This is a genomic window from Heyndrickxia sp. FW510-T9 (assembly GCF_058781025.1).
Genome location: NZ_JBYSWK010000003.1, coordinates 127942 through 174680, shown reverse-complemented (window position 1 = coordinate 174680; position 46739 = coordinate 127942). Strand labels below are relative to the sequence as shown.

Annotated in this window: 46 protein-coding genes, 3 pseudogenes and 1 riboswitch; of the genes and pseudogenes, 16 read left to right on the top strand and 33 right to left on the bottom strand. The window is 33.7% G+C overall.

Annotated elements, in window-relative coordinates; all coding sequences use genetic code 11:
- Positions 1–104 precede the first annotated feature (104 nt).
- Positions 105–632, top strand: a complete 528-nt coding sequence (gene msrA, locus AC3WJF_RS03195) for a peptide-methionine (S)-S-oxide reductase MsrA (RefSeq protein WP_492449652.1) — start codon at positions 105–107, stop codon at positions 630–632.
- 53 nt (positions 633–685) lie between these two features.
- Here the strand turns inward: msrA and AC3WJF_RS03190 are convergent, their stop codons facing one another.
- The 4 genes from AC3WJF_RS03190 to AC3WJF_RS03175 form a co-directional block, all read right to left on the bottom strand.
- A complete protein-coding gene (locus tag AC3WJF_RS03190) occupies positions 686–1966 on the bottom strand; it encodes an ATP-binding protein (protein WP_492449651.1) in 1281 nt (426 codons plus the stop codon).
- A 155-nt stretch (positions 1967–2121) separates the two neighbouring features.
- A complete protein-coding gene (locus AC3WJF_RS03185) occupies positions 2122–3441 on the bottom strand; it encodes an MFS transporter (protein ID WP_492449650.1) in 1320 nt (439 codons plus the stop codon).
- A 17-nt stretch (positions 3442–3458) separates the two neighbouring features.
- Entirely contained in the window at positions 3459–4001 is a 543-nt protein-coding gene (locus AC3WJF_RS03180; RefSeq protein ID WP_492449649.1) for an ArsR/SmtB family transcription factor, read from the bottom strand.
- Between the two features lie 173 nt (positions 4002–4174).
- Positions 4175–5380 carry an MFS transporter gene (locus tag AC3WJF_RS03175; RefSeq protein ID WP_492449648.1) on the bottom strand — a complete coding sequence of 402 codons (1206 nt, stop codon included), beginning with the start codon at positions 5378–5380 and terminating at the stop codon, positions 4175–4177.
- A 248-nt stretch (positions 5381–5628) separates the two neighbouring features.
- Here AC3WJF_RS03175 and AC3WJF_RS03170 point away from each other — a divergent pair, with 248 nt between their 5' ends.
- The 3 genes from AC3WJF_RS03170 to AC3WJF_RS03160 all read left to right on the top strand — a co-directional run bounded on the left by AC3WJF_RS03170 (position 5629) and on the right by AC3WJF_RS03160 (position 8805).
- Positions 5629–6750 (top strand): NAD(P)/FAD-dependent oxidoreductase, encoded by a 1122-nt coding sequence (locus AC3WJF_RS03170; protein WP_492449647.1) that lies wholly within the window; start codon positions 5629–5631, stop codon positions 6748–6750.
- A gap of 200 nt (positions 6751–6950) precedes the next feature.
- Complete coding sequence (locus AC3WJF_RS03165) at positions 6951–7964, top strand: permease (RefSeq protein WP_492449646.1); 1014 nt, start codon at positions 6951–6953, stop codon at positions 7962–7964.
- A 4-nt stretch (positions 7965–7968) separates the two neighbouring features.
- Positions 7969–8805 carry a TIGR03943 family putative permease subunit gene (locus AC3WJF_RS03160; protein WP_492449645.1) on the top strand — a complete coding sequence of 279 codons (837 nt, stop codon included), beginning with the start codon at positions 7969–7971 and terminating at the stop codon, positions 8803–8805.
- A gap of 202 nt (positions 8806–9007) precedes the next feature.
- Here AC3WJF_RS03160 and AC3WJF_RS03155 read toward each other — a convergent pair whose 3' ends face one another.
- From AC3WJF_RS03155 to AC3WJF_RS03130, 6 genes are all read right to left on the bottom strand, one after another.
- Entirely contained in the window at positions 9008–9973 is a 966-nt protein-coding gene (locus AC3WJF_RS03155; RefSeq protein WP_492449644.1) for a CobW family GTP-binding protein, read from the bottom strand.
- Positions 9974–10882: 909 nt separating this feature from the next.
- Positions 10883–11062 (bottom strand): hypothetical protein, encoded by a 180-nt coding sequence (locus AC3WJF_RS03150; RefSeq protein WP_492449643.1) that lies wholly within the window; start codon positions 11060–11062, stop codon positions 10883–10885.
- Positions 11063–11126: 64 nt separating this feature from the next.
- Positions 11127–11297, bottom strand: a complete 171-nt coding sequence (locus tag AC3WJF_RS03145; RefSeq protein WP_492449642.1) for an anti-repressor SinI family protein — start codon at positions 11295–11297, stop codon at positions 11127–11129.
- A gap of 190 nt (positions 11298–11487) precedes the next feature.
- Positions 11488–12159, bottom strand: a complete 672-nt coding sequence (locus tag AC3WJF_RS03140; RefSeq protein ID WP_492449641.1) for a tyrosine-type recombinase/integrase — start codon at positions 12157–12159, stop codon at positions 11488–11490.
- Positions 12160–12455: 296 nt separating this feature from the next.
- Positions 12456–13175: a YebC/PmpR family DNA-binding transcriptional regulator gene (locus tag AC3WJF_RS03135; RefSeq protein WP_492449640.1), complete on the bottom strand. Its 720-nt coding sequence runs from the start codon at positions 13173–13175 to the stop codon at positions 12456–12458.
- Positions 13176–13360: 185 nt separating this feature from the next.
- Positions 13361–14236: a hypothetical protein gene (locus AC3WJF_RS03130; RefSeq protein ID WP_492449639.1), complete on the bottom strand. Its 876-nt coding sequence runs from the start codon at positions 14234–14236 to the stop codon at positions 13361–13363.
- A gap of 96 nt (positions 14237–14332) precedes the next feature.
- Here AC3WJF_RS03130 and AC3WJF_RS03125 point away from each other — a divergent pair, with 96 nt between their 5' ends.
- A complete protein-coding gene (locus tag AC3WJF_RS03125) occupies positions 14333–14527 on the top strand; it encodes a hypothetical protein (RefSeq protein ID WP_492449638.1) in 195 nt (64 codons plus the stop codon).
- Positions 14528–14634: 107 nt separating this feature from the next.
- Here AC3WJF_RS03125 and AC3WJF_RS03120 read toward each other — a convergent pair whose 3' ends face one another.
- Positions 14635–15903, bottom strand: coding sequence for a serine hydrolase (locus AC3WJF_RS03120; protein WP_492449637.1), 1269 nt, complete (start codon positions 15901–15903; stop codon positions 14635–14637).
- 118 nt (positions 15904–16021) lie between these two features.
- Here AC3WJF_RS03120 and AC3WJF_RS03115 point away from each other — a divergent pair.
- Positions 16022–16451 (top strand): annotated as a pseudogene (locus AC3WJF_RS03115) (IS1595 family transposase); the annotation flags it as partial.
- Positions 16452–16558: 107 nt separating this feature from the next.
- The gene (locus AC3WJF_RS03110; protein ID WP_492449636.1) at positions 16559–16930 is read left to right on the top strand and encodes a VOC family protein; all 372 of its coding nucleotides are present in this window, start codon (positions 16559–16561) and stop codon (positions 16928–16930) included.
- A gap of 150 nt (positions 16931–17080) precedes the next feature.
- On the opposite strand, the gene AC3WJF_RS03105 is transcribed toward AC3WJF_RS03110, so the two are convergent.
- Complete coding sequence (locus tag AC3WJF_RS03105) at positions 17081–17998, bottom strand: MBL fold metallo-hydrolase (RefSeq protein WP_492449635.1); 918 nt, start codon at positions 17996–17998, stop codon at positions 17081–17083.
- Positions 17999–18195: 197 nt separating this feature from the next.
- Positions 18196–18297: riboswitch (purine riboswitch) on the top strand.
- Positions 18298–18375: 78 nt separating this feature from the next.
- Between AC3WJF_RS03105 and AC3WJF_RS03100 the strand changes: the two genes are divergently transcribed.
- On the top strand, positions 18376–18951 hold the full coding sequence (locus AC3WJF_RS03100; protein ID WP_492449634.1) for a xanthine phosphoribosyltransferase: 576 nt from the start codon (positions 18376–18378) through the stop codon (positions 18949–18951).
- A gap of 16 nt (positions 18952–18967) precedes the next feature.
- A complete protein-coding gene (locus tag AC3WJF_RS03095) occupies positions 18968–20284 on the top strand; it encodes a nucleobase:cation symporter-2 family protein (RefSeq protein ID WP_492449633.1) in 1317 nt (438 codons plus the stop codon).
- A 104-nt stretch (positions 20285–20388) separates the two neighbouring features.
- On the opposite strand, the gene AC3WJF_RS03090 is transcribed toward AC3WJF_RS03095, so the two are convergent.
- The 8 genes and pseudogenes from AC3WJF_RS03090 to AC3WJF_RS03055 all read right to left on the bottom strand — a co-directional run bounded on the left by AC3WJF_RS03090 (position 20389) and on the right by AC3WJF_RS03055 (position 27299).
- Positions 20389–20961 (bottom strand): GNAT family N-acetyltransferase, encoded by a 573-nt coding sequence (locus tag AC3WJF_RS03090; protein WP_492449632.1) that lies wholly within the window; start codon positions 20959–20961, stop codon positions 20389–20391.
- Positions 20962–20979: 18 nt separating this feature from the next.
- Positions 20980–21177 (bottom strand): annotated as a pseudogene (locus AC3WJF_RS03085) (GyrI-like domain-containing protein); the annotation flags it as partial.
- Between the two features lie 63 nt (positions 21178–21240).
- Positions 21241–21933, bottom strand: coding sequence for an aspartate/glutamate racemase family protein (locus tag AC3WJF_RS03080; RefSeq protein WP_492449631.1), 693 nt, complete (start codon positions 21931–21933; stop codon positions 21241–21243).
- 64 nt (positions 21934–21997) lie between these two features.
- The gene (locus tag AC3WJF_RS03075; protein ID WP_492449630.1) at positions 21998–22795 is read right to left on the bottom strand and encodes a phosphotransferase enzyme family protein; all 798 of its coding nucleotides are present in this window, start codon (positions 22793–22795) and stop codon (positions 21998–22000) included.
- A gap of 416 nt (positions 22796–23211) precedes the next feature.
- On the bottom strand, positions 23212–24744 hold the full coding sequence (locus tag AC3WJF_RS03070) for a glycosyltransferase family 2 protein (protein ID WP_492449629.1): 1533 nt from the start codon (positions 24742–24744) through the stop codon (positions 23212–23214).
- A 774-nt stretch (positions 24745–25518) separates the two neighbouring features.
- Positions 25519–26031: a GNAT family N-acetyltransferase gene (locus AC3WJF_RS03065; protein WP_492449628.1), complete on the bottom strand. Its 513-nt coding sequence runs from the start codon at positions 26029–26031 to the stop codon at positions 25519–25521.
- Between the two features lie 428 nt (positions 26032–26459).
- Positions 26460–26579, bottom strand: a pseudogene (locus AC3WJF_RS03060) (IS1595 family transposase); the annotation flags it as partial.
- Positions 26580–26777: 198 nt separating this feature from the next.
- The gene (locus AC3WJF_RS03055; protein ID WP_492449627.1) at positions 26778–27299 is read right to left on the bottom strand and encodes a YfiT family bacillithiol transferase; all 522 of its coding nucleotides are present in this window, start codon (positions 27297–27299) and stop codon (positions 26778–26780) included.
- Positions 27300–27813: 514 nt separating this feature from the next.
- Between AC3WJF_RS03055 and AC3WJF_RS03050 the strand changes: the two genes are divergently transcribed.
- Together AC3WJF_RS03050 and AC3WJF_RS03045 are read left to right on the top strand one after the other, a co-directional pair.
- Positions 27814–28464, top strand: coding sequence for an FMN-dependent NADH-azoreductase (locus AC3WJF_RS03050; protein ID WP_492449626.1), 651 nt, complete (start codon positions 27814–27816; stop codon positions 28462–28464).
- 323 nt (positions 28465–28787) lie between these two features.
- Positions 28788–29723 (top strand): sigma-70 family RNA polymerase sigma factor, encoded by a 936-nt coding sequence (locus tag AC3WJF_RS03045; protein ID WP_492449625.1) that lies wholly within the window; start codon positions 28788–28790, stop codon positions 29721–29723.
- Between the two features lie 162 nt (positions 29724–29885).
- Here the strand turns inward: AC3WJF_RS03045 and AC3WJF_RS03040 are convergent, their stop codons facing one another.
- The 5 genes from AC3WJF_RS03040 to AC3WJF_RS03020 all read right to left on the bottom strand — a co-directional run bounded on the left by AC3WJF_RS03040 (position 29886) and on the right by AC3WJF_RS03020 (position 33367).
- Entirely contained in the window at positions 29886–30218 is a 333-nt protein-coding gene (locus tag AC3WJF_RS03040; RefSeq protein WP_492449624.1) for a YrdB family protein, read from the bottom strand.
- A 175-nt stretch (positions 30219–30393) separates the two neighbouring features.
- Positions 30394–31068: an MBL fold metallo-hydrolase gene (locus AC3WJF_RS03035; RefSeq protein ID WP_492449623.1), complete on the bottom strand. Its 675-nt coding sequence runs from the start codon at positions 31066–31068 to the stop codon at positions 30394–30396.
- Entirely contained in the window at positions 31046–31705 is a 660-nt protein-coding gene (locus AC3WJF_RS03030) for a TetR/AcrR family transcriptional regulator (RefSeq protein ID WP_492449622.1), read from the bottom strand. Before AC3WJF_RS03030 ends, AC3WJF_RS03035 begins: the two co-directional genes overlap by 23 nt.
- A gap of 472 nt (positions 31706–32177) precedes the next feature.
- Positions 32178–32753 carry a GNAT family N-acetyltransferase gene (locus AC3WJF_RS03025; protein ID WP_492449621.1) on the bottom strand — a complete coding sequence of 192 codons (576 nt, stop codon included), beginning with the start codon at positions 32751–32753 and terminating at the stop codon, positions 32178–32180.
- A gap of 125 nt (positions 32754–32878) precedes the next feature.
- Positions 32879–33367, bottom strand: coding sequence for a hypothetical protein (locus AC3WJF_RS03020; protein ID WP_492449620.1), 489 nt, complete (start codon positions 33365–33367; stop codon positions 32879–32881).
- 232 nt (positions 33368–33599) lie between these two features.
- On the opposite strand from AC3WJF_RS03020, the gene AC3WJF_RS03015 reads away from it, so the two are divergent.
- On the top strand, positions 33600–34853 hold the full coding sequence (locus AC3WJF_RS03015) for an MFS transporter (RefSeq protein ID WP_492449619.1): 1254 nt from the start codon (positions 33600–33602) through the stop codon (positions 34851–34853).
- A gap of 54 nt (positions 34854–34907) precedes the next feature.
- On the opposite strand, the gene AC3WJF_RS03010 is transcribed toward AC3WJF_RS03015, so the two are convergent.
- On the bottom strand, positions 34908–35120 hold the full coding sequence (locus AC3WJF_RS03010) for a cysteine-rich CWC family protein (RefSeq protein WP_492449618.1): 213 nt from the start codon (positions 35118–35120) through the stop codon (positions 34908–34910).
- A 255-nt stretch (positions 35121–35375) separates the two neighbouring features.
- Between AC3WJF_RS03010 and rlmD the strand changes: the two genes are divergently transcribed.
- Entirely contained in the window at positions 35376–36773 is a 1398-nt protein-coding gene (gene rlmD / locus AC3WJF_RS03005; RefSeq protein ID WP_492449617.1) for a 23S rRNA (uracil(1939)-C(5))-methyltransferase RlmD, read from the top strand.
- A gap of 706 nt (positions 36774–37479) precedes the next feature.
- Here rlmD and AC3WJF_RS03000 read toward each other — a convergent pair.
- The 3 genes from AC3WJF_RS03000 to AC3WJF_RS02990 all read right to left on the bottom strand — a co-directional run bounded on the left by AC3WJF_RS03000 (position 37480) and on the right by AC3WJF_RS02990 (position 39042).
- On the bottom strand, positions 37480–38010 hold the full coding sequence (locus tag AC3WJF_RS03000) for a GNAT family N-acetyltransferase (RefSeq protein ID WP_492449616.1): 531 nt from the start codon (positions 38008–38010) through the stop codon (positions 37480–37482).
- A 132-nt stretch (positions 38011–38142) separates the two neighbouring features.
- Positions 38143–38403 carry a DnaA N-terminal domain-containing protein gene (locus tag AC3WJF_RS02995; RefSeq protein ID WP_492449615.1) on the bottom strand — a complete coding sequence of 87 codons (261 nt, stop codon included), beginning with the start codon at positions 38401–38403 and terminating at the stop codon, positions 38143–38145.
- A 72-nt stretch (positions 38404–38475) separates the two neighbouring features.
- Entirely contained in the window at positions 38476–39042 is a 567-nt protein-coding gene (locus tag AC3WJF_RS02990; RefSeq protein WP_492449614.1) for a nitroreductase family protein, read from the bottom strand.
- 232 nt (positions 39043–39274) lie between these two features.
- Between AC3WJF_RS02990 and AC3WJF_RS02985 the strand changes: the two genes are divergently transcribed.
- A complete protein-coding gene (locus tag AC3WJF_RS02985; protein WP_492449613.1) occupies positions 39275–39577 on the top strand; it encodes a phasin family protein in 303 nt (100 codons plus the stop codon).
- Between the two features lie 26 nt (positions 39578–39603).
- Positions 39604–41283, top strand: a complete 1680-nt coding sequence (locus AC3WJF_RS02980; protein ID WP_492449659.1) for an ABC1 kinase family protein — start codon at positions 39604–39606, stop codon at positions 41281–41283.
- 29 nt (positions 41284–41312) lie between these two features.
- On the opposite strand, the gene nfsA is transcribed toward AC3WJF_RS02980, so the two are convergent.
- A complete protein-coding gene (nfsA, locus tag AC3WJF_RS02975) occupies positions 41313–42059 on the bottom strand; it encodes an oxygen-insensitive NADPH nitroreductase (RefSeq protein ID WP_492449658.1) in 747 nt (248 codons plus the stop codon).
- Between the two features lie 217 nt (positions 42060–42276).
- On the opposite strand from nfsA, the gene AC3WJF_RS02970 reads away from it, so the two are divergent.
- The gene (locus tag AC3WJF_RS02970) at positions 42277–43302 is read left to right on the top strand and encodes a serine hydrolase domain-containing protein (RefSeq protein ID WP_492449612.1); all 1026 of its coding nucleotides are present in this window, start codon (positions 42277–42279) and stop codon (positions 43300–43302) included.
- Between the two features lie 91 nt (positions 43303–43393).
- On the opposite strand, the gene AC3WJF_RS02965 is transcribed toward AC3WJF_RS02970, so the two are convergent.
- The 3 genes from AC3WJF_RS02965 to AC3WJF_RS02955 all read right to left on the bottom strand — a co-directional run bounded on the left by AC3WJF_RS02965 (position 43394) and on the right by AC3WJF_RS02955 (position 46466).
- Positions 43394–44428, bottom strand: coding sequence for a DUF4179 domain-containing protein (locus AC3WJF_RS02965; RefSeq protein WP_492449611.1), 1035 nt, complete (start codon positions 44426–44428; stop codon positions 43394–43396).
- Positions 44412–44978, bottom strand: coding sequence for a sigma-70 family RNA polymerase sigma factor (locus AC3WJF_RS02960; protein WP_492449610.1), 567 nt, complete (start codon positions 44976–44978; stop codon positions 44412–44414). Before AC3WJF_RS02960 ends, AC3WJF_RS02965 begins: the two co-directional genes overlap by 17 nt.
- A gap of 486 nt (positions 44979–45464) precedes the next feature.
- A complete protein-coding gene (locus AC3WJF_RS02955; protein WP_492449609.1) occupies positions 45465–46466 on the bottom strand; it encodes an LLM class flavin-dependent oxidoreductase in 1002 nt (333 codons plus the stop codon).
- Positions 46467–46739 lie beyond the last annotated feature (273 nt).

Below are 46739 nucleotides of genomic sequence, written 5' to 3'. Positions count from 1 at the left end.
ATAGTGAAAATTCTTAATATTAATGTCCTTATTAATTGTACATTTTTTGCAATGAATGTTATTATCCAATTAATATAGTTTTCTATTTTTGGAGGAAATTCAACATGACAAATCAATTCGAGTTGGCAACATTCGCTGGAGGTTGCTTTTGGTGTATGGTTAAGCCATTTGATCAATGGGACGGCATTGAAAAAGTCGTTTCTGGATATTCTGGTGGCCATTTGGAGAATCCTACATATCAGGATGTTAAGACTGGTACAAGTGGACATTATGAAGTAGTGCAAATTACATTTGATCCTTCCATATTTCCATATGAGAAGTTATTAGAAATTTATTGGCAACAAATTGATCCAACTGATGCAGGCGGGCAGTTCCATGATCGTGGTGATTCATATCGGACAGCGATTTTTTACCATAATGATCACCAGAAAGAACTTGCGCAAGAATCAAAACAAAAGCTTGCTGAGAGTGGAAAATTTAAGAAACCAATTGTAACGGAAATTCTTCCTGCTGCTACATTTTATCCTGCAGAGGATTATCATCAAGATTACTATAGAAAAAACCCTAATGAGTACAAAGAGGACCGAAATAAGTCTGGACGTGACGACTTTATTAAGAACAACTGGGAATAGGATTAATTAAAGGCATGTGGTAAAGTCACATGCCTTTAAAGTTATATTTTTGTTTACATAATATAGTTATTGACATCTTTTCTTTCCACTGGCAAAATGATATCCACGGTTGTACCTTCGCCAAGCTGACTTTCGAACAAAATTTTTCCACGGTGTGCTTCAATAATTTTAAAACATATTGTTAAACCCAAACCAGTTCCCTTTTCTTTGTGTGAATAAAATGGTTCCCCTATTCTTTTGAGACGTTCGTCAGAAATTCCGATTCCATTGTCCTTAATTTGAATTAATACATACTCATTATCTTGTTTCGCTACTTTTATTTCGACTTTGTTTCCTGATTTGGATGCTTCTATCGCATTTTTGATAATATTGATAAATAACTGTTTTAATTGATTGGCATCACAATTAATCATTGGAATAGGTTCATTAATTTCCAGTGTCAATTGTATGGAGAGCATATTTGCTTCTGATTTTAATAAGGACGTTACTTCATTTAATGTTTGGATAAAATTGCATTTTTTGAAGATAATTTCTTGGGGCTTTGCTAAAACGAGTAATTCACTTACAATTTCATTGATATGATCTAACTCTTTAAGGACGATATTATAATAATCCAGATCTTTTTGGTTTTCTGATTTCAAAAGCTGGATAAATCCTTTTATGGAAGTGAGCGGATTTCTCACTTCATGAGCCACACTTGCGGCTAGTTCTCCTACAATAGATAACTTCTCGGTTTTTCTTAATTGTTCCTCTGTTTCCTTTAATTTTGTAACATCTCTTCCAATGACAACCAATGCTTTTCTGCTACCATCAGAGTTAAACAAAGGAACTCTTATCGTATCAAACGTTTTAATGCTTCCATTAGGGAGTGGTATTACCTCTTCTGTTCTATAAGTCGATCTTTTTTTCCAAGTAAGCTGATCACTTTTCATATTTGAGAGTAAAGTTTCTTGATGAAAATTAGAATAATTGGCTAACTCAACATCCTTTTTGCCTTTGTAGTCGACATCATCGAGCCCAAAGAGCTGCAAACAAAATTGATTTGCTTGTAACCAGCGACCGTCGCGGTCTTTAAACGTCACAAAGTCAACCATCGCATTAATTAAAGTTGATAATCTTTTTTCTTCTTGCTTAATGATATCAAATTCTTCCTTCTTCATTAGGATAAAATAAATAAATCCGCCAGTTAAAAGGATATATATAATACCTTTAATTCTTTCCACTATTAATACTACGGATAAATTTAAGCCCAAAAATCGCATGATGTATTCGGATAGAAATATCCATATAATACTAGCTGCTAAGAAAATTAGCAAAATTTTCGTTTTCCGCACTTTGTCCCCTTCTTTGCCCACTTTTTTATCATGATTTAAACAATTGTAATATAATTCTTATTGTGGAAGCAAATTAGCTATAAATTGGCCTATATAAGGCTTAGTGTTAGTTCAGCAAATATAAAAAGCCTACACAAATGTGTAGACTAAATAGCTTAAACCGATGCTGGAAGGACTGACTCTTCTGGTGATTTGTGTTCTTCATCCAATTCTTTAATTTCTTTATGATAGGAAAGTAGAATAGTGGTTATAATCCAAGCTACCCCTAAAATGATTAAAAATAAGCGTATGCCACTATTTTCACCAACTCCTAGCCAACCTCCGAGAAGCTTTCCACCAATTGCATTAGATGACATAATTGGTGTAAATACATGTTCTAAAAGTGGAGAAGTTAACGAAAAAGAAATTGGCATTAGTGACATGGCTATCATCCTTCGTAATGCAAATACACGGCCTTGAATAGGAAGTTCAACCTTGCTCTGCCAAATGACCTGGGAACATGTATTACCAAATGGCAGGAAGAAGAAGGATATGAAGATAAATATACACATGACTGGAATTGAATCGCTTGCCCATATCATAGTGAAAAATAAAGAGCTAATAAGACCAAAACCAAAAACACCTCTTGTTTTTCTTTTCGGACCTCCCCATGCGCTCATTACCAAACCGCCTAGTACCATACTTAAACCGATACAAGACATAACAAATCCAAGACTTTTTTCATTACTTAAGGAAAGTATAAGTGGTTGAAGTAAAACGTTTTCGAACCCTAATATGAAATTAGCCATAGAAAAATACATTAAAAACCATAACAAGGCCTTGTTCATTCGTAAATACTGAATCCCATCCTTGATATCAAGAATGATGGATTGTTTTTTTCTGGATAATGCAGAGAAAGCTATTTTTGGTATTTTTACCATTAGCAATGAAAATATTGCTAAAAAGAATGAAAAAAAGTCAATGATAAGAATTCCTTGAAGATGTATAAATGGTAGGATTATTCCTGCAATTGGCGGTGCTACGATAGTAGAAGCTGCATCTGACATTTGAATGAGTCCATTCGCACGTCCGAGGTGTTTTTTTTCCACGATTTGTGCAACAATCGCTTGATAAGCTGGGAATTGCATTGCTCCCGCAATGGACCACATAATTACCGCTGTATATATATGCCATAACTGTATTTGTGAAAAAAATACAATTGCACAGATACCTAATGTAGCACACCCAGATAAACAATCACTAACAATCATCATTCCTTTACGATTCCACTTATCGACGATTGCACCTGCAAATGGTGCAATAAGAAGCCCTGGAACGGACATGCATATCAATGTTGTAGCAAAATTGGCTACCGATCCAGTTTTTTGTAATATATATACCCCTAAGGCAAAGGAAGTCAAGCTAGAACCTAAAAGGGAACCGAGTTGACCTCCCCATATCCATAAAAATGTTTTAAACCCTGTATTCCCTTCCACCGATATCCCCCATTTGTTCATGATTTCGCAAACATAGATACAAGTACTCCGTATAGCTTTTCCCCTTTCGGATCTCTTGTTTTGATTCTTTTCTCCCACTTTTCCATTAAGTCGTTTAACTCTTTTTCTAATTCCTCTTTCTCTGCTGGATGGAGATGCAAATTCAATGTACGCAATAAACTACGATCCTTTTCTTTATCTAATGAGTATAGAATTTGTTTCTTTACATCACTTAAAGTTTTATCAACGATTTCATGCTTCCCATCTGAATCAAGCTTGTTAATGAGAATTCGAACATCCTTAGCAATAGGCAAATAATATTTCTCAATTATTCCATTTACTTCTTTAGTATCATAAAGGAAAAGCAGTCCCACCTTTACTAGTTCTCGTATGTGGTAATGCACTTTCGACGGTGAAAGACCTAGCTCATCCGCAAGTTGCTTGGCGGTTCTAGGCTTTTGATCAAAATAAACAGTAAAAATTTTCATTCTAAATTCGTTTGTTAATATCTTTGCTTCTTCCAGTGTCGAAATCTCGTACACTTCTAATTGTTCCTGCATGAATTTGTCACCTTCAAAAATTATTTATCGTTCAAATTAATTTGAACGATTTGTTATTATTGATTATATGAAAAAATATCAGAAGAAACAATGAAATTTTATAATTTTCTATAAAAAGATTTTTTATTAAAACATAAAAAAGAGCTATCCCCTGTTGGAGATAGCATTACCTACTATTCTAGCTCAACTTGTTTAGTTTCCTTTCCAAGGAACAGGATAAAAAGGACACCGATTATGATAGATACACAGAAAATCGTGAAGATATAATCGGTTGAAACCTTTTGGGCTACAAGATTTCCGACTAATAATGGGCCAAAAATTCCTCCGATTCTGCCAAAACCAGCTGCCATTCCTGTTCCCGTCCCACGAATTACGGTTGGATACTGTTCAGGTGAATAAGCGTAAAGTGCCCCCCAGGCTCCCAAATTAAAAAAGGAGAGGAACATTCCTGTAACAATTAACAAGCTTAGGCTCTCGGAATGACCAAAAAGGTAAGCAAAAATAGCTGTTCCAAGTAAAAAAGTTACAAGTACAAATTTTCTTCCCACTTTTTCAATTAGCCAAGCGGCAGTAAAATATCCAGGAAGCTGTGCTAATGTCATGATTAATACATATTCAAAGCTTTTGATCATGCTGTAGCCTTTTAAAGCCATCACACTTGGCAGCCATAAAAACATGCCATAATAAGAAAATACGACAGTAAACCAAACAATCCACAGCATTAATGTTCGTTTTGCATATTTTTTTGACCAAACCTGCTCAATTTTTTTGAGGAAAGATTGTTGGTTCTCTTTATTTACTGATTGAAATCGTGGCGAATCCGGTAAACTTAAACGTAAATATAAAGCATAAAATGCTGGAAGTGTACAAATTAACAATGCAATTTGCCATCCGAATTTCGGGATTACAAAATAAGAAATAAGTGCTGCAATTAACCAACCACCAGCCCAAAAACTTTCTAATAGCACAACGATCCTACCACGGTCCTTTGCTCGAACACTCTCAGAAACGAGTGTAGACGCAACAGGAAGCTCTCCGCCTAATCCCATGCCGATGAAAAAACGTAAAATAAGAAAGATGGTAAGTGTTGGGGCAAGTGCTGAAAGTCCACTTCCAATAGAAAAGAATAACAAAGTAATCATAAAAATTGACTTTCGTCCAAATCGGTCGGCGAGAATTCCAAACAGTAGTGCTCCAACAGCCATTCCAATCGAATTTATACTGCCAATCCACCCCATTTGTGAAGGATTCAAATTCCAATCCTTTTGAAGTGCTAAAATAACAAATGATAATATTCCCACATCTAATGCATCAAACATCCAGCCAGTACCGGAGATGAGTAGCAATTTTTTTTGGGAAGCTGCTAAACTTTTTTCCATAATGTACTCCTTTAAAAATAAACTAGTTTCTATGAATAAAAGATTCATGTATAAATTGCTTTTTCCAACATGAAATATAACACTTTACTATTCATATGTAAAGACACATATAAAGACTTCTGTTATTCTGTCAAGTAGCTTTCAGTGCTATATTTTAATGGTTATGCTCATTTTATACATCCGTGCTTGTGTTCTCTTGTATCTGATTGTTATCATGGACATGGACTAAGTAAAAAAGGATGTTATGGATGAAAAAATATATTGTCATTGGATCAGGTATTTTAGGAGCTTCCACTGCTTACCATCTTGCAAAAGCAAATGCCGAAGTAATTGTTGTAGATAGAAACGATTTTGGTCAAGCAACTGATGCGGCAGCAGGAATAGTATGTCCTTGGCTATCACAACGAAGGAATAAAGCATGGTACGCTCTTGCAAAAGGCGGTGCGAAATATTACACGTCACTAATTAATGATCTTGAAAAAGATGGTGAAATAAATACAGGATATTCCAGAGTTGGTGCAATCAGCATTCATGCTGATGAGGAAAAGTTAAAAGCGATGGAAAAACGAGCATTAAAACGTTTAGTAGATGCACCTGAGATTGGAGAAGTCAAAGTACTGACTCCAGAAGAAACGAAGTCACTATTTCCACCTCTTGCCGCTGGATACGGATCAGTTCATGTAAGCGGAGCCGCTCGTGTTGATGGTCGTGCCATGCGGAATGCATTACTTAATGCTGCTCGAAAACACGGGGCAAAGATAATACTTGGCGAAGCAAACTTACTAGTTGATGTAGATAAAGTATTGGGTGTAACGGTAGAAAATGAAACAATATTTGGCGATTCCGTTATTGTTACTGCTGGTGCGTGGGGAAACCAAGTATTAGAAGCTATCGGTGTAAATTTCAAGGTGCATTTTCAAAAGGCGCAAATTATTCATCTAGAATTGCCTGACGAAGATACAAGTACCTGGCCGGTAGTGATGCCACCAACGGATCAATATTTATTGACTTTTGATAATGGTAGAATTGTGATTGGAGCAACTCATGAAAATGATGTTGGATTTGATACTAGAGTTACAGCTGGTGGGATGCAGGAGATATTAAACAAAGCGCTTGAGATTGCCCCAGGTTTATTAAATAGTACCGTTCTTGAAACTAGAGTTGGATTTAGGCCATTTACTCCCGAATTCCTTCCCGTTATAGGTGAACTTCCAGGATTCAAAGGTATATTTGTTGCAAATGGTCTCGGTGCATCGGGATTAACTATGGGGCCATTTATTGGTTCACAGTTAGCTAAGCATGCATTGGGTGAGGTAACAGAAATTGATTTGAGTTTATATGATGTAGCTGGAGCAGTTCAAGTTAAGTAATTGAGTTTGAGCCGCCACCTACTTAATTTTAGATTTGGAATGGGTATGAGCTTCTATTTATTGTTAAAGAAAATATGAAAATATCACTTTTATAATTATTTATTATGCTAACCGGTACCCTTAATACAAAAAATAATATATGGTATCATTACGTTGCTAATAATTACTAATGTAAGATTTTTATTAGGAGAATTTAAGTTATGAAAACTGTTAAAATATTTGAAGATTTACTAGGATATATAGTTGGATTATTACTCATTGGATTAATCATTCTTTTGTTAATGAAAGGTGATTCTTCCGTCCTTACCTTACATGTTCCGAAATCATTAAGTAATTTAAATACTATTTTTATAAGTATATTACTAGAAGCCATTCCTTTTGTCTTACTAGGAGTTTTTGTATCTTCTATTATTCAACTATATGTATCAGAGGAAAAACTTCAAAAATTCATACCAAAGAACCCCTTTCTTGCGTTGATTCCAGCAGCTTTATTTGGAATTATATTTCCAGTGTGTGAATGTGCAATTGTACCGGTTGTTCGAAGACTAATAAAAAAGGGCATGGCATTACATGTAGGTTTAGTATTATTAGTCGGTGCACCTATATTAAATCCTATCGTTTTTTTCTCTACATACTTTGCTTTTCGAATGAACATACAAATGGCATATTACAGATTTGGACTAGCGTTTATCACTATTATTATTATAGGATTGATTATTTATTTAATTTTCCGTAATAAAGACCAATTAAAAATAACGAAAGAAGACCTTATTTCTGCTGAGAATAAGGAATCTGTAAATTCAGCCAAAAGCTTTAAATCAGTTATATACCATGCAAGTGATGAATTTTTTCAAATGGGTAAATATTTAATCTTTGGTGCTTTTATTGCAAGTTTATTTCAAACATTTTTTGATCGAAATATTCTTCTTAGCATTGGAGCAAATAATTTCACTGCTCCCCCTGTAATGATGGGATTTGCCTATTTATTATCATTATGTTCTGAGGCAGATGCGTTTGTTGCTGCATCATTTATGCATTCTTTTTCAAAGGGCTCTATTTTGGCTTTTCTACTGTTTGGCCCGATGATTGATTTTAAAAACACCATTATGCTTTTTGGCTATTTTAAGGCAAAATTTGTTCTTGTTTTTATGATAGTCACAACTATAGTTGTTCTAAGTATTATATATGTTCTTCAATTGGTGGTTTGGAGGTAAATTAATGGAACAAGAAAACAAGAAATTAAATCATGTTTATGTAAGAGGCTTATTATTAAGTGGTTTCACTATTTTGCTTTTAAAGCTACTTATTACAGGTGATCTGAAATATTATATCTCACCGAAGCTTGCACCTTTAATTTATTTCTCTGTTTTTGCATTTTTAATTATGGGAATTGGACAATTCTTGAGGAATAGAAAAAACGATGATGAAATTGATTGTGATTGTAGTAGTGATCATGGAGTATCGTCTTCTGGAAAGAAATCCGTACTCGTCTATACAATGTTTATCGTACCTGTTATAACAGGGATGTTTTTTACAAACACTGCTCTAGATAGTACTTTTGCTGCAAATCGAACGGTACGATTTGGTGAAAAGACGCAAACAATAACTGCAGAAAATCAAAGAGCTGCCAAGCAACCTAATCAAACTCAAGAATCTGATGATAAATATGCAAAGATGGAGAAGAAGCTATACTCCAGCAAAAAGATTATTGTACATGATGATAATTACATTTTTACTATGAACACTATCGAGCAAAATCTCGATAAATTTATTGGGAAAGAAATAGAGTTTGTAGGATTTGTATTTAAACCGGATGGCATTAAGAAGAATGAAATTGTTGTAATAAGATTTGGCGTTACATGTTGTATTGCTGATGCTGATGTTATGGGTATATTATCCAAAGGAGAAGTTAGTAATCTACGTGAAAACCAGTGGGTAAAAGTTGATGGGATTATTGAGAAAGGTTCTTTTCAAGGTAATACAGTGCCATCTCTAAAAATTAAAACAATTAAAGTGATACCTAAATTAGCCAGTCCTTATGTGTATTTTAAATGATATCCATTTTTTGTTTACGAATGCTTATTCTTTCGTATTTTTAAAAAGTAATGCTTGATAAATATACCTAGAATTAAGTTCCGAATGGCAATTTAATATTTAAACATAAAAATATTGAGTTTATTTAAATTACATTCCTAATTGTCCACCAAATATTACTATAGAGGTGGACAATTAGGAATGAATGATCAATAAATAACGATTACAACTGCACTTTCGATAGTGGATGAAACATTTCCATTTTTAACTCTTTACCTATTAGAATAAACACAGGGTTTCGATTGTCATTTTTTCCTAAACTTGTGTAACGGGCTACATTATCTGCATATTGAACGTGAGTAAGATATGGTTCACCTTTTAATTTAACTAGTCCTTTTGCGCGTATTACATCTTTTGGTAAACTGTTTAACCATTTTGTTAATATTCTTTTTTCTACTATAGGAATATTATCTAGTTTAATAGTTACGATGTCTCCATGTGAAGAATCATGATGATGATGGTGATGAGTATGATTATGAGGATTTTCATTACTCATTTTTTCTGTTATTTCCTCAGCTTTGCTTAATCTTTTTATGTCTATGTTACTAAATGATGTTAAGTATACTGGTACACCTACCTCTTTTATCGAATCAATTTTCTTTTGGATTTTTACCTTTTCTTTTTCGTTTACTCGATCTATTTTGTTCAATAGAACGACTGTGGAATGTTGTACTTGTTCTTTTAATAATGTTCTAATTTCTTTAGAACTAGCGAAAATACTTAAGTAATCCAAAAAGTGACTGGCATCCACAACCCCGATAGTAGATTTTAGTTGAAATACTTCTTGCATTTCCGCACGAGAAAATACTTCTGTAATATCTCGCGGATGAGCTACTCCTGTTCCTTCTAAAAGCAATACATCAATATTTTCATCAACATGCTGATTAGCTAGTAATTTAAGTGTATTAGACAAATCATCTTGAATAGTACAGCAAATGCAACCATTTAAAAGTTCTATAACGGACTGCTCTTCAAACATATGAGATTCAACGTTAACTGCACCTAATTCATTTAATATGACCGCTACTTTTTTATTTTCTTCTTTAAAATGACGAAGCATTTTTAGTAGTAAAGTAGTTTTACCACTTCCCAAAAATCCATTTAAAACATAGGTTTCAATCTTTTTCATGAATAAATGTCCTCCTAAGTTTAATCTTTAAACGAAATTATTACGATTTACATATTATATTATATGTCTATGTAAATATCATCAAGCTATGATATATTATTTTCTTTTATTAATATATTTTCATTTCAGAAAAACATTTTCAAAATTTACTCTTATATTTGCTTGACTTTTCAATTGATAACGATTATCATTATCACCAAGGACACAATTTACCCAGAGACTCTTTCTCTACCCCCTTCTTGAAAGAGTCTCTTATCAACATAAAGGTGGGCTAAAATGATAATTCTACCATTGATTACAACAGTTGCATTTTTTATTCTGATGGCTATTGTATTTAATCAATTTAATAAAGAGTCGAATAATTGAACAGCCTTGCCAACCAACTTATTCTAAAACTTTTATGAAGTTCCTTTTTTATATAGCTCATAAAAACAAATAAAAAACCCACATTTTGTTAGAATAATTCCTACAAAATATGAGTTGAAAGTTTATCATAATAATAATTATGCTTTTGATGAATGTATATTATTATTCGTAAAAATTTTCCTAGAAATGCCACTGAAAAACATTATCCAGAGGTATCTTTTATATTTACTCTCCTAAATCCTCATTTTGATACACTTGCTGTACATCATCTAAAATTCAACGAAAATTGTTCTTATTTCAACGTTTATTTGACTTGCTTTATGTATGAAAATTAATATGTTAATAATAATATTTTGATAGATTTTTGCAATAACTTAATGTAAGTCTATCATAATATTTCTAAAAAAAAATATCCAGCCACAATGACTGGACACAAAGAGTAAAGTAGAAAGTTCAGTAATAAAAAGGGGGTTAAAACTATACTTGTACCTTATTGTAAGCTTTATTAAAGATTATTTCATGAGTCGAAATATATAGGATAAATTATCCATTTTTGGATCTATCAAATGCTTCTTCATATATTAATTTATAGAACGTATCTAACGCTAAATATTCAGCAGTAAAAATAGAATCGTAGAATCCATGTTCCTTGATATTTCGGAATGCATGGTTAATTACTATATATACAGGTTTAGTTTCTTCAAACAGAGTACTATCATTCATCTATTCATCTCCCATTTGACATTCTTATAAAAAAATACTCCTCAATTTGAGGAGCGAATATATATTAATTTGATTTTTTATGATTTTGTTCTTGATGACTTAACAAAAATTCTCTTATCTCTTCGATCGATAATCCAATATTTCTTGCTTCCATCAAAAGCTCATACCATTCTTGAGACAATTGATCATATTGAATCGATATGTCAAAAACCTCCTTTTTTAAGTATCCAATCAAATCATACTATTTTCCTGTGAACAAATTCTGAACAAAAACAATGTATGTGATAGACTGCTACGAATGACAACCTATGATTATATATTAATTATGTAGATGCTTCCAGCTCTTTCCGTAAATATTATTCCATATATTATGGTATCCTTTACCATATTCTTCCGCAGTCTTATGTATAAAATCACTAACCTTATTACGTCCAAATTAGAAATTGTAAATATCTGGTGGTAATTACAGTAGATTCATGTCCCAATAGCCTGCTCAAACTGTATACATCTAAGCGTAATCGTAATTGCTTCTGAGCGTAACAATGCCTTACGGTGTGAGGCGAACACCTAATCGAATCTCTTACTTTTGCCATCTTCCCTGCTTCCTTAACAATTTTTTCAATCGCATTTACTGTTAATGCTTTTCCGTTTCGAGACAAAAAGTAATTATTATCAATCATCATTTTGTCTTTGAAGTATTCATGTTTAATACGTTCGTATTTAATTTGGTATTTTTTAAAATATGGACAACTACAGTCCAAGTACCTTTCTTTACTACCTTTCTCAAATATTTTAATTAAAGTATCCATGATATCTAAATGAGTTAGAGAACAAAGTTCAAGGTTTCTGATTCCCAAATCCACAAAAAAGATTATGATTAGCCTATTCCGGCAATTCTGATAGGTATTTTGGGGAAAGGCATTAATCATCCGTTTAATTTCATCATCAGTACACGTCTTAATGATAACTTTCGGTTCTTTCATAAATTTTACAGATAGAATTGGATTTCTTTTTTCAGCAATATAACCTTCTTCCACCATGAATTTGAAAAAGGAACGCATACACTTATGGACACTATTTATGTATAATTCAGTCAAACCTTTTTGCTTCAAATTCATTCTGTAATTAATTTAGTAATGCCTTATTATTGTTTTTGTAACCTTTGATTGTTCTAGGTGAATAATTTTTACTTTCCAAGTCATATAAAAACTCTTTGTACTCATCTTCTAAATACAAACAAAAAACCCACTCTTCGTAAGTATTTTTCATACAAAAAGTGAGTTTATGTTTGTCATCATAATAATTATGAATCTTGTGAATGTATATCAATATTCGTTTAATTTATCGGCAGATTATATTGGAGAAAAATCTTATAGAAAGCCTGCTTTTTGTTTTACTCTCCTAAATCCACATTATGGTACACTTGCTGAACATCATCTAAATCTTCCAGTGCATCAATTAATTTTTCGAACTTAGCACTTGCGTCATCTTCAAGAGTAATATCGTTTTGTGCCATCATCGTAATCTCGGCAATGGTAAATTCTGTGATTCCTGCATTTTGGAATGCCTCTTGTACTGCATGGAATTGGTCCGGTTCTGCATAAACGATCACAGACTCGTCTTCTTCTAAGATGTCACGAACGTCTACGTCCGCTTCCATTAAAATTTCAAGTGCATCGTCTGCTGTTTTGCCTTCTAGACCAATAACAGCTGTTGAATCAAACATGTATGCTACTGAACCGCTCACGCCCATGTTACCACCATTTTTACCAAAAGCAGCTCTTACATCAGAAGCAGTACGGTTCACATTATTTGTCAATGCATCGACGATAACCATGGATCCATTTGGCCCAAAGCCTTCATATCGTAATTCATCATAGTTCTCATCAGAACCGCCCTTGGCTTTTTCAATAGCACGGTCGATAATGTGTTTTGGTACATTATATGTTTTTGCGCGTTCAAGTACAAATCTTAGCGCTTGGTTTGATTCAGGGTTTGGCTCGCCTTGTTTTGCCACAACATAAATTTCACGACCGAATTTTGCATAAATTCTACTAGTATTTGCATCCTTTGATGCTTTCTTTTCTTTAATATTATTCCATTTACGACCCATGTTTCGAACACTCTCTTTCTACTTTAAATCTAAAATGAATATCAATTAGAAAAATTAGGTTATTATGTCGCTTTTGTTCAATTTACATTATACCTCAAAAACTTTAGCTTGTGGAATAATAACGATACTCTAAATGCTTCATAAAAAATCATGGTACATATTAAATGAATACTATAAGACACTTATCATCTAGCCTCTTCCCTATTTCCTAAAAACCTATATACGACGAATACTAGATAACTTAGAAAAACTGCAAATAAAGAAAACATCAATGACACAACTAACATCGTTAACGTTAAGATATTTATTCTATTAATAAGCAAGTTAATTTGAATAGAGGGAATATGAAGACATGCAGAAATACTGATTAATATAAAAAAGAACAAGAACAATGCAATGATTCCACTTGCAGCTCCTTTCATATCCGCTTTGCTCAATGCCATGTTAGAAGAAATACATATCGACAAAATAAGGAATAGCCAAAACTGTGGTTGTAGAAATTGATGAAGATTAAAGAGATCTTTAACAAATAGCAAAATGGTTAAAAAAGAAATGGAAAATAGATTATTTACTGTATTTCCTTTTACCTCTAGTAGGATAAATCGAGAAACAGCTTTATAAGTATCTGGCATAGTAAAATACAAACATAAAAAAATCGCGAAAGCTCCACCTATGATGGGAGCGATACCTATAAAAAAATTTCCTACTCTTTGATATAAGCTCCTTGGGTTATATTGGTGCTCCACATACCCTAATATGCCATTTCGACTGCTGAATTGGAGAAGTTTTATTTTGTTAACTCGATGGTGAAAGATAAAGCACATAATCGCATGACTTAATTCATGTATTGGTGTACCGATCCAAGCAGTAAGAAGTATTCCCTTGCTACCAAATACGCTTACAAGAAACCGATATGTTACCCGTTCAAGTATTCCTATGCAAAAACCTACCACTAATATGCCTCCTATTAGATGAAGCATATCTACCAAACTAACAAATAAAAGATTTAACAATATGGTTGAAATGGACTGCAAATCTATCAATATTAACACCTTTTTCATTAAATTTATATCTATATCATTTTATTATAACTAATACCAATCCTGATTATTATTTATCAGCTATCTGAATATATATGTGTAAAGGGGGAAATCGAAATGATGGCTGGTAAGGTTTTAGAGCTTTGCTGTACAAATCGAAATTGCAAAACATGGTTTAAATCACCTTTTTCATTTGGAAATTTAAATGCATTTGATATAAACGCTTTCAAAGGTCTTCAAGCACAATGCCCGATTTGTGGCCAAATGGTAACAGGAACAAAAGAAAACTATCGGATCTCCACAATAAGTTAATGGTGCCTGGCACCACAAACAGACACTTGTCCACCTTACAAGAATAATTTGTGAATGTTTTATAACCTCAAAGAGAACCTGTGAAATTTAAACAGGTTCTTTTTCTATTATTTTATTGCTTGATATACAGTATCTGCTATATTGCTGGATAATGCGGTTGTACTAGGGTATGTGCCGTCTTTCGGTAGCCCATTATTTTGTTTATTCGTTAAGATGATAATTTGTAGGTTATATGTTGGATCTATAATTAATTGTGTACCTGTAGAACCATTATGACCGAATGCATCCTTTGAATGAAGAGAGCCCATAAACGGCTGATTCCGTTCCCAACCTAAACCTTGTCCAAAACGATCTTCAGCTGTAAATTGATTAATCGTTTTATCTTGAAATATTCTTGTATTTCCATATTCCCCATCATTCAATAACATTTGCCCCATGACAGCTAAATCTTTTGCGGAGGAAAATAAACCCGCATGTCCAGCTATTCCTTCATTTCCATAATAGCTATTACCATCCTCCACTTCCCCTACAAAAGTATAGGATCTCCATTTTGAAAACTGATTAGGTTGAAGTCCAAGATCGTTAATCTCCTTATATTCATATGGATTTCCCCATGAAGTTGCTGCTATATCTTTCCTATTCTTCTTATTCGGTGTAAACATCGTTCGTTTTAAACCAAGAGGTTGATAAACTTGAGAATCAAGATATGCATCTAATCGTTCATTTGTTACCTTTTCAATGATATACCCAAGCAACATAAAATTAAAATCACTGTAGACACGTTTCGATCCCGTCTCGTATGCCAATTTCAGGTTGTTTATATAATTCAATATCCCTTCTGAGTTACTAGCATACAGGTAGGCAGGCTCCCAATCAGGCAGTCCTGAACTATGAGTTAACAAATCTTCTATCGTTATATCGGCTTTATGAAACTTTCCGAAACCAGGAAAAAATTTAACCACTTTATCGTTTACAGATATCCTTCCTTCTTCCACTAGCTTCATGATTCCTTGCGTGGTAGCCATCACCTTTGTAATAGAAGCAAGATCAAACATTGTATTAACAGTCATCTTTCTTGGATGGGAAAGGACTTTACCTTTATCAAACTTTTCTGCATAGCCATAGGCGGTATTTTTGATAATTTTCCCATCCTTTGTCACTAATACCACTGCTCCTGGTGTTATACCATCTCTAATTGCTTTTCTCATGATAGAATCAATTTGTGATAATTTATTACTATCTACCCTTACAAGCTCTGGCTTGCCATCTCTTAGAACAAGATTCTCGTTTTTCTTCGTATGTATTTCGTTATTTATAGTAAAATAAAGCACTATACTTGTTAATAATAGACTAATCGGTAAGATATATTTCATCATATATAGGACTCCATTTTTCAGTTCTTGTGGATTTATCTTATACCCATTCAAGATAGTATTCAAGATAATAAAAAAATAAAGGAACACTCGAATTCCTCAAATGTTCCCCTGTTATATAGTCATTCGTTTCGGTAAATACCTAGTTAAAACTACATTCAATCCCATTGAACGCCAAAGTTACCCTGCAAAGAGTGCTGTAAAACATTCATAGATATGACGAACACTTCTCTTCACAGAACACATATGCCGAATAAGTGGCTTCAGTTTATCGAATGTATGATTGAGGTGTATTCCCTTCGAAAATCAGCTAAACTCATTGGTGCTCATTATGTGACGCTTATTATTTGAGGCATAAAATTTTTACTGCATTAAAGCAGATGGATTTTGAACTATTTGAACGAATGGTAGAAATGGATGAAACATATTTTCTCTATTCCGAGAAAGGAAAACGGAATATCCAAGAACGAAAACTAAGGTTACGCGGTGGGAGTTCAGAGTTTAGTGGAATAAGCAAGGACCAAGTATGCGTTCTTGTAGCTAGGGACCGCTAGTTCTTTGTTCCTTTAACATGCAGGTTAATTCAATAATCGGAAGGAAAAAGGTATATCGAAAGGAAATTATTTGATATACCAGATTAAATTAAGGAGAGAAGGCTATGAATAAATCATTTATTGATCAAGTACATTATATTAGAATTCCTGTAAAAGATTTAGAACTGTCTGCACAATGGTATAGAGTTGTATTAGGGCTCCAGTTATTAAATATTACTGAGGAACTTGCGATTTTACAAGTAAATGAAGGACCTTTCTTACTTATCTTAGTTCCTACTGAAGATGAAACATTTGCACATTTTACAATTGATAATGAACAAGAATTTAGCATTGGCTTTACAAGTCCAGAATTATCTAAATTTCATCAACACTTAATTGATAATCAAGTTAAGGTCGAGGATATAAAAGAAGATAATGGTCATGCCTTTTTCCACTTTTATGACCCAAATGGTAATAAACTTCAAGTACACTGGTAAGATTATAATAAATAAATTACCTTATTTCATTAACCAGTGCTTTAACGTAATAAGAACGGGAACGTCCAAATCAAACGTTCCCCTATTGTAGTCTATTTTTCATTATTTAGTGGCACTAATTAAATGTGTTAATTGAAGACTTTTTTTAATTTAATCCGTTATTGTTTCGCCTAATTTTAATTGTATTAACGAATTTTTATTTATACCCTGTCTTTCCCATTCCTTCCACATTCGATCGATTGCTTCTTTTGGCGTATCGTCTGCCAACCGAAAAGCACCATAGTGCATCGGGATAAAATAGTTTGCCTTTACATCCAAGAAAACTTGAACGGCTTCTTCAGGATTAATATGCTGAGGAGCCATAAACCATTCTGGTTCATATGCTCCAATCGGAATTAAAGCATAATCAATTGCAAATGTTTCGCCGATAATTTTAAACTCATCAAAATAACCACTATCCCCAGCGAAATAAATTGTTTTCCCCTCTCCTTTTATCACCCAACCTCCCCAGTGGGAAGTATTTGTATCTGTCAATGTTCTCTTTGACCAGTGCTTCGCAGGGACAAATGTAAAAGTTACTTCTTTTATCGTTGTCTTATCCCACCAGCTAAACTCATTTACAGGCGTAAATTTTTTCTTCTCAAACAATTTTTTCAATCCAATTGGAACTAAAAATATTGGACTTCCTTTTAGCTTCCTCAAAGAAGGAATATCTAAATGATCATAATGACTATGTGATATCAAAACAACATCTATCTCGGGCATTTGCTCAGGTGTTAAGCCAGGATCAGATAATCTCACATCAAACCCCATTCTTCTTGCCCAAACGATATCCGTTACTATATTCAAACCTTGTATTTGGATAAGGAAGGATGAATGCCCGATCCAAGTAATGGTTGTGTCCACTCTATTTGTCTCCAAATATACATGTTTTTTATCCAATTCCTGTGGTACGACAAATGATAAATCCTTTACTTTTTTACGGCGTTCTTTCTGCCACCGCATCATGCTCTTAAAGGAATTAATATTTTTATCACCATTTGGGTTTGTATATCGAGTTCTTGCCATTTTATGTATCCTCCTCAACCTGATAAACTCCAGATCTTCCTAATTATAAGTATTAAGGAAAATATCTTTGAAATCAATGAAAAAGAAAGCTTGTTTCAGTTTGATTTTTCCTTAACATTTAATTCTGATTTTTCTAGATAATTCGCTTTTGAATAAAAACCTCTTTTCAAAATAGTAATTTTACCTTATACTAATCAAAAAACACGAATGATTCATCTCGTATAATCGCAGAGATATGGTCTGCAAGTTTCTACCGGCTCGCCGTAAATGAGCTGACTACGGGTGAAAGTTTATTTGACGTGGTTGTTTGACCCCGTATGAAACTTTTCACTTGTAAAAGTTTCATACGGGGTCTTTTATTTTTCTGGAGGTGCAGCATGCTAAGTCTTAAAGAAAGAATTCTCAAAGAAGGTCGTGTTATTTCGGATGGTGTTTTAAAAGTTGATTCCTTTCTTAACCATCAAATTGACCCACAATTAACGTTTGATATGGGAAAAGAATTTGCTTCCTATTTTAGTAATAAAAATATCACAAAAGTATTGACTCTTGAATCATCAGGAATCCCCCCCGCTCTAACAACCGCTTTGGAATTAGGTGTTCCAATGGTTTTTGCAAAAAAACAAAAGCCGATGACCATGAAGGGTGATGTTTGGGTAGAGAGAGTTTTCTCTTTTACAAAGCAAATTGAAAATGAAATTCATATTGGAAAGTCCTTTATATCTCCAACAGATAAAGTACTAATCATTGATGATTTTTTAGCTCACGGAGAAGCGGCACTTGGACTGGCATCAATCGTAAAACAAGCTGGTGCTGAAGTTATCGGGATTGGAATTGTGATTGAAAAAGCCTTTCAAGAAGGTGGACAAAAGCTAAGAGATGCAGGTTTCGACGTTCTTTCACTAGCAAGAATCAAAAGCCTTATCAACCTTACTGTAGAATTTATCGAAGACTAATATAGGGGTGAGAGATGTGAAGAAGAAATTTGGGGTTTGGAAATTTGGTGCTCTTGGATTTCAGCATGTGTTAGCTATGTATGCTGGAGCAGTTGTTGTTCCTTTAATAGTCGGACCAAAAATCGGGATGACAGCAGAACAATTAACATATTTGATCTCCATCGATTTATTTTGCTGTGGGGTAGCATCCTTACTTCAGGTTATTGGCGGTAAATATTTTGGAATAAAACTACCGATTTTATTAGGATGTGCCTTTCAAGCAGTTGAGCCAATGATTGCAATTGGGAATAAATCTGGTATTACTGCTATTTATGGAGCGATTATCGCTTCTGGTGTTATCGTCTTTATTTTAGCGCAATTTATGGATTATATTATTATGTTATTCCCTCCTGTTGTGACAGGCTCTGTTGTTACCATCATCGGTGCATCTTTAATAGGCGCAGCTATGGGTGATATCACAGGCCAAGCAAATACACCAGGATATGCTAGCGGAACAAATTTATTATTAGCGTCTATTACGTTTGTTGCCATCGTTATTATGAATAGATTTTTCAAAGGCTATTTAAAAATGATTGCGGTTCTTCTTTCTTTAGTTTTAGGAACAGTGGTTGCATCATTTATGGGGCTTGTTGATTATTCTGTTGTTGGGAAAGCATCTTGGTTCCACATGGTACACCCTTTCCGTTTTGGTGCTCCAACCTTCCATTTTTCAGCAATTTTAAGTATGGTTGTAATTGGCATCGTAAGTATGATTGAATCAACTGGAGTATTTTTCGCCTTAGGAGACACTGTTGGGAAAAAAATCGAAGGAAAGGATATCAAACTTGGACTTCGTGCTGAGGGTCTTGCCCAGGTTATTGGAGGAGTGTTTCAGGCTTTTCCATATACAACGTATTCTCAAAATGTTGGTTTAGTCGCTTTAACAGGAGTAAAATCACGTAAAGTCGTATTCTCTGCTTGCATCATTATTATGGGTCTTGGACTTTTACCAAAAGTTGCAGCACTAACAACAATTATCCCTAATCCGGTATTAGGTGGCGCAATGATTCCGATGTTTGGAATGGTAATTGCAACTGGTATTCGTCAGCTTGCCCAGGTTGACTTTAATCGTATCGAAAATATGTTTATCATTGCATCATCCATCTCGATTGGAGTTGGTGTTTCGATTGCACCTGATGTCATTTCAAAACTCCCTGAGTTTATTCGTTTAATTCTTGGTAGTGGAATCGTTTCTGGTAGTATAGTAGCGATTATTTTAAACCTATTGTTCAATGGATTGAAGGGACATGAAACAAAGAAAGTGAATAAAGAAAATGCGCAGTTAGCAAATTAAGCTTTTAAGGTACACATATTGTGTACCTTTTTTGGTTCCTGGCGGCAAACGTGGAAATTATTCACAACATATAACCCCGTTCAAGAGAGAACTGGTTAAAAAATTTAATTATTCGTGTATTCCTCTTTAAGTATGCTATATATTTCTAAATCAACAACTCCTTTGTCTGACCATAAAGAAGCTTGTCTTAACAATCCTTCTTTCATAAATCCGTTTTTCAAGAGGACTTTCTTTGAAATCTCGTTTGCAGGCATGACCTCTGCTTGAATTCTGTTAATATTAACTTCTTCAAATAAAAATTTTACTAACGTTTGAACGGATTCGGTTGCAATGCCCTTACCCCAATAATCTTCTGCCAAAAAGTAACCAATAGTTACCATGTTCACTTTTCGGTTAAAGTCCATAGATTCAAAAACTCCAACCAATTTATTACTTTGATTCTTCTGAAAGATACCCCACTTGACTCTTCTTTTATTTTGGTAATCCTTATCAAAATGACCAATCATCTTACTTACCGTTTGTAAGTTATGTCTAGGAATCATCCCGCAATATTCGAATACTTTGTCATTGTCGTAGATCGAATATAATTCTTGTAAGTGTACCTCTTCGATTTTTTTTAATATCAGATTCGTAGATTCCAATACTGGAAAATCCCCAAAAACTTTTTCAATATTCATGTTATTTTCCCCCTTAGGCTAGTCCTCAATTGGTATGTAGATCTTCATTTTCATTTCATTCGGAATTGTTGAATTTAAGACATCCGTTATTTCAAAATCTGGTCCATCTCTTCTTTCAAATTTAGAATTCGGTAACAAGGTGCCATAGATGTATCTTCTGGTGTTTTGAACTAAATCAGTGGTTCCGTTGACTTTGAATTCAGCATATTTACTTTTAAACAAAAGCCCTCGTTGCTTTAATCAGATTTCATGATAGTTATTGAAAGTTGTCTAAACCAATTAATATTCTAATGCTTTATTAACTGATTCAATTGCATGTATTTCTGTTGTATTGAATAAAGGAATTTCTGAATCCTCTTGTTTAACTAATAATCCAATTTCCGTACACCCTAATATGATTCCTTCAGCACCATCTGCAACTAAGTTTTTGATAACTTCCTTGTAATAATCTCTTGATGATTGCATGATTTCACCTAAACATAACTCTTCATATATAACTTTATTAATCATATCTCTTTCAGTATCATTTGGAATTATAACTTTAATTCCGTTAGATTCTATTCTGGATTTATAAAAATCTTGCTCCATAGTGTACTTAGTGCCCAATAATCCTACCGTTGAAATATTTGATTTTTGTATTTGATTGGCAGTAGCATCAGCTATGTGTAAAACAGGAATAGTTATTTTTGCTTCTATATAATCAATTACTTTGTGCATCGTATTTGTACAAACTACTATAAATTCTGCACCTGCTTTTTCTAAAGATGATGCAACTTCTCCTAATATTTTACCTGCACTTTCCCAATTACCTTCCGCTTGATAGCGTTCAATCTCGGCAAAATCAACGCTATATAAAAGACATTTTGCAGAATGCAATCCGCCCAATCTGTTTTTTACCTCTTCATTTATGCATCGATAATATTCAACCGAAGACTCCCAACTCATTCCACCAATTAGTCCAATAGTTTTCATAAAGTTCCCCCTTTTTTGTGCTTGTTAAGCTAAATCTCCCAGTTAGTTCGCCAAGATTATTCTCTTAAATCCACTCTTTTCCGTGTTCGCGAATGAATCGAAGTTCCTCTTGATAATGTTCATAATGTCCTTCGTCAATCATTTTTTGAAACGCCATATCGCCTTCTTTAGCTTTCCTTTGCATGGTTTTACATAATCCTTCTATTCGTAACAAAACCATCTTTAAAAAACCTTTTTCAATTCCTTCCATACCATAGGAATCAAAAAACAGTTTTACTCTTTGTTTGATTCGCTCAGCATCCTTTAACGAATCATAATAAATGGCTTCGCCTTCTTCCGTATGATAAAGTCTACTTAAAGGAACGCAAGTGTATAAGGTATAGGCGATATCCCAAAGTCTTGTACCAGGAGCAGCAAAATCAAAATCAATCACACCTACTGGTTTTTCGTGATTAAAAATAATGTTATAGATGGCAAAATCATTATGGCAGATCACCTCAAATGGCTGGGGGGTGTTATCAATGGGTTGCCAAGGTTCTACCAATGGAAAATCACTCACCGCATTATGATAGAGACGAAGCATTTTTGCGATCTCTTTTAATGCCTCATCCGACCACATGTATTTTTTTAGCGGATAATTACCTGCTTCTCCTTCGATAAAGGATAAGATCTCTCTCCCTTTTTCATCAATACCTAGAAACTTTGGCACACTATTTAATCCTTTACTTTCAAGGTGCTTTAGCAATGTGTGAATTTTAACACTATCAGGCTTTAAATCTCGTCGAACGGTATCACCCGAACGATATACGGTTGAGACATTCCCTCCTGTTAACATTTGTTCATTTTCGTTCTGGATTTTCATTAAAATTCCCCCAATTTAGGGACGCTATAATTGTGTCAATAGAGATGTATTTTTGCCCATAAATAAAAGCAGATATACAAAGGTATCTGCTTGGTAATGGGAATGTAATTGTCCACACCATGTGTCCCTTGAATGATTTTAGATAGACAAATAAACGCATCCTTAAGAATCAAGGACCGTAACTGTCTTTATCTAGTTGAATAATCATTTCAAGATATTCCACACATATGTAGTATAGATTCCCCTTTCTTTACATCTCGAAGTTAAATTTTACCATAAATCGCCAAAAAAATAAAGGGAATTATTTTAGTTTTTCAATTATTCTACCTCTTTAGTACACCTTTTCATAATCTCTTATAAATATGCATGTTTAAAAAACCACCATATTCAAAGTGAAACACAAGTAAAGTAGATTTTTACTTAATTTTTAATCCAACATTTGCGTACACCGTATTAAAAAATATGTAATCGCGATTCTGATAACCGCAATTGATTTCGTCTTTATCATTTTTTCGAATATTTACTTTCAAATAATCATTGTATCTCAAAAAAATGGAATAGATTGAAGGCGGCAATTGTTTTAGGAATTTGAAACTAATCGCTAATATCCCATTCCCTTCCTCATCAATCGTTACATCTAACACAGTTTCAATTTGAGCATCCTTTGTATCACGTATAAGTACATCCATAATCGATGAAATATATAAACCATATACTTTAAAATAAAGGTAGTACATGTCATCTTTAATAATTTCTTTTTGAGCAACTGCATACATAGGAGTTCCTATGTACTTAAATTCATTTTCTAAAAACGGAACCAAGATATACGGATAATTATCCTTTATAACAACTTTCTTCACCTTTTCTTCTTTATTCCATTTGAAAAGTTTCTCCAAATCCTTGTATCTTCTTTTGCAAAACAATTCGTACACCACTTTATGAAAAGGCTCAAAGAAATTATCCGAAAAATCATAATGTAGCCATTTAGTCGTTTTTACCACTTGCCTAAATTTATAATAATAGATCCACTTAAGCTTTGTTCCTTGAAAGTGCGGTGTGTTGAAAAATCTAGAAATGCAATCAAATTCATATAATCGGTTTAAAATCATTTTTTCCTTTTCAATTTCTAATTTTTTTTGAATGATATAATAAATAACTTGTAAATTACTGTTCGTTTTTTGAATAATATTTGTTTGATTCGTTAATCGATTGTTATTCCCTGAACGATTTAAATAATAGATAGTTGCTTTTGTAGTAGAGACTCTATGGCAATGGGTTAAAACATCGATAAAAAACTGCTTGTCCTCTGCAAATTTCATTTCTGGAAATAATAGATGATTGTTTTTAATAAGATCTGCTCTGCACATTCTAGCTCTTGGTCCTAAATGTTGGAACATATGCGGGATAGAAAATGGAGACACACTTCTTCTCTCTTTACACGATTCGTGCTCCCCCACGATTTTTGTACCTTTCTCTTGAATCTGAATCGTTTTTCCAACTACATAATCATCATCAGTTTCTTCTAGTATCTTGTATAGGCTTTCAAGTCCACTCGGCTCCAGCCAATCATCTGCATCTAAAAAAGTAATGTATTTAGCACTGGCCAACCCAATTCCAATATTCCGTGGATAGCCAGGTGTTCCTGTGTTTCGTTGTAAGAAAACGACTATTATATTAGGAAACTTACTAGCGTACTCTAATAAAATATCTTTGGATCCATCTCTTGAGCAATCATCGACAAGTATGTATTCCATATTTTCTATCCCTAATGTTTGGTTAATTACCGAATCAAGTGTTCTTCTTAAATATGTTTCCGCATTATATACTGGGGTAATTACCGTCACTTTAGGAGGATTGCTATCTTTTTTTAAAGATGGTTCATTAATAATTTTATAATTTTGTCTTGGGATCTTTTGCCTTTCGTTCATTTGCAGATGCCGATTAATCATAAATGGTCACATCGTCTTTCTTCATATATAAATCAAACTATTTGTAGTTTTAAACAAACAGTAGAAAAAATATACAGATTCATCTATATAAGAATTAATGTTTTATTAAAAGGCTGTTTTCGTAAAGTTTTTTAAAAAGTTTTAATATATTTAAACAGAAATATCTGATAATATATAATATAGGATATTTTTCTTAAAAGCAGAAAAAATAGTCTATTATGGAAGTAGGTAAATAAATATTGAAAAGTTTTTTAGAAAAAGTCATATATTTTTCGTTTACGGCATTTATTTTCTTTATCTTGTGGAAAGTTGTACAAATAATATGGGAAAAATTTGTGCCTTGGAATTATAAAACAGACCTTTTAGGGATTTTTGTAGTAATTCCAATATTGGTAGGAGTATCATTTATATTGTCGCATTTGATTTTTAAGTTCATAAAAGATCCCAAAAAATCCAACGCTATTTGACCTCATAAATAGAGGTCATTTTTATGCACTTCTAATTGTTTCTACTGCTAAGTAATTAGATTTTTGATACGCTGAAATGAGCATTTGTTCAATGCTAAATCTTTCCCTAATGCAAGCTAACGAAACTAATGTAGGTAATTGTGATCAAAATAGCAACATTCTATACGAAAATAGCCTATAAAAAAAGCATCCAAAATAATAGGATGCTAGGTAAAAATTAATTTTCATATTTAACGAATCAATCGTTAACATCGTTCTCCCGTTCCATTTGAAATTTGAGAAAGGTGAAAGAAATATATATGGAAATTTATTTTAGCTTCTTTTGATATTTACTGTGACCATCCTCTTCCCCAATATATTCAAATCCACTTTCTTTATAAAATTGGTTTAATCTTGCATTATGAGCAACACAATCTAATTTTAAATATATCTTTTCTGATGAGTTATTTGCTTGTATCCATTGCAAAATATTCTTTCCAATCCCCTTACCAATATATTTAGGTAAAACAGCTAGTCTATGTAAATATAAGGAAATATGATTATCGTCCACCCCAAAAATATGTTTATCCCAGTCACTTTGTACTGGAGAAAGAGTAAAAGTCCCTATCAATTCAGTATCGGCTAATATAATGTAAGTATATTTATTCGAAATAGCTTCACTGATTTCTTCATTATCTCCGCCTGCTAATAAATATTGCCATTGATCAGCTTGTTTATTTTTTAACCATTGAGCAACATCTTTTAACAATGTGATTACTTGATCCGTTTCTGAATCACCTGCAAGTTTTATATTATATTCTTGAAGTAAACTATAGTTCATCTTTCCCTCCTGTTAATGAACGAAAATTTAATACATTTACTTAAAAAAGTTATTTATTCTAAATCAAAAACTAGTTTATCTAAGTCAAAACTATAATACTTTAAAACTCAATTCTGTAACCACTCTTCCAAAAGGATTATCCATGGACGAAATTTTATATAATGTTTTATTTTTATTAGAATTTCCCGATTTTGGTTTTTATCTATTTTTGTTATGTCCCACAAACGATTTCAAAGTTAATAATACAGTTGAAACTACAAGCCAAACAAGAAATGCAATAGTAATTAATGTCAATACCTTGTGTTTCAGGTGTTGAGGCTCCATTCCCAATTGTGAAGAAAAACTACCAATCAAACTATCAGGAAGTAGAAAGTATGAAGAAAACAAAATAAGAAAGAAAATTAATCCTTTTACGATAACATACACCCCTAAATATTAAATGTGGTCAGACATAAACTATAATATGTCTCCTCCATTTCAAAAATAAATGATGTTAACAGAAATTCTTTTATATGCTGTTTAGTGCTTTCGTTACTACGACTATCGACCATTTACATTTTAGATGTGATACAGCCTCTTTAATCTATCGAACTTTTATAATATTAAGAATTTGGAGAGGTATTAAATATCAACATTTACCTTTAACAGAGCTATAATGATTGTACTAGCAGCTAGATAATGCTACAGTACCATCCACCTCCATTTCAGATGCGAATTATCAATATTCCATTACATAATAACCTCATTTATTTCCAGTCGTTATCTTTACATAAGTTCGTAATATGTGCCAAATGATGTTTTCCATGCCATGCATAAATGCCTATATTTATTGCAACAGAAAGTTTTCCTAAGTCTGGATGATGAAATGTTTTTGCCAAATCATTTGAATTCAGGCTACGTAATAAATACACCCAACGTTGATGTAAACCATTAATTAAATGTAGTGACCCCTCTACAGGTAGTGAACAATCAGAAAGCTCAGCCCATTTTGCTTCATCATAAAGTTTAATCGTAGGATTTTCTTCTGTTAAAGCCAGCTTAATACGGATGTAGGCATTCATATGACTGTCCGCAATATGATGAACTACTTGACGAATAGTCCAACCTCCCTCTCTATAAGGTGTATCTAGCTGTTCATTGTTTAAATTGCTTACAGCTTCACTTAATAATGCTGGTAAAGCTTCAATATCCTTAATCCAACCATGTATAACACTTTCTGTTATCTCACCATTCACCTGAAATTTCCCGATTGGATATTTCTTATCCATCTTTATTCCCCCTCTTAAGCATGATTCTTCATTTTATTATTCAACTATTAAATATTTCTTTACATGCTGCTTAATTCCTCTAAAAATAAAACATTTTAAAAATATTCTTCCATTTTATCTTTTATGGTAATATCCTCTATATCTTTTTCTCTTAATAATTCTGCAAAAGCTTCCATAATAAATTTTCGTGTTCGCGTAATACGTGGATCAATTCATATTGATTACATCTTTTCCCTACAAACATGAAGTTTTTAAACAAATTAGCCATTATGTTGTTTAGACAACTATTATAAGAGCTCATTGATTGAAATTATACAAAAAAACCTTTACATTAATTATACAGCATATGTTTATTTAGCAAGCTATGTTGTTTAGCTACATCATATGAATAACAACTATTTTGAAGTAATGGTTCTATTTAATTGTTAACCATATGGTACGTGTCATATCGTCCATAATCAATATAATGATAATCATATGATCAATTACATCAGAAGAATAGGGGAAAAATAGAATGAAAAATGTTTTAGTAGTAAAAGCAAATAACCGCCCAGATGGAATTTCTACACGCATGTATGAAACATTTATTAATGCTACAAAAGAACATGATGATTTAAAAGTAGCTACATTTGATGTCTTCCAAGAAGATATGCCTTATTTAGGACAAGACTTATTTAATGCTTTTGGTAAAATGCAAACAGGTGAAGAATTAGCAGATATCGAGAAACGTATTTTAGCTTCAAAACGAAAAGCAATGGATGCATTTTCAGATGCAGATGTAATCGTATTTGCTTTCCCGCTATGGAACTTAACGATTCCTGCTGCACTTCAAACATTTATTGATTACGTATATGCTTCTGGCTTCACATTCAAATATGATCAAAATGGACAAATGCAACGTTTAATGACAGACAAAAAAATCGTCTTATTAAATGCACGCGGTGGTGTGTATTCAAGCCCAGAGGCTGCGCCAATGGAAATGTCCGTTAACTATATGCGCACAGTATTTGGCGAAGTGTTCGGAATGGAAATTATCGAGGAAGTAATTATCGAAGGACACAATCAAATGCCAGGCAATGCAAAAGAAATTATTGCACAAGGTCTTGAAAAAGTAGCTGAAGCTGCACATAATTTATCTTCACAAGCTGTAAAAGTAGGAATGTAATTTAGCCAGATTAATATCTTTGGTCGATTAAAAAATCTTATAACAGCAACACTAAAGCCTCCCTTCGCCTTAACAAAAATGCATAGGGAGGTTTTTTATAATTTCATTAAATAAGCATTATATCATTTATGTTAATTTCTCAAGTTATTTCTATTTTCCCCTTTTTACACTTCAAAAACCGTCTCTGCTATTCATATTGAATAACGAGATTTTTCTGTTGATAAAATTTGCAGGGATTTTTATAAAAAGTTAAGAATTCTTAGTATAATTATGATACCTATATTCGTTATACAATTGAATCTTTTATAAAAGGGGTTAATTTTATGACAGAGCAAATAACAAGTAATCTATATGAACCAGCAAAAGACCTTCAGCAAAAGTTTGATGGTGTTATTTCTGAATTTGGTCAAGGTTTATGGAACTATTGCCGCTATCTAACGGGCTCTCCGTGGGATGGTGAAGATCTCTATCAAGAAACAATGTTGAAGGTTTTAGGTGGACTATATCAAAGATGGCATCCTACGAATCTCAAATCATATTTATATCGTATCGCAACGAACACTTGGATCGATCATTGCCGAAGGGAGAAACGATTTATTGGTACATTACTAGAGGAAAATGTGCCAGCAGAATCATTTGCAGACAATCTGGATATAGAAGATGCTCTTGAGGAGCTTTATCATCTTTTTACTCCAAGACAGACAGCTGTGTTTTTACTAATGGAGGTATTTCAATTTCAAGCGGATGAAGTTGCCGGCATGGTAAAAACAACTCCGGGTGCAGTTTATGCAACAATAAGGAGAATGCGAAACAAATTAAAGAACAAACCGACATTTTCGAAATCAAATAAAAAAACCGACTATAATAAAAATGAAGTAATTCAAGCATATTTAAAAGCTTTTAATCAAGGTGATATGGAAGGAATACTTGAGCTTATTAGTGACCAAGCACATTATGAAGCTTCATTAGGCTTTATCGAAGTGACGAAAGAAGAAATTAGGAAAGGTTCGCTGCAATATGGTCTGCCTGGTCATAAGGCGAAAGAGTATATTTTATGGGGTAAGCCTGTAATTATTGTTCTTGCAGAAACAACTGATGGTCCGGTCGTTCATGATATTCAGTATCAAGAAGTAGAAAATGGGGAAATTGTCCATCACCGAAGCTACTTCTTCAGAAAAGAATTTATTATTGCCGCGTCTAGAGAGCTTGGCTTAGTTCCACAACTAAAAAAAGAGCCTTTTTTAAACTGGGAACTATAAATTAATTTATCTGTTTTCTAATTGATGGTTTTCCAAATAAAAACGATTAGTGAATTTTATCCCAAAAAAATAGAATGTTGGTCGATCTGCTTGAAATGCCTAGACGAAAAAAGTTGACCAACATTTTTTTATACCATTGATGTGGAGTAACTCATGAGTTTTTCATGATAAAAAAACATTATCAAGAATTAATACAATAATTGCTATAACTAGAAAAACTCCAGCTAAAAAATGCTTACCAGTAGCATATACACCTGCTGATGCTAAACCAAAAACAATCATTTTAAGTATAATTAGGAGCGGAGTGCTAACAGGTAACGTTGCCTTTGGTGCGAGAAATAGTCCCCAAAAGAAGGCAACAATAAGTGGAGTCCCGATTCCAAGGACTATCTTCATCACTATCCCCTTACCTGCATGAAATCCCCAATAACTATATGCGATTAAAGCCACTATTTCTATAAGAAATACGATTGCCATTAATAAATATTGAAACATTTATAAAACCTTCCCCTTTGTTTATTAAAAAACCTAAACAGAGTAATTTGCATCAATGTGAGTCGACGTTTCCTTTTTCTAACGCTAGTTCCAGTCGTAAAAGTCACCTCCAAGGAATCATCAACTCACAGTGCTATTTAAAACACTTAAGTTAAAAATCTATCTATCTATCTACTTAAATAGTTTTATTCATTTCAAGAAGATAATTATCTAATTGATTAGCAGGCTCAAAGACTGAATTTCCATGACAAACTTCTAGCCGTTTTGGCTGCAATTGCTGTATAATCCGACTACTGTTTACAGCTTCCTTCATATCAGCAGTGAACATGGCCATTGGCTTTTTGAGTTGACCATTTTTTGACGTAAATAGATCACCAGCTAATAAAACTTTATCCTCCTCATGATAGTAAGCAACATGACCTGGTGAATGCCCGGGAGTATGGTACGGTTGTAAGCCCGCAATGATTTGAAGATTCCCACTTTCATCTGTCGGTAAAGCAGTTGCTAAATGTTTTCTTACAGACTGAGCAGCTTTTTTTCTTCTTGGATATGGAAGATCTCCTTCCATATAGGGAAATTCAATTTGGTGAGCATATACTGGGACATTTTTTTCTTTTAAAATCGTTTGTAATGACCCAACATGATCGGAATGACCGTGAGTTAACACGATGCTTTGAAGCGGCCCCATTTGAATCTCTTCGATATATTTTAAGATTCCTTTTGCCATCGAATTTATCCCTGCATCTACAAGTGTCACTCCCTTTTCATCTGCGACTAGCCAGACATGAATAGGAATAATCATCCATGTTTTCAAACTCCAAATATGCTCAGAAATTTGTTCCATTTTCATTTTTATCACCCTTTTGTTTTAATTTTTCATTGAATCCTAAAAGAAGGACCTCCACTGCCTGATCAAATGTAGATGTTAGCCGACTCATTAATACCTCAATTGTTTCATGTGGGTAAGAGTATGTCGCAACAATACCTTGTATGTTAAAGAAGAAAATACGCGAAAACGCTAATAACTGCTCCCCTTCATTAATGGATAGACAATTTCGAATCGATCGGCTGATGATCTTAAATATATCCAGCCGCAACTTGTTAATTTCTGTATCTGGTTCCTCCACATCCACTCTGGCCGATTTTGCTGAAATAAAAATGGTATACATACTCCGATTTACAAGACAGAAACGGATATATTCTCTACTAATCTCCTTTAATTTTTCTTCAGAAGTTAATGCCGTTTCTGACGAGAATCTCTCCAATTTCTCTTTTAAGTCCTGCAAAACAGGCATGGAAAGCTTGTGCAATAAAGCTTCTTTATCCTTAAAATAAATATATATGGTGGTATGGGAACAACCTGCTTCTTTTGCAAGTTCTCGCATCGTCACAGAATCATAGCCCCTTTTTGCAAACAGTTTACTAGCTGCATTTAATATACTTGTCTTTGTTTCTTCAGACCTTTGTTCCTGTTTACTAGCCATCATTATTCCTCGCTATCTTTTTTTATTCATTATAACCATTGGTTACTAACCATTGGTTATAATATAACCGATGGTTAGTTTTGTGTCAATAATCTTTTGCCTTTATTTTCTGAATAAGTAACAGGAACAAAGTATAAAGCTAGAAAAAGTAGTCCACCTTTTTTAGATGGACTACACATTAGAATCTGTTTTATTTTTAAACCCTTTAATGGCAACATAAACTGAATAGAGGAACAAAAATGCACCAAGTACCCAAGATCCATATTTTTCGCTGGGAATGATTTGAGCTAACCATTTATTGAAAAAGAATTGAAAGCTTATTTTAAAAATGATACCGATTATAAAAAAAAGGATAATATCTCTTATAAACTTTACTAATTTGAATTTCTTTGCTTGAAATCCCTCAATAACACCAAAAAATAAGGAGAAAGTAATTACATCAATTAAGTACATGCAAGTACCTTATCTTTTCTGTTCATAAATCATCCAGTATGTTTCCACTCTGGGATTCCTCATCAAAAGTCAAAACCTCTTTAACAGGCTGATATGATTCACCGTAGAAATGTTGATCCTTATAAGTATGTATTAAATCATACGTCTTTTTCATTGCCTCATATATTACCTCTTCTGATTCTCCATTTGGAGCCCAGTAAAGGATTTCCATTTTATTAATTTCATTTGTTGCAAGTGATCGCCTTTTATAGCCGATAGACTGGGCATGCTCAAAGCCCTCTCTCTTATAAAAACGAAGCCTTTTTTCTGTATCGCTGTCTTCATAATCAACCGGTTCCACTTCTAGAATAATTGGCTTTCCCTTTTGTTTCATTTTTTCGATTAATTTATGACCTAGCCCTTGGCCACGGGCGTTTGTGGAAACAAAAAGGTAATCAATAAAAACAAAATTGTCCAACTCTGCATACATTAATACATGATTAGTGCCTTCATCCTTATGATATATTTCTGATCGTTCGTCTAATAAAGTTTCCATATGCTCTCTTGATTTCATCTCTTCAATGGGAAAATATTGATTTAGTTTTTCATACCAGTGCATATTATTGGCTCCTAACCATGTTTTAGTTTCAATATTTTGCAAAACATATATTAGAAGTATTTGTTAATTTCTTTAGTCTCATACAAAATTAATCCTTATCTAGCCTTCATACAGGAATGTGATAATTATTTCAATTTTTCCAATGTATCAACTGAATAATGGAACATTTCCAGTAAATCATCAATCATCTCTTCCGTAATTATCCGTGAGAAATCAATAATAACTTCTTCCCTCACTCCATGTAAGGAGGAATTAATCTGTCTTTCATCATAATTATGCTCTAGACCCCAGTGATGTTTAATCATTTCCATATACTTTTCGTTGTGTTCATTCCAAGAAAAGGAAATATGTACAAGAGCACCAATTTGCTTTTGATTACTTTCAGGTAAAAGTTCGGATGCTAAATGGACTAATGTTGCATCTAGAGATAATTTTGCAAAAACAGATGATGTTGGGTGGTTTAATCGATATGTTATTTCATACATCCTCGAAAGCGTGGCAAGGTCTACTATGTCTTTTCTATCGACCATTTTAATACGTCCTTCTATATCAAGATCATATACCGCCCCTTCAATAACGACCTTCATATTATCGTAAGCTGTAGGGTCAAACATTATATTCCCTCCGTTCTCTTTTATCTAACAGCTAATTGTAGCCGCTTCTATTATTAAATAGCAGCTATGGACCTTTTGTTTTTTCGCTACTATAAACCGAATTACATTAATAATACAACCAATTCCTAAATAACCAAAACATTCACAAACATTACTTTGACAACTCCATTTTAACAATTTATTATTTATATTTATAAGTATAAAAAAATAATAAAGTAAGAAGGTAATAGAGTTGGAAAGACAGAGGATTAGAAAGGCACAGCGGAATCTTTATACCTTTCTTGTGAGCAAGATGCTGACATCGCTTGGTTTTGGAGTTTTTAATTTTGGGATTAGCTTATATATTTTGTCTGCCACAGGGTCGGCATTAAGCTTTGCGACGAACATTATGTTTAATGTTTTACCCCGAGCATTGGCTGCACCGCTCGCTGGATATGTCGCTGATCGTTTTCCAAAGAAGCGTATAGTGGTCGCAAGCATGGCAGGAATCACACTATCAGTAGGAGCATTAATTGTTTATACACTTATTTATGGGATTTCTGTTCCAGCAATTTATACGATTACTACGATATTTTCTACCATTGGAGCCTTTAATGGGGTAGCATTTTCAAGCTCTATTCCAAACTTAGTTGGAAAAGAACGTTTGCAGAAAGCTTTATCTTTCAATCAAATCTCTTATTCTATTGGGGGGATTGGTGGTCCGGCTATAGGTGGTATGTTGTATGGTTTTATGTCCATGAAGCTCTTCTTATTTGTTATGATGATTGCCTATTTCATTGCACTTTGTCTCGAGGCAACAATGGATTTTACATTATTTGAAGTAAAAATAAAAAAGAAAAAAGAATCGATGGCAAAAAGTATGATAGAGGGTTTTCGTTATTTACGGACAAAACCGCTTGTACAGACTCTTCTCATGACAACCTTATGGATAAACTTTTTTTCTTCGGCTGTTAGTGTCGGTCTTGTATTTGTATTAGTACAAAAGCTTTCGTTTGCATCTTCTCAGGTTGGATTTATTGAGGGAGCAGGGTCTATTGGAATGTTAATAGCGTCTTTATACTTATCTGTTAGATTCTTAAAAAAACCGTTATTTTTTGTTCGACGTTCTGCGATATATATGTGTTTGATTATTGTTTCTATGACAATACCCCTACTATTAAAATTTAATAGTGTACAATCCTTTATTTTGTATATGATATTGATGTTTCTATTTTCCGCTATGAGTATTGGGGCAAATACACCGATGGGAGTTATGATCCAGCAATCTATTGATGAGGAGCATCGTGGACGTGTGTTTGGCATTATGGAGACGTTATCAGTAGGAATGGGGCCAATTGGATCACTCGTATTTGGTGCATTATTTGATATTGTTGATGCGAAAGTGATTTTTCTAAGTGCCGGTTTATTATTATGTATGATAATCGTATGGTTGTTACGGTTTAGTAAAATAGGAGTTACGGAAAAATGGGTGCACATTTCAAACTAGTGTAAAAATCCAAACCATTATACAGGTTTGGATTTTCTTATTAGTTTTTACAGTTCATTTCTGTTTGAAATTCTCTAAACAATTTTTACAAATACATGTTTTCCGTAATTGCTCTGGCGGAACTAGTTCAAAAATTTCATTCGGAAAGACTTCTTGTGTACACCAGCAATTATGAGATGATGAGTTTTTAGAATTACAACATTGATTGCTTTTCCCACATAATGGGCAGATTTCTATCTCTTGAAGTTGTTCACTTTCTTTGTGCATATTTAGATCCCCTCTTCGTCTACCACCTTACTAATATTATACATTATAAATTTCAGTAAGATGTTTATTATCAAAACATGTGAACTGTTTACAATAATAATATTATATAAAACTGCATGGAATGAATTATTTCCAAATAGTATTGGATTCGTTATAATAGGTAAGTATGTAAAAAATTAATTGTTAGTCTGAATTATTTTCGTGTAACGGAAATTTTATCATATTGTTATGTATCTTTTTGAGGAGGAACAATTATTGACTATTACAAATGAAAAAACATTTATTACAGAAATTAAGCACCTAGATGAAAAAGGTTCTGGACAGGCAGAGGTTTGGCGCGAAAATGAACTTGGAAATCCTAAGAAGTTAAAGCTTACCATCCCACAAACACTTCCTGGTGAAAAAGTACGTGTCACTGTTGATCAGCCGGAACGAAAAAGAAGAAAAGCGATGCCGGATGAAATTTTGGAAGCACATCCAGAACGTTTGGAAGCAGCTTGTCAACATTTCGAACTATGTGGAGGCTGTGTATGGCAGCATTGGCAATATGAAGGTCAATTAAAGCAAAAAACGATTCATGTTAAACACGTTATCGAATCCCAAGGTTTTGATCCAAATCTTGTTCAGGATACGATTGGAATGGACGAACCTTGGAGATATCGCAATAAAATGGAATTTACTTTTGCTACGGATGGTTCTTTAGGGTTACATGAGCAAGGTAATTTCCGAAAAATCATTTCTCTTGAGACTTGTTTAATTGCGGGCAAGGAAATGGTCGAAGCTGCGATGGAAATTGCGGACTGGGTAAAAGTACATCAGTTAAAAGGATATGATAAAGACGCTCATGAAGGATTGCTCCGTCATTTGATGGTGCGTCAATCCTTTGCAACTGGTGAAATGATGCTTGCCCTTTTTGCTACGGAAGGTCCGGACGGAAAACTTGAAAAGGCTGTTGAAGAATTAATTATTCGAATCCAACAGAAATTCCCACAAGTACAAAGCTTATTATGGCTAGAAAATACGGATTGGGCGGATCGCACGCAATCTGAAAAGAGCCACGTGTTGGCAGGGCGTGATTTTATCTATGATGAAATGGCTGGATATCGCTATCGACTTTGGTTTGATACATTCTTCCAAACAAACCCTACTCAAGCACAAAAATTAGTAGAAATCGCATTACAAATGGGCCAACCGAAAAATACAGAAAAAATGATTGATCTATTTTGCGGTGTAGGTACCTTCTCTCTTCCATTCGCAAGTCGCGTAGCTAAACTTGCAGGCATTGAAATTGTGGAAACTTCAATTGAATCTGCAAAAAGAAATGCACAAGACAATGGAATTACTAACACCTACTTTTTAGCAAAAGATGCGCGAAAAGGAATTGATGAAGTCCTTGAAAGCTTTGGACATCCTGAACTTTTAATGCTCGATCCTCCTCGCTCCGGTGCTGGCGGCAAAGTAATGCGTAGGATCGGTCGTTCTAAGCCTGAACGCATTGTATATGTATCCTGTAATCCAGATACATTTGCTACAGATATTAAAGAGCTTGAACCATTTGGTTATACATTAAAAGTCGTGCAGCCGGTTGATTTATTTCCGCATACGGTGCATGTAGAATGTGTTGCTTTGTTAACTAGAACAGAGAATAATTAATATTCTGTACTAGAACCCTCCTAAATCTTTAGGGGGGTTCTTGCTGTTTTAATTTTTTTTTGATTTACTTTAATTTTTGAATGTATTTTTCTCTATAAGAGCGATAATTGCTAACTAAATGTTAATTTTTGATTTTATTTCTTAGTCGAGACTCTCATTTGATTGAATGATTACAATTTTTCCTAGTGTTCCTCTCCACAGTAAAGCGTAAATCTTCGTCTTTACATAATAATTCAGGCACTTCTCACCATAATTCAGGCGTTTCCGAAAATAATTCAGGCACTTCACGCATTAATTCATGCATTTCGAAAAATAATTCAGGCAAATAGGATGAATCTAATAAAAATTGTCGCATGAGTGATTACTAAAAAGGCAAATCCATTATTAGAAGTGATCAATATGGGATAGTGTCAAGAAAATGAGGATATACAGCTTTCAGGAAATTTCAATATTAAAAAGCCTAATTTCTCATTTAATGCGAAGAAATTAGGCTTTTTTCATTACTCCATTAAAGAGCTTTATTGTATAGGAGTAAATAAATTTTATAATAATTCCCTATATATTTTTCTTTTTAAAAAGGAAGGTTTTGTAAAAGTGATGTCGTAATAATTAATGTTGAATAAGAGCCTAAAGCTGTTCAGCAATACCATGATCAATTACCACTAATTACAATTCTAAATCATTCTCCATCTATGATTCTTTTAAGTTAGTATGGAAAGTTATCTTCTATTATTGTTTTGGTATTGTTCTCCCAGTCTTCTCTTATCATTGCATACCCAACAGAATCAAATAGTTGTCCGCTTTGCCTCCATGATCTACGGTTATAAGATTCTTTTACAAATCCGCTATTAAAGAACGTTTTTCTCATCGCAAAGTTATCATATCTGGTATGACCTTCGATTCTAATAATATGAGTGTAATTATTGAATACATAAGTACATAACCAATTTAGGACATGCTTTGCTATTCCTTTGCCTCTAACGTTTTCTTTTAATCGCAAATCGAATAAACATATGGGGTCTTCTAATTCAAAAATTCTTATTAAACCAATTTTTGTATTATTATCTATGATCCAAAATGTTTCGTTGCCGTTTTCGGTATAATTTCCGTCGGCTAAATTTTTTCTTATTGATTCCTCAGTAGGATTCTCCTGTCCATGAAAATTCCATGTTTCTGATGTTAAAAATTCTACTAATTCATCAACCATTTTATTTTCAAACTTTAAATATGTGTACATCGTTTTCCCCTTTGAATGGATACCTTCAATTAATTAAATCCACATATATAAAATTCTATAACCTAAGTTATAACGTTTTCTTGCTAAACTAACCCACATCCATTATAAGTAAAATATTCACAATCTGGCTTTTTAATGGATATTTTCTTTTACAATAAATTTGATGAAAGTTTTCTCACCAATGATACGAGTTACTATTTCTTCTATCTTAGAAGTGTATTTCGATGCAAGCCAATCTCGTTGAAAATCATTTCCAACTTCAACTTTAAAAGTATTATCAACGATCTCCAATCCTGTAGTAGCTTTAAACCATGTTTCATAACTAGATTTACTGATTTGTTGTTGTATTTCGGTTAATGTCATCTCCCATAATTGCGTTCCAGTTATCACCATAACTCCACCCCTTAAATAATATAATTTCTATCAATTAAAATGCCCTTTATGAAAAAGGGCATTTACCTATTTTTATTTAAACCAAACCGTCTTCGCCTCAACAGGAACTCGCTCCGCTTTTATCTGAAAATCCTGTTTCGGATAGCCAACATAAACAAGACCTACAATTTTGTCATTTTCCTCCAACTGGAGATATTTATTTAATTCTGGTTCATATGCAATATCTCCTGTTCTTGCAACAGTAGCTAAGCCTTTAGCAGTTGCAAGTAATAATAGGTTTTGCATCGCACAACCGTTTGCGACGATTTCCTCGATTTCAGGAACCTTACCGCTTGGGCTTGCCGCCATTATAATGATAACAGGTGCTCTCAGCGGTCCTTTTCTTGCTTTTTCAATCTTTTTATGTGCCTCTTCTTCACTTAAGCCTTTCGTTTTCTCTTCCATGATTCTGGCCATTTCATTCCCTAATTTAACACGGCCATCCCCTTTTACAACTCGAAATTTCCAAGGTTCTGTTTTTTTATGGTTAGGAGCCCAAGTTGCGGCATCCAATAATTCATTAATCACTTCATCTGGCACATCTTTTTCTTCTACTGCTCCAATTGAGCGACGAGATTTGATCAAATCCATTAATTCCATGTGTAATCTTCTCCTTTTTAATACAAACATATATAGAGTATAGAATATGGAGAATTTTTCTTCAAATATTATGAAATCGTTTTAAAATTATTCTCTGTACTATCATGATACATTCAAAGTCCATTGGCTCTCGTGCAAATGAATGTATTGAGTCCTTTAACATGTGAATAATAACGTTAATTAGTTATATACAATATTGATTCTGTATTCAAAATTCAAGGGGGCAGTAAACATGAAAAATATCATTACCAAAGGAGTAAATTTAGGACTGGGTCTTGCGATCACAAGCAAAGAGCAGGCACAAAAAATCGTAGATGAGATGGTGAGAAAAGGAGAACTTAGCCGTGATGAGTCTGTAGAATTTGTTGAAAAACTATTTCAAAAAGGTATCGAAACACAACAACAATTAGATCAATTGGTTACTAAAAAAGCACAAGAACTGCTTGCTAAATTAAATGTAGCATCAAAAGAAGATATTCAACGATTGGAAAAACGAATTGACCAGATTGACCAAAAAATAAATACTGCCGAATGATTGTTGCCATAAAGGAGTGAATCCCTATTTTAGAAAAAAGAGTTCGTCATCTCGGGCGTTATAGAGATATCGTTGCTGCCTTTACCCGCAATGGTTTCGGTTTTATTATCAAAGATTTAGGACTGCTTGAAATCCTTACCTTACCGAAGCGCTTATTAATAGATGGTCATCATGATATGAATTCTAAGTCCATTGGGGAACGTGTTCGATTGATACTCGAGGAATTAGGTCCGACATTTATTAAAATTGGTCAAATTGCTAGTACTCGGCCAGATTTAATTCCAGACGAAATATTGCAAGAACTGGAGAAGTTACAGGATCATGTTCCCCCTTTTTCATTTGAAGAAGTGGAGCAAATTATCAAACAGGAACTTGGAAGTTCAATAGAAATGTTATTTAAAGTTTTTCAGGAAACACCATTGGCAGCGGCTTCCATCGGACAAGTTCATTTCGCAGTTTTGAAGTCAGATGAGCATGTAGCAGTCAAAATACAACGACCTAACATTAGTAAAATCATTCACACGGACTTAGAAATTTTACAAGACTTGGTTCAGCTAGCGGCACAGCGCTTGGAATGGGCTTCTCGTTATCAATTGCCAGAAATTGTAGAGGAATTTTCGAAATCACTTCGAGCAGAATTGAATTATTCGATTGAAGCTCGAAACACTGAAAGAGTTTCGAAACAATTTGACAAAGACGATAAGATTCATATTCCAAAAGTATACTGGGATCTATCCTGTCAAAAAATATTAACGTTGGAATTTGTAGAAGGCATAAAACTAAATAATATAGATACATTGAATGAGCTAGGTTACAACCGAAAAATCTTAGCGGAAAGATTCGTTCATTCAATCTTCCACCAAGTTTTAATAGAAGGATTTTTCCACGGTGATCCCCATCCAGGTAATATTTTGGCACAGCCGGGAGAAGTCATCCTATTTTTGGATTTTGGTATGATTGGACGACTCACCCCAGAAATGAAAACCCACATTGCCGCCCTCATAATTGCCATGATGCGCAAAAATACGGATGGTGTGATAAAAGCTATCACTAGAATGGGGTTAATTGCTGATGATATCGATATGCGGCAATTAACGAAGGATGTAGATGAATTAAAAGAAAAATATTTGGATGTGCCCTTAAGTCAAGTAAGCCTTGGTGAGTCAATAAATGATCTGTTTTCTATTGCATTTAAACATCATATACAAATTCCCGCAGACTTAACTTTATTAGGAAAAACCCTTCTTACAATGGAAGGTACCGTGGAAATGCTGGATCCAGAGCTTAGTATAATAAAGATAGCGGAGCCATTTGGCCGCAAACTTCTTAAGGAACGGTTACACCCAAAGAAGGTAGCTGAAAATGCTTTTAATTATTTACTTGAGTACGGAGAAATCTTTTCCCAATTACCAAGACACATTCAAGACTTAACATCCACTATCAAAAAAGGCAAATTACGAATGGAAATTACTGTACCAGAGCTTGAACAGTTTTTAAAAAAGCTGGACAGAATCAGCAATCGCCTGTCATTCAGTATCGTATTGCTTTCTTTTAGCATAATAATGGTTGGGCTAATTATTGGATCTGCGTTAACTAACCAAACTACCTTATTATGGAATATCCCAGCCCAAGAAATTGGCTTTATCTTTGCTGTTTTAATGTTACTGTGGTTACTATTTTCCATTTTTAGATCAGGGAAAAAATAGAGTGTCAGGCACCGAAATGCCTGACACCTTTATTTTTTGTTAAAGCCTTGCTTTTCGACGAAATCCTTCATATATTTTCTAGTTGGTACTTTAAATTTTGCAGCCATCTGATTTGTCCAGGTATCATCCCGTTTTCCATTTGTTCGGTCAATATAATATTGTTGGATCGTTTTGTTATATTCTTCTAATTGTTTTTTCAGGATAGTAGCATCAGATTGATATTCATCCTCATGATAAATATGCTCAATAGGCAAACGCGGTTTTTGTGATGATTGATTCAATGGGTAGCCAATGGTCATCCCAAACAATGGAACAACAAAAGATGGTATATTGAGTACTTTTGATACTTCTTCCAGATTATTACGGAGTCCACCAATATAACAAATGCCTAATCCTAATGATTCTGCGGCTAAAGCAGCATTTTGCGCGGCTAATGCGGCATCGATAATGGCAACCATAAAAGTTTCAGTCGTTTCCAATGCTGGATGGATATCCACCTTTTCCATTTCAGCAATAAGTTCATGGCGATGCAGATCCGCACAGAAAACTAGGAAATGACCACAATTTTCAACATGTCGATTTCCGGATAGTTCAGCAAGTTTCTTCTTTTTCTCTTTATCTTTTACCCCAATAATAGTATAGGCTTGGACAAAGCTTGAGGTTGCTGCCGATTGTGCACTTTCCACAATAGCCTTGATTTGTTCTTCCGTTAAAAGACGATCCTCAAAATGACGGATGGATCGATGATTTTGGATTAATTCGATGAATGGATTCAACACTCTTCACCTCTTTTAAAAATATGTTCTCTTTCTTACTTTTCCACACTTGCAAAAAATCTACCGTCTTTAAATACAAATATTAATATACATATCTACCCTATATAAATCAATTCAATCAACTCGTGACTAGGAAAGGTTTTTTTATATAAAACAACAAAAACAAGAACGTATATTCTCTATTTGTGATATGATTTTATAAAAATGGAGGTATAATATGGGACTAATTAATATTGAAAAACGGATGGAACATTATAATGTAACTGGATTAAGCATTGCAATTATTGAAGATGCACAAATTACTAAGCTAGAGCAATTTGGATTGCTAGAAAAAGGAACAGAAAAAACTGTAAAAAGAAACTCTTTATTTAGTGCGTGTTCCATTAGTAAGTTCTTAACTGGAATACTAGCTATGAAGCTTGTGGATCAAGGTCTACTTGATTTAGATGAGAATATAAACAAAAAGCTGACATCATGGAAGATTCCTGACTGCCCATTTTTAGAAAATAAAAGTGTAATTTTACGAAATTTGCTAAGCCATCAATCCGGAATAATGGACCCTAAATATAGCTTTATGGAGCTTCAACCAAATGACCGTTTTCCTTCCATATTAGACTTATTAGCTGGAAAAACGATCTATTGTAAAACACCTATCGAAGTAAGCTATGAACCTGAGAGTGAATTTCACTATTCTGATGCAGGATTTTGTATCGTACAACAGCTGATTGAAGATGTTACACTGAAACCTTTCGAAAAGGTTGTGCGGGAAGAAATATTTCAACCATTAAATATGGAAAATAGCACTTATGCAATGCCAAATTTCAACAATATTGATTATTCTTGTGGTCATAATAAATTCGGAAATTTAGTAGATGGAAAGTATCCCATATATCCTTATCCTGCAGCTTCTGGACTTTGGACAACACCATCTGATTTGGCCATATTGGTTATAGAATTAATGAATGCTTTAAGTGGAAAAAGTAAAATCGGTCTATCTATAAGTAGTGCTAAAAAAATAATAAGCCCTCAAGGTAAAGAGTGGACAGGACTTGGAGTTTTTTTAGATGAAGCAAAACTTGAGATTTCATCACTTGGTTGGGGTGTTGGATTTCAATCAATGATGGTGGCTTATCCTAATACAGGAACTGGAATCGTCATCATGTCAAATACAGATTTAGGTGTTCATCAAATGAATGGAATTATTGGGGAAATATATCGTACATATATTGATACAGTTTCATAAGAGTACACCGAAAAACAATGAAATGCCCTTGTTAAAAACAGGGCATTTCATGATGTATCATTGCAATTTTATATTATTAATAAAAAATATGCTATTTATTCACAGGAATCTTAATAGGCTTTAGTGTAAACACTTGATTTGGTTCATCATCATTTTTAATAATGGTAACCTTTGGAATAACCGTAATCGACGTCGCCTTCTTATTAATAACCGAAGTTGATATTCGAGAATCTTCCGTTTCCCAGTAATCACGGTAACCTAATAAAACATTATATTTATTACCTAAGTTATCCGATATTTGATAATCGATATTAATAAACTCCCAATTTTCCTTTTTCCATTGCTTCATCCACTTTTCACCTATTTTTTCAGAAAGGTATAAATTAGTGGAAATAGGTGTGGTAGTCATTTTCCAAAGTTCTACCTCAACATCTTTATTTTTAGACAAAAGTCCTTCATACATTTCAGTGTCACCTTTTAAAGCAGAAAGAGTAAATCGAAATGGCCAATTTCCAGTCTTGTTTTTTAATCCATATGATAGAATAGCTTGCCCATCCCATTTTATATGAACCTTGTCAGAGGGGGTACCGTGTAAATAAACGATATATAGTCCCGCATACTTCTTATTATTTATTTTTCTTGTAAAATATCTAGTAGATGTCACCCTGTAGCTATCGTCCCCCATTGAAAAAGATCCATCTAAAACAGGTTCCTTCCCAAGTTTCTTCTCACTTTCCAACGTATAGGCAATCGTAATCGTTTCCTCATCATATACAGCATCTGTAACAGTGATACTTATTCCATTGCTTTCCTTTGTTACACCAATATCTGTTGAGTGTGCTTTAAAATCATCAAAGATAAATTCGTTATTGTCATTCTTCAAGTATTCATATAAATTCCCTATAAATGGGATTTTCGTTGCGAATGCAGGAAAAGTAAAACTTAAAGCAAGCAATGACACGATCAATATAGCCGCAGCAGAAGAAATGTTTCTTGGTAAATGATTTTTCCTTTTTTGTTTCAGCACAGCATGTTTTACTCGCTCAATCTCCATTTCACTTATTTCCATTGGTTGTACATCGACATCTATGTTCAGTTGACTAAAATGTTTATATAGTTTTTTCATGAAATGCACCTCCTAATCGAATTTGTTGCAATCTTTTTTTCCCCCGATAAATTCGATTATCTACAGAAGCTTTTGTTAGACCAAGTTGTATCGCAATATCATCGTTTTTCATATTTAAGAAATACTTCATGATAAAAATATCACGATCTATTTTTTCTAACTGATTCATTATTTGAATTAGTTCATTTGTCGATTCCTTTAAAAAGAATTCGTCCTCTGCGGATGTTACGGTAAAATGATTTTCTTCTATTTGCGTGATAGTTGGTGCTCTTGCAATGTTTCGGAGCTTATCAATAGCTTTGAATTTGGCGATGGTACATATCCATTTTCTGAAATCCTCATGATTACCTTGAAATTGCTTAGCATTCTCAAAAGCACCTAAAAAAGTGTCATTTATGCATTCTTCTATTATTTGAGGATCTTGATTGGATTTAAATGTATTGTGAATAACTGCTTTTACAATGCCTAAATATTCACTAATTACATATTCAAGTGCAGTTTCTTTCCCTTTTCGAAAATAGTGAATATAATTTTGGTTCGTAATTTTCATATTTAATCTCCTTAAAAGATTGTAGAGGCCTTTACACTATATACATCGAAATAAATTATATATATTCTCATACTTTTCAAATTTTTTTAGAGAAATAACACTAAAGGGGATTTATACTAAGTTTCTTGTAAATGGAGAGGATAAGAGAAGACACCTGTGCTCTTTCATTTTATCATTACGTTTATTATAAAGAATATAAGAATAGGATAAAAAAAAGCCGATGTGTCACCATCAGCGTTCAGTTAGCTACTCCACAAGAAGAGTGGTGGCTAAATGGGAAAGAGTAACCCTTCACCTAGTTTGCGCCAGGGAGGGTTACTTTTCTTTTATAATCAAAGTTGCAAAAATGAGCATTCTCGAAGATAGTCATTGGCAACACCTACTTCCTTGCTCTTACATGATCACAAGACAAGAAAACAAGGTGCCACCTAGCTAATTTTTATATATTATCAAAGCTTCATATAAAACATAAGTTCCTATGCTTTTTTATACCTCATCCACTACTTCTTTTAATATTTCATATGACCGCTTCTGTTTAGCAGTGTCATAAATATAAGACACTGCCATTATCTCATTCACATTGAAATAATCTTGGAAATTCGATAACTGCTGTCTTATACTCTCTTTACTACCCATGAAACTCATGCTAGACATGGATGCGGACATTTCCGCTTCCATTGGCGTCCAAAGATGATCCATGGTATCTACTGGTGGTTGAAGTTTTAATCGGGTACCTCGAACAACATTAAGGAAAAACTGTTTCATCGTCGTGGATAAGTGTTTCGCCTCTTCATCTGTTTCAGCTGCAATCACATTTAAGCACACCATCATATAAGGTTTATCTAAATACTGTGAGGGCTTGAATTCCATACGATAAATTGAAATCGCTTCTTCCATATATCTTGGTGCGAAATGAGAAGCAAATACATACGGTAATCCCAATCGGGCTGCTAAATGAGCGGAATCCGTAGAGGAGCCTAATACATAAATTGGAATATTCGTTCCGACACCAGGATATGCTTTTACTGATTCTTGCTTGTCTTCTGGACCAAAATAAGTAAGCAGTGCTTGAATATCATCAGGGAATGTATACACTGAATCAACTTGTGAGCGTCTTAAAGCACTTGCTGTTTCCATATCTGTACCAGGTGCGCGGCCAAGTCCTAGGTCAATTCGACCTGGATATATAGTAGCCATAGTTCCAAACTGTTCTGCAACAACTAATGGAGAGTGATTTGGAAGCATAATTCCGCCGGAACCTACTTTAATTTTATTTGTATGTTCTAAAGTATGTTTTATTAAAATCGATGTTGCTGAACTGACAAGTGTTGATGTATTATGATGCTCGGCAATCCAGTATCGGGTATATCCCATTTTTTCTACCGCTAGCGCCAAATCCACCATGGAATCGATAGCATCTTTAGAAGTCTGCCCTTCACGGATTGGAGCTAAATTTAATACGGATACAGGTATATGTAAATTTGTCATCCTCTTTTATCCTTTCAAAATGTAGATTAATACTATAGTAACAATTGGTAATCACAAAACCAACTTATTTGCTCGGTTTTAAACAAATATAAGTTAATAGTGAAGCAATAAAGAAACTGTAATATTGGTTGAAAGCCAAATAATAATATTGTTTTTACATTGGTGCATCATAACTAGCAATAAAGGATAATTTCTGAACCTATTCTGTGTGTGGTGTCCTTTTGATTGGTTCAAAAGGACAAGTTGCGATCCAATCCCGAGTAAAGTGTCCTA

Excerpts from the sequence above, each read along its gene's own strand:
- msrA (WP_492449652.1), top strand. The coding sequence starts at position 105 with ATGACAAATCAATTCGAGTTGGCAACATTCGCTGGAGGTTGCTTTTGG.
- AC3WJF_RS03180 (WP_492449649.1), bottom strand. The coding sequence starts at position 4,001 with ATGCAGGAACAATTAGAAGTGTACGAGATTTCGACACTGGAAGAAGCA.
- AC3WJF_RS03175 (WP_492449648.1), bottom strand. The coding sequence starts at position 5,380 with ATGGAAAAAAGTTTAGCAGCTTCCCAAAAAAAATTGCTACTCATCTCC.
- AC3WJF_RS03170 (WP_492449647.1), top strand. The coding sequence starts at position 5,629 with ATGAAAAAATATATTGTCATTGGATCAGGTATTTTAGGAGCTTCCACT.
- AC3WJF_RS03165 (WP_492449646.1), top strand. The coding sequence starts at position 6,951 with ATGAAAACTGTTAAAATATTTGAAGATTTACTAGGATATATAGTTGGA.
- AC3WJF_RS03160 (WP_492449645.1), top strand. The coding sequence starts at position 7,969 with ATGGAACAAGAAAACAAGAAATTAAATCATGTTTATGTAAGAGGCTTA.
- AC3WJF_RS03155 (WP_492449644.1), bottom strand. The coding sequence starts at position 9,973 with ATGAAAAAGATTGAAACCTATGTTTTAAATGGATTTTTGGGAAGTGGT.
- AC3WJF_RS03150 (WP_492449643.1), bottom strand. The coding sequence starts at position 11,062 with ATGAATGATAGTACTCTGTTTGAAGAAACTAAACCTGTATATATAGTA.
- AC3WJF_RS03135 (WP_492449640.1), bottom strand. The coding sequence starts at position 13,175 with ATGGGTCGTAAATGGAATAATATTAAAGAAAAGAAAGCATCAAAGGAT.
- AC3WJF_RS03130 (WP_492449639.1), bottom strand. The coding sequence starts at position 14,236 with ATGAAAAAGGTGTTAATATTGATAGATTTGCAGTCCATTTCAACCATA.
- AC3WJF_RS03125 (WP_492449638.1), top strand. The coding sequence starts at position 14,333 with ATGATGGCTGGTAAGGTTTTAGAGCTTTGCTGTACAAATCGAAATTGC.
- AC3WJF_RS03120 (WP_492449637.1), bottom strand. The coding sequence starts at position 15,903 with ATGATGAAATATATCTTACCGATTAGTCTATTATTAACAAGTATAGTG.
- AC3WJF_RS03110 (WP_492449636.1), top strand. The coding sequence starts at position 16,559 with ATGAATAAATCATTTATTGATCAAGTACATTATATTAGAATTCCTGTA.
- AC3WJF_RS03105 (WP_492449635.1), bottom strand. The coding sequence starts at position 17,998 with ATGGCAAGAACTCGATATACAAACCCAAATGGTGATAAAAATATTAAT.
- AC3WJF_RS03100 (WP_492449634.1), top strand. The coding sequence starts at position 18,376 with ATGCTAAGTCTTAAAGAAAGAATTCTCAAAGAAGGTCGTGTTATTTCG.
- AC3WJF_RS03090 (WP_492449632.1), bottom strand. The coding sequence starts at position 20,961 with ATGAATATTGAAAAAGTTTTTGGGGATTTTCCAGTATTGGAATCTACG.
- AC3WJF_RS03080 (WP_492449631.1), bottom strand. The coding sequence starts at position 21,933 with ATGAAAACTATTGGACTAATTGGTGGAATGAGTTGGGAGTCTTCGGTT.
- AC3WJF_RS03075 (WP_492449630.1), bottom strand. The coding sequence starts at position 22,795 with ATGAAAATCCAGAACGAAAATGAACAAATGTTAACAGGAGGGAATGTC.
- AC3WJF_RS03070 (WP_492449629.1), bottom strand. The coding sequence starts at position 24,744 with ATGATTAATCGGCATCTGCAAATGAACGAAAGGCAAAAGATCCCAAGA.
- AC3WJF_RS03065 (WP_492449628.1), bottom strand. The coding sequence starts at position 26,031 with ATGAACTATAGTTTACTTCAAGAATATAATATAAAACTTGCAGGTGAT.
- AC3WJF_RS03055 (WP_492449627.1), bottom strand. The coding sequence starts at position 27,299 with ATGGATAAGAAATATCCAATCGGGAAATTTCAGGTGAATGGTGAGATA.
- AC3WJF_RS03050 (WP_492449626.1), top strand. The coding sequence starts at position 27,814 with ATGAAAAATGTTTTAGTAGTAAAAGCAAATAACCGCCCAGATGGAATT.
- AC3WJF_RS03045 (WP_492449625.1), top strand. The coding sequence starts at position 28,788 with ATGACAGAGCAAATAACAAGTAATCTATATGAACCAGCAAAAGACCTT.
- AC3WJF_RS03040 (WP_492449624.1), bottom strand. The coding sequence starts at position 30,218 with ATGTTTCAATATTTATTAATGGCAATCGTATTTCTTATAGAAATAGTG.
- AC3WJF_RS03035 (WP_492449623.1), bottom strand. The coding sequence starts at position 31,068 with ATGAAAATGGAACAAATTTCTGAGCATATTTGGAGTTTGAAAACATGG.
- AC3WJF_RS03030 (WP_492449622.1), bottom strand. The coding sequence starts at position 31,705 with ATGATGGCTAGTAAACAGGAACAAAGGTCTGAAGAAACAAAGACAAGT.
- AC3WJF_RS03025 (WP_492449621.1), bottom strand. The coding sequence starts at position 32,753 with ATGCACTGGTATGAAAAACTAAATCAATATTTTCCCATTGAAGAGATG.
- AC3WJF_RS03020 (WP_492449620.1), bottom strand. The coding sequence starts at position 33,367 with ATGTTTGACCCTACAGCTTACGATAATATGAAGGTCGTTATTGAAGGG.
- AC3WJF_RS03010 (WP_492449618.1), bottom strand. The coding sequence starts at position 35,120 with ATGCACAAAGAAAGTGAACAACTTCAAGAGATAGAAATCTGCCCATTA.
- AC3WJF_RS03000 (WP_492449616.1), bottom strand. The coding sequence starts at position 38,010 with ATGTACACATATTTAAAGTTTGAAAATAAAATGGTTGATGAATTAGTA.
- AC3WJF_RS02995 (WP_492449615.1), bottom strand. The coding sequence starts at position 38,403 with ATGGTGATAACTGGAACGCAATTATGGGAGATGACATTAACCGAAATA.
- AC3WJF_RS02990 (WP_492449614.1), bottom strand. The coding sequence starts at position 39,042 with ATGGAATTAATGGATTTGATCAAATCTCGTCGCTCAATTGGAGCAGTA.
- AC3WJF_RS02985 (WP_492449613.1), top strand. The coding sequence starts at position 39,275 with ATGAAAAATATCATTACCAAAGGAGTAAATTTAGGACTGGGTCTTGCG.
- AC3WJF_RS02970 (WP_492449612.1), top strand. The coding sequence starts at position 42,277 with ATGGGACTAATTAATATTGAAAAACGGATGGAACATTATAATGTAACT.
- AC3WJF_RS02965 (WP_492449611.1), bottom strand. The coding sequence starts at position 44,428 with ATGAAAAAACTATATAAACATTTTAGTCAACTGAACATAGATGTCGAT.
- AC3WJF_RS02960 (WP_492449610.1), bottom strand. The coding sequence starts at position 44,978 with ATGAAAATTACGAACCAAAATTATATTCACTATTTTCGAAAAGGGAAA.
- AC3WJF_RS02955 (WP_492449609.1), bottom strand. The coding sequence starts at position 46,466 with ATGACAAATTTACATATACCTGTATCCGTATTAAATTTAGCTCCAATC.